Annotated in this window: 51 protein-coding genes, 13 tRNA genes, 4 rRNA genes, 1 other RNA gene and 2 pseudogenes (2 of these 71 only partly in view); 39 read left to right on the top strand and 32 right to left on the bottom strand. The window is 45.3% G+C overall.

All coding sequences use genetic code 11. The features are described from left to right. The 7 genes from rnc to rpoE all read right to left on the bottom strand — a co-directional run. Window positions 1–163: the 5' portion of a ribonuclease III gene (gene rnc / locus AC3D28_RS08625; RefSeq protein ID WP_098414796.1), read on the bottom strand. 515 nt of this gene lie to the left of the window's left edge; only the first 163 of its 678 coding nucleotides appear in the window; the start codon lies at window positions 161–163; its stop codon lies beyond the left edge, outside the window. Window positions 164–194: 31 nt separating this feature from the next. Further along, window positions 195–1,094: a signal peptidase I gene (lepB, locus tag AC3D28_RS08630; protein WP_098414795.1), complete on the bottom strand. Its 900-nt coding sequence runs from the start codon at window positions 1,092–1,094 to the stop codon at window positions 195–197. 104 nt (window positions 1,095–1,198) lie between these two features. Continuing rightward, window positions 1,199–2,992 (bottom strand): translation elongation factor 4, encoded by a 1,794-nt coding sequence (gene lepA / locus AC3D28_RS08635; RefSeq protein ID WP_098414794.1) that lies wholly within the window; start codon window positions 2,990–2,992, stop codon window positions 1,199–1,201. A 159-nt stretch (window positions 2,993–3,151) separates the two neighbouring features. Next, entirely contained in the window at window positions 3,152–3,622 is a 471-nt protein-coding gene (locus AC3D28_RS08640; RefSeq protein ID WP_098414793.1) for a SoxR reducing system RseC family protein, read from the bottom strand. Continuing rightward, entirely contained in the window at window positions 3,619–4,584 is a 966-nt protein-coding gene (rseB, locus tag AC3D28_RS08645; protein WP_488534535.1) for a sigma-E factor regulatory protein RseB, read from the bottom strand. Before rseB ends, AC3D28_RS08640 begins: the two co-directional genes overlap by 4 nt. Then, window positions 4,581–5,207 (bottom strand): RseA family anti-sigma factor, encoded by a 627-nt coding sequence (locus AC3D28_RS08650; protein ID WP_488534536.1) that lies wholly within the window; start codon window positions 5,205–5,207, stop codon window positions 4,581–4,583. The genes rseB and AC3D28_RS08650 overlap by 4 nt, the downstream gene beginning before the upstream one ends. Window positions 5,208–5,239: 32 nt before the next feature. Then, entirely contained in the window at window positions 5,240–5,812 is a 573-nt protein-coding gene (gene rpoE / locus AC3D28_RS08655) for an RNA polymerase sigma factor RpoE (protein ID WP_488534537.1), read from the bottom strand. Window positions 5,813–6,432: 620 nt separating this feature from the next. On the opposite strand from rpoE, the gene nadB reads away from it, so the two are divergent. After that, window positions 6,433–8,046, top strand: a complete 1,614-nt coding sequence (nadB, locus tag AC3D28_RS08660; RefSeq protein WP_488534538.1) for an L-aspartate oxidase — start codon at window positions 6,433–6,435, stop codon at window positions 8,044–8,046. Between the two features lie 22 nt (window positions 8,047–8,068). Here nadB and AC3D28_RS08665 read toward each other — a convergent pair whose 3' ends face one another. Together AC3D28_RS08665 and AC3D28_RS08670 are read right to left on the bottom strand one after the other, a co-directional pair. Then, window positions 8,069–8,551 (bottom strand): protein YgfX, encoded by a 483-nt coding sequence (locus tag AC3D28_RS08665; RefSeq protein ID WP_488534539.1) that lies wholly within the window; start codon window positions 8,549–8,551, stop codon window positions 8,069–8,071. Beyond that, complete coding sequence (locus AC3D28_RS08670) at window positions 8,499–8,759, bottom strand: FAD assembly factor SdhE (protein WP_098414789.1); 261 nt, start codon at window positions 8,757–8,759, stop codon at window positions 8,499–8,501. Before AC3D28_RS08670 ends, AC3D28_RS08665 begins: the two co-directional genes overlap by 53 nt. Before the next feature lie 189 nt (window positions 8,760–8,948). Here AC3D28_RS08670 and ygfZ point away from each other — a divergent pair, with 189 nt between their 5' ends. The 3 genes from ygfZ (at window position 8,949) to AC3D28_RS08685 (ending at window position 11,244) form a co-directional block, all read left to right on the top strand. Then, window positions 8,949–9,917, top strand: coding sequence for a tRNA-modifying protein YgfZ (gene ygfZ / locus AC3D28_RS08675; protein ID WP_488534540.1), 969 nt, complete (start codon window positions 8,949–8,951; stop codon window positions 9,915–9,917). Next, window positions 9,910–10,383 (top strand): aminoacyl-tRNA deacylase, encoded by a 474-nt coding sequence (locus AC3D28_RS08680; protein ID WP_488536075.1) that lies wholly within the window; start codon window positions 9,910–9,912, stop codon window positions 10,381–10,383. Before ygfZ ends, AC3D28_RS08680 begins: the two co-directional genes overlap by 8 nt. 654 nt (window positions 10,384–11,037) lie before the next feature. Continuing rightward, on the top strand, window positions 11,038–11,244 hold the full coding sequence (locus tag AC3D28_RS08685; protein ID WP_488534541.1) for a DUF1107 domain-containing protein: 207 nt from the start codon (window positions 11,038–11,040) through the stop codon (window positions 11,242–11,244). Window positions 11,245–11,313: 69 nt separating this feature from the next. Here the strand turns inward: AC3D28_RS08685 and AC3D28_RS08690 are convergent, their stop codons facing one another. Genes AC3D28_RS08690 through AC3D28_RS08700 form a run of 3 tightly spaced genes read right to left on the bottom strand, consistent with a single transcriptional unit; the run spans window position 11,314 to window position 14,334 of the window. Beyond that, window positions 11,314–12,522, bottom strand: a complete 1,209-nt coding sequence (locus tag AC3D28_RS08690) for an FAD-dependent 2-octaprenylphenol hydroxylase (RefSeq protein WP_488534542.1) — start codon at window positions 12,520–12,522, stop codon at window positions 11,314–11,316. Window positions 12,523–12,553: 31 nt separating this feature from the next. Continuing rightward, complete coding sequence (ubiH, locus tag AC3D28_RS08695; RefSeq protein ID WP_488534543.1) at window positions 12,554–13,732, bottom strand: 2-octaprenyl-6-methoxyphenyl hydroxylase; 1,179 nt, start codon at window positions 13,730–13,732, stop codon at window positions 12,554–12,556. Window positions 13,733–13,755: 23 nt separating this feature from the next. After that, window positions 13,756–14,334, bottom strand: coding sequence for a YecA/YgfB family protein (locus AC3D28_RS08700; RefSeq protein WP_488534544.1), 579 nt, complete (start codon window positions 14,332–14,334; stop codon window positions 13,756–13,758). A gap of 249 nt (window positions 14,335–14,583) precedes the next feature. On the opposite strand from AC3D28_RS08700, the gene AC3D28_RS08705 reads away from it, so the two are divergent. The 5 genes from AC3D28_RS08705 to serA all read left to right on the top strand — a co-directional run bounded on the left by AC3D28_RS08705 (window position 14,584) and on the right by serA (window position 17,904). Then, a complete protein-coding gene (locus AC3D28_RS08705) occupies window positions 14,584–14,892 on the top strand; it encodes a cell division protein ZapA (RefSeq protein ID WP_098414783.1) in 309 nt (102 codons plus the stop codon). 8 nt (window positions 14,893–14,900) lie between these two features. Then, window positions 14,901–15,085: non-coding RNA, 6S RNA (gene ssrS / locus AC3D28_RS08710), on the top strand. A 5-nt stretch (window positions 15,086–15,090) separates the two neighbouring features. Further along, on the top strand, window positions 15,091–15,687 hold the full coding sequence (locus tag AC3D28_RS08715; protein WP_098414782.1) for a 5-formyltetrahydrofolate cyclo-ligase: 597 nt from the start codon (window positions 15,091–15,093) through the stop codon (window positions 15,685–15,687). A 55-nt stretch (window positions 15,688–15,742) separates the two neighbouring features. Continuing rightward, window positions 15,743–16,399, top strand: coding sequence for a ribose-5-phosphate isomerase RpiA (rpiA, locus tag AC3D28_RS08720; protein ID WP_488534545.1), 657 nt, complete (start codon window positions 15,743–15,745; stop codon window positions 16,397–16,399). A 272-nt stretch (window positions 16,400–16,671) separates the two neighbouring features. Further along, window positions 16,672–17,904, top strand: a complete 1,233-nt coding sequence (gene serA, locus AC3D28_RS08725; protein WP_488534546.1) for a phosphoglycerate dehydrogenase — start codon at window positions 16,672–16,674, stop codon at window positions 17,902–17,904. Window positions 17,905–17,964: 60 nt separating this feature from the next. Here serA and AC3D28_RS08730 read toward each other — a convergent pair whose 3' ends face one another. The 6 genes and pseudogenes from AC3D28_RS08730 to tkt form a co-directional block, all read right to left on the bottom strand. Further along, the gene (locus tag AC3D28_RS08730; RefSeq protein WP_488534547.1) at window positions 17,965–18,657 is read right to left on the bottom strand and encodes an oxidative stress defense protein; all 693 of its coding nucleotides are present in this window, start codon (window positions 18,655–18,657) and stop codon (window positions 17,965–17,967) included. A 217-nt stretch (window positions 18,658–18,874) separates the two neighbouring features. Then, window positions 18,875–19,741, bottom strand: coding sequence for a small-conductance mechanosensitive channel MscS (gene mscS / locus AC3D28_RS08735; RefSeq protein WP_098414778.1), 867 nt, complete (start codon window positions 19,739–19,741; stop codon window positions 18,875–18,877). A gap of 516 nt (window positions 19,742–20,257) precedes the next feature. Continuing rightward, complete coding sequence (gene fbaA, locus AC3D28_RS08740; protein WP_488534548.1) at window positions 20,258–21,334, bottom strand: class II fructose-bisphosphate aldolase; 1,077 nt, start codon at window positions 21,332–21,334, stop codon at window positions 20,258–20,260. Window positions 21,335–21,488: 154 nt separating this feature from the next. Beyond that, window positions 21,489–22,649 carry a phosphoglycerate kinase gene (locus tag AC3D28_RS08745; protein ID WP_488534549.1) on the bottom strand — a complete coding sequence of 387 codons (1,161 nt, stop codon included), beginning with the start codon at window positions 22,647–22,649 and terminating at the stop codon, window positions 21,489–21,491. A gap of 150 nt (window positions 22,650–22,799) precedes the next feature. Beyond that, entirely contained in the window at window positions 22,800–23,837 is a 1,038-nt protein-coding gene (epd, locus tag AC3D28_RS08750; protein ID WP_488534550.1) for an erythrose-4-phosphate dehydrogenase, read from the bottom strand. Between the two features lie 176 nt (window positions 23,838–24,013). Next, window positions 24,014–26,009, bottom strand: a pseudogene (tkt, locus tag AC3D28_RS08755) (transketolase). 314 nt (window positions 26,010–26,323) lie between these two features. Between tkt and metK the strand changes: the two are divergent. The 8 genes from metK (at window position 26,324) to ruvX (ending at window position 33,059) form a co-directional block, all read left to right on the top strand. After that, window positions 26,324–27,478, top strand: coding sequence for a methionine adenosyltransferase (gene metK, locus AC3D28_RS08760; RefSeq protein WP_098414773.1), 1,155 nt, complete (start codon window positions 26,324–26,326; stop codon window positions 27,476–27,478). A gap of 421 nt (window positions 27,479–27,899) precedes the next feature. After that, window positions 27,900–28,697, top strand: coding sequence for a DUF2189 domain-containing protein (locus AC3D28_RS08765; RefSeq protein WP_488534551.1), 798 nt, complete (start codon window positions 27,900–27,902; stop codon window positions 28,695–28,697). A 74-nt stretch (window positions 28,698–28,771) separates the two neighbouring features. Beyond that, window positions 28,772–29,269 carry a SprT family zinc-dependent metalloprotease gene (locus tag AC3D28_RS08770; RefSeq protein WP_488534552.1) on the top strand — a complete coding sequence of 166 codons (498 nt, stop codon included), beginning with the start codon at window positions 28,772–28,774 and terminating at the stop codon, window positions 29,267–29,269. 129 nt (window positions 29,270–29,398) lie between these two features. After that, complete coding sequence (locus tag AC3D28_RS08775) at window positions 29,399–30,094, top strand: endonuclease (protein ID WP_488534553.1); 696 nt, start codon at window positions 29,399–29,401, stop codon at window positions 30,092–30,094. Between the two features lie 115 nt (window positions 30,095–30,209). Further along, on the top strand, window positions 30,210–30,941 hold the full coding sequence (rsmE, locus tag AC3D28_RS08780; protein ID WP_488534554.1) for a 16S rRNA (uracil(1498)-N(3))-methyltransferase: 732 nt from the start codon (window positions 30,210–30,212) through the stop codon (window positions 30,939–30,941). A gap of 13 nt (window positions 30,942–30,954) precedes the next feature. After that, on the top strand, window positions 30,955–31,905 hold the full coding sequence (gshB, locus tag AC3D28_RS08785; RefSeq protein WP_488534555.1) for a glutathione synthase: 951 nt from the start codon (window positions 30,955–30,957) through the stop codon (window positions 31,903–31,905). 127 nt (window positions 31,906–32,032) lie between these two features. After that, window positions 32,033–32,596, top strand: coding sequence for a YqgE/AlgH family protein (locus AC3D28_RS08790; RefSeq protein ID WP_098415869.1), 564 nt, complete (start codon window positions 32,033–32,035; stop codon window positions 32,594–32,596). Window positions 32,597–32,633: 37 nt separating this feature from the next. Beyond that, window positions 32,634–33,059, top strand: a complete 426-nt coding sequence (gene ruvX / locus AC3D28_RS08795; RefSeq protein ID WP_488534556.1) for a Holliday junction resolvase RuvX — start codon at window positions 32,634–32,636, stop codon at window positions 33,057–33,059. 113 nt (window positions 33,060–33,172) lie between these two features. Here the strand turns inward: ruvX and AC3D28_RS08800 are convergent, their stop codons facing one another. Both AC3D28_RS08800 and AC3D28_RS08805 read right to left on the bottom strand, forming a co-directional pair. Further along, on the bottom strand, window positions 33,173–34,279 hold the full coding sequence (locus tag AC3D28_RS08800; RefSeq protein WP_488534557.1) for a PilT/PilU family type 4a pilus ATPase: 1,107 nt from the start codon (window positions 34,277–34,279) through the stop codon (window positions 33,173–33,175). A 21-nt stretch (window positions 34,280–34,300) separates the two neighbouring features. Further along, window positions 34,301–35,341 carry a type IV pilus twitching motility protein PilT gene (locus tag AC3D28_RS08805; protein WP_098414765.1) on the bottom strand — a complete coding sequence of 347 codons (1,041 nt, stop codon included), beginning with the start codon at window positions 35,339–35,341 and terminating at the stop codon, window positions 34,301–34,303. A gap of 28 nt (window positions 35,342–35,369) precedes the next feature. Here AC3D28_RS08805 and AC3D28_RS08810 point away from each other — a divergent pair, with 28 nt between their 5' ends. From AC3D28_RS08810 to hemW, 7 genes are all read left to right on the top strand, one after another. Continuing rightward, the gene (locus AC3D28_RS08810) at window positions 35,370–36,077 is read left to right on the top strand and encodes a YggS family pyridoxal phosphate-dependent enzyme (RefSeq protein WP_098414764.1); all 708 of its coding nucleotides are present in this window, start codon (window positions 35,370–35,372) and stop codon (window positions 36,075–36,077) included. A 132-nt stretch (window positions 36,078–36,209) separates the two neighbouring features. After that, window positions 36,210–37,028 (top strand): pyrroline-5-carboxylate reductase, encoded by an 819-nt coding sequence (gene proC / locus AC3D28_RS08815; RefSeq protein WP_488534558.1) that lies wholly within the window; start codon window positions 36,210–36,212, stop codon window positions 37,026–37,028. Between the two features lie 52 nt (window positions 37,029–37,080). After that, window positions 37,081–37,638, top strand: a complete 558-nt coding sequence (locus tag AC3D28_RS08820; protein WP_488534559.1) for a YggT family protein — start codon at window positions 37,081–37,083, stop codon at window positions 37,636–37,638. Continuing rightward, window positions 37,638–37,928, top strand: coding sequence for a DUF167 family protein YggU (yggU, locus tag AC3D28_RS08825; RefSeq protein WP_488534560.1), 291 nt, complete (start codon window positions 37,638–37,640; stop codon window positions 37,926–37,928). Before AC3D28_RS08820 ends, yggU begins: the two co-directional genes overlap by 1 nt. 135 nt (window positions 37,929–38,063) lie before the next feature. Then, on the top strand, window positions 38,064–38,495 hold the full coding sequence (locus AC3D28_RS08830; protein WP_488534561.1) for a DUF4426 domain-containing protein: 432 nt from the start codon (window positions 38,064–38,066) through the stop codon (window positions 38,493–38,495). Between the two features lie 113 nt (window positions 38,496–38,608). Beyond that, window positions 38,609–39,211 (top strand): XTP/dITP diphosphatase, encoded by a 603-nt coding sequence (locus AC3D28_RS08835; RefSeq protein ID WP_488534562.1) that lies wholly within the window; start codon window positions 38,609–38,611, stop codon window positions 39,209–39,211. Window positions 39,212–39,229: 18 nt separating this feature from the next. After that, on the top strand, window positions 39,230–40,405 hold the full coding sequence (gene hemW, locus AC3D28_RS08840) for a radical SAM family heme chaperone HemW (RefSeq protein WP_488534563.1): 1,176 nt from the start codon (window positions 39,230–39,232) through the stop codon (window positions 40,403–40,405). 75 nt (window positions 40,406–40,480) lie between these two features. Here the strand turns inward: hemW and glsB are convergent, their stop codons facing one another. Next, window positions 40,481–41,401, bottom strand: coding sequence for a glutaminase B (gene glsB, locus AC3D28_RS08845; protein ID WP_098414757.1), 921 nt, complete (start codon window positions 41,399–41,401; stop codon window positions 40,481–40,483). A gap of 529 nt (window positions 41,402–41,930) precedes the next feature. Continuing rightward, window positions 41,931–42,650 (bottom strand): tRNA (guanosine(46)-N7)-methyltransferase TrmB, encoded by a 720-nt coding sequence (trmB, locus tag AC3D28_RS08850; RefSeq protein ID WP_098414756.1) that lies wholly within the window; start codon window positions 42,648–42,650, stop codon window positions 41,931–41,933. Window positions 42,651–42,853: 203 nt separating this feature from the next. Between trmB and mutY the strand changes: the two genes are divergently transcribed. The 15 genes from mutY to AC3D28_RS08925 all read left to right on the top strand — a co-directional run bounded on the left by mutY (window position 42,854) and on the right by AC3D28_RS08925 (window position 47,212). Next, window positions 42,854–43,930 carry an A/G-specific adenine glycosylase gene (mutY, locus tag AC3D28_RS08855; protein WP_488534564.1) on the top strand — a complete coding sequence of 359 codons (1,077 nt, stop codon included), beginning with the start codon at window positions 42,854–42,856 and terminating at the stop codon, window positions 43,928–43,930. Window positions 43,931–43,949: 19 nt separating this feature from the next. Further along, entirely contained in the window at window positions 43,950–44,222 is a 273-nt protein-coding gene (locus AC3D28_RS08860) for an oxidative damage protection protein (RefSeq protein ID WP_098414754.1), read from the top strand. Window positions 44,223–44,307: 85 nt separating this feature from the next. Next, on the top strand, window positions 44,308–45,447 hold the full coding sequence (mltC, locus tag AC3D28_RS08865; RefSeq protein WP_488534565.1) for a membrane-bound lytic murein transglycosylase MltC: 1,140 nt from the start codon (window positions 44,308–44,310) through the stop codon (window positions 45,445–45,447). 100 nt (window positions 45,448–45,547) lie between these two features. Further along, a tRNA-Phe gene (locus tag AC3D28_RS08870) sits at window positions 45,548–45,623 on the top strand. Between the two features lie 66 nt (window positions 45,624–45,689). Further along, window positions 45,690–45,765 (top strand) — tRNA-Thr (locus AC3D28_RS08875). A 7-nt stretch (window positions 45,766–45,772) separates the two neighbouring features. After that, window positions 45,773–45,848 (top strand) — tRNA-Phe (locus AC3D28_RS08880). Window positions 45,849–45,892: 44 nt separating this feature from the next. Continuing rightward, window positions 45,893–45,968 (top strand) — tRNA-Asn (locus AC3D28_RS08885). A gap of 71 nt (window positions 45,969–46,039) precedes the next feature. Beyond that, window positions 46,040–46,115: transfer RNA gene (locus tag AC3D28_RS08890), tRNA-Thr, on the top strand. A 7-nt stretch (window positions 46,116–46,122) separates the two neighbouring features. Continuing rightward, window positions 46,123–46,198 (top strand) — tRNA-Phe (locus AC3D28_RS08895). A 55-nt stretch (window positions 46,199–46,253) separates the two neighbouring features. After that, a tRNA-Asn gene (locus AC3D28_RS08900) sits at window positions 46,254–46,329 on the top strand. A 375-nt stretch (window positions 46,330–46,704) separates the two neighbouring features. After that, window positions 46,705–46,780: transfer RNA gene (locus tag AC3D28_RS08905), tRNA-Phe, on the top strand. Window positions 46,781–46,832: 52 nt separating this feature from the next. Then, window positions 46,833–46,908, top strand: a tRNA-Thr gene (locus tag AC3D28_RS08910). Window positions 46,909–46,929: 21 nt separating this feature from the next. Continuing rightward, window positions 46,930–47,005: transfer RNA gene (locus AC3D28_RS08915), tRNA-Asn, on the top strand. Between the two features lie 39 nt (window positions 47,006–47,044). Continuing rightward, a tRNA-Thr gene (locus tag AC3D28_RS08920) sits at window positions 47,045–47,120 on the top strand. A gap of 16 nt (window positions 47,121–47,136) precedes the next feature. Then, a tRNA-Asn gene (locus AC3D28_RS08925) sits at window positions 47,137–47,212 on the top strand. Window positions 47,213–47,334: 122 nt separating this feature from the next. Here the strand turns inward: AC3D28_RS08925 and AC3D28_RS08930 are convergent. The 10 genes and pseudogenes from AC3D28_RS08930 to AC3D28_RS08975 form a co-directional block, all read right to left on the bottom strand. Then, the gene (locus AC3D28_RS08930; RefSeq protein ID WP_488534566.1) at window positions 47,335–48,771 is read right to left on the bottom strand and encodes an NAD-dependent succinate-semialdehyde dehydrogenase; all 1,437 of its coding nucleotides are present in this window, start codon (window positions 48,769–48,771) and stop codon (window positions 47,335–47,337) included. A gap of 582 nt (window positions 48,772–49,353) precedes the next feature. Then, window positions 49,354–49,470 (bottom strand): 5S ribosomal RNA (rrf, locus tag AC3D28_RS08935). A gap of 56 nt (window positions 49,471–49,526) precedes the next feature. Further along, window positions 49,527–49,602 (bottom strand) — tRNA-Thr (locus AC3D28_RS08940). Between the two features lie 92 nt (window positions 49,603–49,694). Then, window positions 49,695–49,811: ribosomal RNA gene (gene rrf, locus AC3D28_RS08945) — 5S ribosomal RNA — on the bottom strand. A gap of 114 nt (window positions 49,812–49,925) precedes the next feature. Then, a 23S ribosomal RNA gene (locus tag AC3D28_RS08950) occupies window positions 49,926–52,815 on the bottom strand. Window positions 52,816–53,124: 309 nt separating this feature from the next. Next, window positions 53,125–54,677 (bottom strand): 16S ribosomal RNA (locus AC3D28_RS08955). The 16S, 23S and 5S rRNA genes sit together here with 1 tRNA gene alongside, the layout of an rRNA operon. A 503-nt stretch (window positions 54,678–55,180) precedes the next feature. Then, window positions 55,181–55,503, bottom strand: a pseudogene (locus AC3D28_RS08960) (HD family phosphohydrolase); the annotation flags it as partial. A gap of 244 nt (window positions 55,504–55,747) precedes the next feature. After that, window positions 55,748–56,692: a bile acid:sodium symporter family protein gene (locus AC3D28_RS08965; protein ID WP_488534567.1), complete on the bottom strand. Its 945-nt coding sequence runs from the start codon at window positions 56,690–56,692 to the stop codon at window positions 55,748–55,750. Window positions 56,693–57,008: 316 nt separating this feature from the next. Beyond that, window positions 57,009–57,479 carry a cyanase gene (gene cynS / locus AC3D28_RS08970; protein WP_488534568.1) on the bottom strand — a complete coding sequence of 157 codons (471 nt, stop codon included), beginning with the start codon at window positions 57,477–57,479 and terminating at the stop codon, window positions 57,009–57,011. A 46-nt stretch (window positions 57,480–57,525) separates the two neighbouring features. Then, a protein-coding gene (locus AC3D28_RS08975; RefSeq protein ID WP_488534569.1) for a carbonic anhydrase crosses the window boundary here: on the bottom strand, window positions 57,526–57,671 show its 3' portion. It continues 496 nt past the right edge of the window; the window shows 146 of its 642 coding nt (coding positions 497–642); the start codon falls outside the window, past its right edge — the gene reads right to left on this strand; it ends in the stop codon at window positions 57,526–57,528.

Genomic DNA, 57,671 nt, shown 5'->3' on the forward strand with positions numbered 1-57,671 from the left:
GTTCATCAGCGATGACAAAACTTAAAATTGAATCGCCCAGAAACTCAAGACGTTCATTATGCTTACTATTGGCGCTGCGGTGAGTCAGCGCCAAATTGATAAGCTCGGCATCTCTAAATGGGTAGCCGAGCTGTCGCTCTAGTTTATCAATTGGAGAATTCATACTCTCTCGATATAGATATAGATATAAATGGTTAGTGAATGCCACCGATGCGGTTAAAACGCACACCAGTTGGGATCCATGAAGGTAAAACGCTATCTGCGCCACGCTCAAACTCGAAGCTGATCCAAATGGCCACAGCTTTGCCGACTAGATTTGCTTCAGGAACAAAGCCCCAATATCGGCTATCAGCACTGTTATCACGGTTATCACCCATCACAAAGTACTGACCTTGTGGTACAACCCATTCTGTAGTACCGCGACGTGGAAAGTATTGTTCCACCCGGTTGCGAATAAGAGGGTTGACCAAAATATTATGTTCAACGTTACCCAACTTTTCATCCAGTTGGATCATTGGGATCCCGTTTGAAATAAACTGACTCTCTTCAACATTACTCAATTTCACTGGCTTACAAGTAGACTCACCTTTGCTTTGAATACACACCTGCTTATCACTTGAGTAACGTACGATATCACCAGGTAGACCAACGACCCGCTTGATATAGTCAATGCTTGGTTGTGGCGGGTATTTAAATACCACGATATCGCCACGTTCTGGCTTACCAGTTTCGACCAATTGCGTGCGCCATACTGGATCTTTTAAACCGTATGCGTATTTCTCAACCAAAATGAAATCACCAACTAATAAGGTTGGCATCATTGAGCCTGACGGAATTTGAAAAGGTTCGTAGATAAAGGAGCGTAATACCAAAACAAAGGCAATTACCGGAAAAATAGACACGCTATTTTCAACCCACCAAGGCTGGCGCTCTACTTGTTGTAACGTCACCGCATCTAAGCCGTTTGTCGTCTGTGCTTGGATCTCAGCCAGTTTTGCTTGACGCTTCTTGGCAAACAACAGTTTTTCCAACAGCCAAACAACCCCGGTTACCAAGGTTACGATAACTAGAATCAGTGAGAATGTATTCGCCATTAAATTCCCTTATCTAAAAATACGAAAGTGAAAGAGCCTAAACCCTTTCACTTATTTTAATATCTAACGTCTTAAGACCAAAAAGTGTGAGACAAAGTTCAACTCTAGTCTTTTCCTACGTGAAGGATGGCTAGGAACGCTTCTTGCGGTAACTCAACGTTACCGATTTGTTTCATGCGCTTCTTACCTTCTTTCTGTTTCTTCAGAAGTTTTTTCTTACGGCTTACGTCACCACCATAACATTTCGCGATTACGTTTTTACGTAGCTGTTTCACAGTAGAACGCGCAATGATGTGGTTACCAATAGCAGCCTGAATTGCGATATCAAACATCTGACGAGGAATAAATTCTTTCATCTTCTCCACCAGCTGTCGACCACGAGTCTGCGCCTGATCTTTATGAGTGATCATGGCAAGTGCATCGACTTTGTCACCATTTAGCAATACGTCGACACGTACCATATCCGACATATCAAAGCGCTGGAAGTTGTAATCCAGAGATGCATAACCACGCGAAGTAGACTTTAGACGGTCGAAGAAATCGAGTACAACTTCTGCCATTGGAATATCATAAGTGACTGCAACTTGGTTACCGTGGTAAACCATATCAACCTGAGAACCGCGCTTCTCAACACACAGTGTAATTACGTTACCTAGGTAGTCTGATGGCACAAGAATATTACAACGTGCGATAGGTTCACGGATCTCTTCGATGTCATTGATTGCAGGTAATTTTGCTGGGCTATCAACGTACAGCATTTCACCGTCAGTCTTTTTAACTTCGTATACTACCGTTGGCGCCGTTGTAATTAGGTCGAGGTCGTATTCACGCTCTAAACGCTCTTGGATGATTTCCATGTGCAACATACCAAGGAAACCACAACGAAAACCAAAACCGAGCGCGGCAGAGTTTTCTGGTTCGTAAAACAATGATGCATCGTTCAGGCTTAGCTTACCTAATGCATCACGGAAGTTTTCATAGTCATCAGATGATACTGGAAATAGACCGGCGTATACCTGTGGTTTTACTTTCTTAAAGCCAGGTAAAGGAGTCTCGCACCCATTTTTAGCCAGAGTCAGGGTATCACCTACTGGTGCGCCAAGGATGTCTTTAATACCACAAACCACCCAACCTACTTCGCCAGTACGAAGAATTTCGGTGTCCACCCGTTTTGGTGTAAAAATACCTAAACGGTCGACCCCCCAAACTTGGCCAGTGCTCATGACCTTGATCTTGTCGTTCTTCTTCAACTGGCCATTTTTAATCCGAACCAAAGAGACAACACCAAGATAGTTATCGAACCATGAGTCAATGATCAACGCTTGTAACGGCGCATCAGGATCACCTTCTGGCGCTGGAATCGCTGATACGATATTTTCTAACACGTCGTCGACACCCAAACCGGTTTTTGCAGAACATCGGGTGGCGTCCATCGCATCGATACCAACGATTTCTTCAATTTCTTCTGCTACGCGATCAGGGTCTGCGGCAGGCAAGTCGATTTTGTTCAGGATTGGAATAACTTCCAAATCCATTTCGATCGCGGTGTAACAGTTAGCCAGTGTCTGTGCTTCTACACCTTGACCGGCATCCACTACTAGTAATGCGCCTTCACAAGCAGCGAGAGAACGTGATACTTCATACGCAAAGTCAACGTGTCCCGGAGTATCGATGAAGTTCAGCTGATACGTTTCACCATCTTTAGCGGTGTAGTTTAGCGTCACACTCTGAGATTTGATGGTGATACCACGCTCACGTTCAAGATCCATTGAATCCAGAACCTGTGCGGCCATTTCACGTTCGGTTAATCCGCCACAAACTTGGATTAGACGGTCTGATAGGGTCGACTTACCATGGTCGATGTGGGCGATAATCGAAAAGTTACGAATGTGCTTCATAGATTTAGGGTGACTAACTCTTTACAAATGGGAACAGTAAGAAATGCCATCATCTGACGGCATTTCAATCAAGTTGGCAGATTCTACCGAATTTCGTTAACGGGCGCACGTCATTTAAGGAACATCCCCAAATAACCTTGAGATACGAGGGCAAAGCGCTTACTGGATTGGCTCCCCAAGCACCCGAACGAGTGTGACTTGGCGCTTTGATTCGTCTTCTAGTGGAGCAGAAACGCGTTTTGCGATCCACATTCCACCAACGGCGAATAATATCGAGGTTACGATGATGATACCTTCACCACCAGTAGTCAGTGGCTCAAATAGAAAGTGACCAAACATGGCTCCAACAATTAACCCCAACAGTGGCAATAAATAAACCGCCATTGCTGACTTAATCAGGCTTGCTTCAGGAAAGCCAATTTCTACCACTTGACCAATTTTCACCGATTTTTCAGTACGTAATTGCCAAGACAGGCTTTTATTGCCAATGGCTTTAGTAACCAAACCAGTTCCACAGTTTTTCTGTGAAGAACAGCTGCTACAGCTGGTTTGCTGTTCGCAGCTTAAATCAATTTCGTATTGTTTACCATGACGATGAACGTCTGTCACGGTAGCCAACGCGGTCATCATTGTCGTTTACTCTTTGTTACATTAAATGTGACTGACTGAGCAATACGCTGCGCAGTGGTCGGTGGAATATCGCCTACCACGGAAATCTCGTATTGACCGCTGACAAAACTGTGCAGTGTTCTTCTTCCTTGACGCACCAATTGACCTTTTAATGAGTGCTCGTCTTTGTTTGCTACATAAACAGAGAAACTGAACAAGCCATCGGAATACAGTTGACTCTCAACCATTTGATTGGTGACTGCCATGCGGTAACGGTTAAGTTCATTTGGCTCAAACCCTTCAGGGATCCAACCCACTTGCCAGTTACTGGTCCCAATATCGCCTTTTGGCATGGTGAGTACAGCCGGCAATTGAACATCTTGTAAACCACTCATCAGCTCTGCAATTTTGGGATTTACAGTGTAGGAAATGGCGCGGTATTGCTCCAACATTTCACCATCACGGTCAACAAGATCAGCACGTAATGGTAGCTTACTTTTCTCATCAATCCATAATATGTAGGAATAACGTAAGCCATCTTTCGGCACGATACGCAACACTTGTGTTGCCACACCAACTTCACGAGCTCGACCGACTTTTACGTAATCATAATACAGGTTTAGCTCGTCGATATTGGCATTGAGCATTGGTATGGTCGGAGCGACCATTTTACCTGACTCGATAGTAAATGGTTCTAACCCTGTTTCAATATAGCTCACTTCTGTGCCGCGACGAATCACTTCGCGCACAGGGCCACTTAAATAAACAAGATGAGCATATTGATCGTCACCATGCATCGCATGACGATACAGCAACGGCTCAATGCTATTCTTTTTGATAAGGATATAAGAGAGTTCGTAACTTAAATTCTTACTCGCCTCGCTCATTTGATGCAATAAAGCCTCCGCTGGCTTATCATCAGCAAAGGCTTGAAAAGGCATCATACTGAACAGAGCGCAAGCGCTGATCAGAAATTTTTTCATTCAATATCCGGACTCAGATTTGCATCTTGTTGAGATGCATCGCTGTTAATTCTTAACTGCAATTCGTAGTCTCTCAGCATAGCATGAACACGTTTACGTTGCTCTTGCATATTTGCTTCCCCTACAGAACGCTCTACAGACTCACGAGTTAAACTTACCGGCTCTGCGCTGCCAGCAAACGGAACGGTCTGCAACACTGGCAATTGGTCGGTTTGAGGCGACATCGAATCGCTACCACCATACTGCTGTACACCTAAAATAACGACGAGTGATACACATGCAGCAACCGCGACTTGTCCAAACTGTGACAACCAATCTGGCAACTGACGCTTTGCTTTTTTCGGTTCTGGTTGAGACTCTTCTAGCGTGTTTACGATTGAGGTTACGTTTGCACGGTGCGAATCAAGCGCACAGTGTGCAGGTTCATCTTCTAACGCTAACGCCACGCTTTCAGCAATATTCCAATCAGGTTTTGCTGGCGCTTCGCCTCGCATCACATCACCAATTAGGTGATAATTCTGCCAAGCATTACGGCTCTCTTGGTCTTGCTCTAACTCTTGAATTAAAGCCTTATCGACCAATTCTCCATCCATGAGAGCTGAAAGTTTTTCTTTGTCAGCCATTGTTTTCACCATAGTTATTACTGGTACTAGCGCTACAAAAGAGGTTTAATTTTCTTTTCTACCGCTTCACGAGCACGGAAGATACGCGATCGTACCGTTCCTACTGGGCAATCCATTACTTCAGCAATTTCTTCATAACTCAAGCCATCAAACTCTCGTAATGTCATTGCAGTTTTTAAATCTTCAGGTAAGGCTTCGATTGCACTGAACACTACCCGTTGCAATTCTTTGGACAACGTTAAGTTCTCAGGGTTCGATATTTCTTTAAGTGCACCACCTGTTTCATAAAATTCAGCTTCTTCAGCATCAACATCAGTCGCTGGAGGTCTTCTCCCCTGAGCTACGATATGATTTTTCGCAGTATTCACTGCGATGCGATACAGCCACGTATAAAACGCACTTTCCCCACGAAAAGTAGGAATAGCTCGGTAAGCTTTGATAAACGCTTCTTGTGCTACATCTGGTACATCGCCAGGATTACTAACGTATCTGGAAATAAGATTACATACCTTGTTCTGGTACTTCGTTACCAGCAGGTTAAATGCTTGCTTATCGCCATTCTGAACTCGCTCAATCAATACTTGGTCGGTCAGCTGCTCGTTCATTCGAGCGGATACTCCTATTTGTTATGCCCCTAATCTTCTCAGACATGGGTACTAATTATGCAATAACGTAGTATTGACACCACTGCTTACTTGAGCACTCTTTGTGACTCCGCCGTGAATAAGAAAGTTCCGTGGGTTCTCTCGTTTTTTGTCATTGTTATTTCACAGTGTGATGTCTATAACCAAATGACCAAGATTATCTGACTTCAGGTCTAAGCTTGACAAGCGAGCATCTTGGAAGGAAATGGGTATAATGTACAATCTCTGTCCCAGATTGTGCTGGGTCGAGCATGGAAAAGCAACGAGATTTGTTCAAATAACCTAATCAGAAAGAGTGACTTGACTTGTACCTTGCAGTCATAGGGGTACAGAAACGATTACTTTTCACTTGCATGACTAAGGGCTACCTAAACATCGCGTTGCAAACAACTCTCGGGATGCATATGCATGTCCTCATGTATAACAATAAGAGTGGCTGGAGCCTCCAAAATAATGTTGATGCAAATACGTCTCCCAACTGATAGCACGTAGCGATGGATATCGCGTTAATGGAATGCACATGGTGTGCAAATAATACACAAGGTGATCTGGTTACCTTAGCTTGGGATTATAAAAGTTATATGAACACAAATCGTGAACATGAATGTGATGTGTTAATCGTAGGAAGTGGCGCTGCAGGCCTGTCGTTGGCTTTGCGTGTTGCTAACCATTGTAAGGTAATTGTTCTCAGCAAAGGACCACGCAGCGAAGGAGCCACGTATTACGCTCAAGGCGGTATCGCTGCAGTATTTGATGAATCCGATACCATTGATTCACACGTTGAAGATACACAAATCGCGGGGGATGGTATCTGTGATGAAGATACCGTGAGGTTCATTGCCGAGCATTCGAAAGAGTGTGTGCAATGGCTCATTGATGGTGGTGTGCCATTTGACCGTGAAGAGGATGACTCTGACGAAGAGCCGCGCTATCACTTAACTCGTGAAGGTGGGCACAGTCGTCGACGTATTCTTCATGCGGCAGACGCCACTGGAATGGCAATGCAAACCTCTTTGCAAGACAACGCTCATAACCATCCAAACATTCATGTTCTTGAGCGTCATAACGCACTAGACCTTATCACCGGAGATAAAATTGGTGGTGATAAAAATAAAGTGATAGGTGCCTACATTTGGAACCGTAATGAGGAACACGTAGAAGCTGTACGCGCTAAATTCGTGGTTCTTGCAACCGGTGGGTCATCTAAGGTTTATCAATATACCTCCAACCCCGACGTCTCTTCGGGTGACGGCATTGCAATCGCATGGCGTGCTGGCTGTCGCGTGGCGAATATGGAATTCAACCAATTCCATCCTACGTGTTTATATCACCCTGAAGCGCGTAACTTCCTCCTGACCGAAGCCTTACGTGGCGAAGGCGCTTACTTACGTCGCCCTGATGGTTCTCGCTTTATGCCCGATTTCGACGCGCGCAAAGAACTGGCCCCCCGTGACGTTGTGGCTCGCGCCATCGACTATGAAATGAAGCGTTTAGGTGCTGACTGTATGTACCTCGATATCAGCCACAAGCCTGCGGACTTTATCACCAAGCACTTCCCAACCATTTACTCTCGCTTGATGGACTTGGGCATTGATATGACCAAAGAACCGATTCCAATCGTTCCAGCCGCGCACTATACCTGTGGCGGTGTAATGGTAGACAGAAATGGCAGTACTGACCTAAAAAACCTGTATGCCATTGGTGAAGTTAGCTACACCGGTTTACATGGTGCAAACCGTATGGCTTCTAACTCACTGCTCGAATGTGTGGTTTATGCTTGGTCTGCGGCGGAAGATATTCTGAAACACCACACCAATGTTGACCTCCCTCCACGCGTACCTTGCTGGGATGAAAGCCAAGTCAGCAATAGTGATGAAGAAGTGATTATTCAGCATAACTGGCACGAGCTACGCTTATTCATGTGGGACTACATGGGTATTGTGCGCACCGATAAACGGTTGGAGCGAGCATTACGTCGCATCCAGCTGCTGCAACAAGAAACGCATGAGTACTACAGCAACTTCCGCGTATCGAACAACCTGCTAGAGCTGCGTAACCTCTTACAAGTGGCAGAACTGATGGTTCGCTGTGCGATGCAGCGCAAAGAGAGTCGTGGTTTGCACTATACACTCGATTATCCAAATCAACTGGAAAACAGCGGGCCAACCATCTTGGTTCCAGCTAAACAGCTTTAATTCTACAAAGTAAACTATTACATCAACAGGGAGCATTGGCTTCCTGTTTCATTTCCCACTGGCGTAATACCAAATATAGCTGGCGATAGTGTTGGTCTGCACAGCTGTCACGCCAAATCGTGACGCTACGGCCAGACTGCAATCGAAATGTTATCTTGAATGGCAATGTCGATGTATCGATTCGTAGTAACTGATCCTTTTCAGACTCAAGAGCCGCCGAGCATTCACTATACTCAAGGGCGTCAAACCTAACCGAGCCATCACAATGCACATACCAATCCCTCTGGCTTGTAGGTTTAACAAAGCCTTGGTTCAATAGTGCCTTAACAATCAGTAATAACAAATAAGTCGATAATACGAGCGGGATGCTAGAGAAGGTAACGGCCCCAGTCATTATAAACAGAAGAAGCAAATTAATGACTCGGGCAGTAAAAGAGGGGTAAGCGGTAAAATTAACGAACTTTACTGAGATTGTGGGCGACAATTTTATCAACCATAGCCGCATGACCTAAGTTTTCGCTACGACCATGTCCCATCACCCAAGTAAACAGATCAGGATCATCGCATTCAAGCAAAGAAACAAAGTCACGCTGTTCTTGCTCACTCAGAGCATCAAAGCACTCTTCAAAAAACGGCATAATCACTACGTCAAGCTCAAGCATGCCTCGACGACACGCCCATTTAATACGCGCCTTTTCTTCCGGAGTGTACATTCACTATTCCTTCATAGATGTCTTATTGTTAAAGCGGAGTGTAACAAGGGATGTGCTACGTCACTAGTGTGCGGGTCACAATACGGTGGTGAAAGCCGACAAATGTTGATTCGTAAATCGCCCCCCTAGTATCTCAAGGTTATTTGGGTATAACATAGCGGAAAAATATCTTCAAAAGGCATTGTAATTATGGAATGGCAAACTCGTTTTTCAGCACTACCTCTCTCAACTCAAGACGCACTTCCAGAGTTATCTATCTCGCTGCTGGACAATTTCGGCATGATCACCATCACTGGTGATGATAAAAATTCCTACTTACAAGGTCAGGTTACCTGCGATGTCGCCAGTCTTAACAAAGACCAGTCCACACTCGGTGCGCACTGTGATGCAAAAGGTAAGGTATGGAGTGTGTTCCGACTTTTCCATCATCACGATGGTTACAGCATGGTCCAGCCAAAATCGGCGATTGATGTAGAACTTAGCGAAATAAAAAAATACGCCATTTTTTCTAAAGTGACGATCGCAGCTTCTGATGACGTTATCTTAGGTGTAGCTGGCGTCAAAGCCGACGAGCTTATCTCGACCATGAGCAATACGACTGGCAGCGTTCGTCCTGTTGAAGGCGGCACCGCGGTACAAGTCTCACAAAACCGCTGGTTACTGATATTAAGTGCGCCAGCTGCGCAACCAGTCGTTGAAAATACAGATGCTGTCCTGACGACAAATGAGCTTTGGAATCGTTTCGACATTGAGGCCGGTTTACCATTTGTGTCTGCGTCTGCACAGAACACTCATATTCCACAAGCGCTCAACATGCAAGCTTTAGGAGGCATTAGCTTCACAAAGGGCTGCTACACAGGACAAGAAACGGTAGCACGCGCAAAATATCGCGGTACAAATAAACGCGCGATGTACATCGTAAAAGGTACAACTTCAGCTCCGTTCACGGATGAGGCAATTGAACTCGAACGCAGCGTTGGTGAAAACTGGCGTTCAGTGGGAACTTTACTAAACCACTACCAATTCAGTGACAATCACGCGATTGGTCTGATCGTACTGCCCAATAATCTCGATGAAGACACTCGTCTTCGTTTGGTTGCTCAACCAGAGTGTGAGTGGACAATCGAATCACTGCCTTACAGCCTTGATGATGAGTAATACAATCAATACTCCTTTGATGCAATTTCTTACGGACCAACACATTCCGTTTCGTCTGTTATCGCATCAAAGGCCTGCAACGACTATTGAAGATACCGCGCAACAACGCGGCATTCGCCCTTCTCAAATGGTGAAAGCGATCTTGCTACGAGACATGGGTAATCAATATGCACTCGCCTGTGCGCCTGGTGATCGTAGCGTCGATCCCAAAAAAGTGCGCTCGTTACTGCAATGTCGCCGGATGACTTGCGTTGATCAAGCCGACGTTGAGGCCATCACGGGTTACAAAGTTGGCACTGTCACCCCGTTATTACTTAAACGCCACATGCCGATCGTGTTCGATCCTAGCTTACTAGAAGAACAGGACGTTACGATCAGCAGTGGCGATCGAATGGCTGGACTGGCGCTTTCTATCCAAGATCTTATCCAATTGTGTCAGCCGACCGTCGCTGAGATCTGTCGTTAATCGTCTAAAAATAATGTAATGCTACGCAGTGTTTCCATCACTGCGTGATCCTGCTCATATCAACGGCAATGGATCTTGGGTATTTTTAATCATTTTTTAAACATAAATAGTCACAAGAATAAAAACCTTATATGCTGATCTCGTTGGTTGAGTTTTAAACAAGCACTTGGCCAATATAAAGTGAATCCGCTGACTGAATGGCAGCCGTCATAGAGTCAGTTGTTCACTTTTGTGTAATGCATCTGTGACTATTTGCCCGCTGAAGCGGGCTTTTTTTTACGCGGAACTTTTTCTTCTCACTTTTCTCTAAAGTTAGGACAAGTTGAGATTATATAGAACAGAGATTAAAGGAGCCCCCAACGCTAACAGTCACCATTAGCAAACCATCATTTTCGTTCTATTCTTAACTCTGTAACAAAACTATTGTTTAATGTTTCATATCAAAAAGGAGTGCAACGTTATTTGAATTCCTTTATAGGTGACTTTTGGGGTAATCCTCACGCTATTTAAGAGACGACACTGTCAAACTGTCTAAGACAACACAAATCTCTAAAGCAACCCCTTACACCTGCATTTAATACTATTGCTGTCACAATAATTTTTACGTCAAAAACGTAAAATACCTAAGCTAGGTTAGAGAAAAGGAAAGTAAATATGAGACTGTTTAAGCGCTATACACCAAGTATGATAGCTAAACATATAAGCCGTCTTTTTAAAGGAAGAATTTATATTTACGGGGTCGGTAGATTCGAGTTTGATAACGGTAAGCTGATGCTGCCAGAGAAAGCAGAGCAACGCCATTTCCGAGCGGTGAAAGAGATCAACCAAGAAATAATGAAACTCCGATGCGCATATGCTTAGCAAAACACCGACGATAAAAGAAAGGCTGGATTAACCAGCCTTTTGTGTTTCTGAAGCTCGCCTTTAAGCTCACTGACGCGCAAGTTCTGGTAGATGCCCTTTTAAACCAAGCGCGCGCTTCATGATCTCATCTTTCGCTCCCGGCAGTTGACCCGCTAAACTCAAGCCAATGCCACGAACCAGCTTCTTAGCTGGGTTCTCGCCAGAGAACAGGTCTCGGAATCCTTGCATTGCAGCAATCATCTTTGCTGCTTCCGCTTTGCGCCAACGCTCATAACCTCTTAGGTTGCGTTTACTGCCAATATCTTGGCCTTGCTTCCATAGTGCTAGCACCTCTTGAGCGAGGCTGGCCGCATCTAATAAACCTAAATTCACCCCCTGACCCGCTAGCGGATGAATGGTATGGGCCGCATCACCAACCAATGCGACTCGCTCCACAACAAAATCTCGCGCATAACGCATTTTTAGAGGAAACGCGGCGCGCTCACTCGCCACTTCACATAGACCAAGTCGTGCATCAAATTCACTCGTCAATGCTTTGTTGAAATCATGTTCACTCATTGCCAATAGCTGCTCTGCACGATTTGGCTCAGTGGACCAAACAATAGAGCACATATCCGGTTGCGACATTGGCAAAAATGCCAATGGCCCTTGAGGCGTAAAAATCTGTCGTGCAATGCTGTTGTGTGGAGCCGTAGTTTTAACATTCGCGACCAGAGCATGATGCCCATAATCCCAATGCGTTAACGGAATATCCATTTGACGGCGAAGCCACGAGTTTGCTCCATCGGCTCCGACCACTAACTTAGCTGTCATGGCTTGACCATTGTCGAGCGTCAGCCAACTTTCTTGTTCACCCACCGCTAACGTCGTGCAACGTGCTGGCATAAACATAGTGACATTATCGAGTTTTTGGACTTGTTCGAGTAGCGCGAGTTGAATCACTCGATTCTCAACAATATGTCCTAAATCAGGTTGTGCCATGCTTTGTGCATCAAACTCAATACTAGCGAAGCTATCTTGCTCCCACACTTCCATACCGTAGTAAGGCGAAGCGCGGCGTTGCTCTATGCCCTGCCAAACGCCAAGCTTACGTAAGATCGTCTCGCTAGAACGGCTCAACGCAGACACACGCACATCAGGTAACTCTTTCAACGACTCATCTGGCACCTTGCCTTCAATTACGGCGATTCGCAGATCACTGTCCTTGAAGGCGGCAGCAAGTGCCAACCCAACCATCCCTCCGCCGATGATGGCGATATCTACACTTTGCATCATTGCTTTTTATTACCTAATTCAGTGCGGCCGTTCATCGTTTTACCAAACCAAGCGTATGGCGTAGTAGCGGCTGCTTAAAAATAGAAAGGTTATCCATCGCTGCTAAGGCCGTATTTCGCCCAATTCGCATCGCGGGTAAATCATTTGAAAAAATATGCACTAAGGCACTGGTTAGCCAAATCGTTTCGCTTCGATCTGCCTCTCTACGCTGACTAAAGCGCATCAAGCCTTGATAAAGACCAACGTCATCACTTTGCTGCACAATTTCTTCTGCTAGCGAGACAACGTCGCGAATACCAAGGTTAAAACCTTGCCCAGCTATCGGGTGCAGCGTTTGCGCCGCGTTCCCAACAATCGCAAAACGATGAGAAATATTTTGCTTTCGATGGCGAAGAAGCAATGGGTAACTCGCACGGCGTCCCACTTTTTTCATCGCGCCCAAACGCCACCCAAAATCTTTTTGTAAACGTTGGAGAAATGCTTGGTCAGATAACTCGAGTACCGCTTGTGCCTCATCAGGGTGCAGACACCAAACTAAGGACATTCGGTTATCACTCATTGGTAATAAAGCCACAGGACCATTTTCAGTAAAGCGTTCAAAAGCACGACCTTGATGAGGTTCTTGAGCCACAATATTGGCAATCACTGCCACTTGTTCAAAATCTTGTTCAGAGAGTTCTAAACCAATTTTCTGACAGCAGGTTGAAACAGCACCATCGGCTGCCACCAGCAGTTTTGCTTCAAGCTGCCCACCGCTTTTCAACGTAATATGGGTACAGTCTTGCTCGCGCTCGATATCAGTAACAGAGTCAGGACAAAACAGTTTGATTGATTCGCTGCCGTCTAATATTTCTTGATATACGCGCCCAACATCGGCTAATTCTACAACATATCCTAGCGCTTCAACCCCAACCTCTTGCTTGGTAATCTCCGCCATCCCAGCATGAGAACGGTCAGAAACGTGGATATGCTCAATGGGTGTGACAAACGGCTCTATTGAGGTCCAGAGCTGTAGTTGACGCAACAGATTGACGGTACCGTAAGACAATGCGATTGAACGAGAGTCAAAACCAGGGTGCATATCTGACTGAGCTTTAAAAGGCTCAACTACGGCAATGCGGAGCTTTCCCTGAGACAAATGGTCAATCGCCAATGCCAACGTTGCCCCTGCCATAGCGCCACCAGCAATGACTACATCATATTGCTTCATACTCACCTCTGAACCATCAATGATTAGTGAATAATAGGTTTGCTTTCGCTACTTTCAGGACGAACACCAAACTCAGCATGAACCGTTAATACACAAGCTTTGATATGCTCGATCACTTGCTCTAGCAATTGTGCTTGTTCACTAAGGTCATCATTTTCATCGATGCCTAATTTTGAAATTTCCTCTAGGTCTGACAATGCTTCTTTCACATCATCCGATGCTTTGTTGAGCGCCACACCAGCTAAACCCAAACCAGAGATAAAATGATTGACAAAATCAGACACACTATCAGCCAATGTAAACAAACCTTCTTCGCCCGGCTCATCTGGTAATAGTAAAGACAGCTCCATCGATGAACCAGTCAATTCATTGACCGTTACTTTAAACACGCTCTGAGCAAAGGCAAGCGATGTAGAAGGCCAGCCCATGCCATCATTGGTATAGTCAAATAAAATAGGTTGCCAGGTTTGATCATTGATCGCCAGTCCACCACTTAGCATCCCGACAAGTAAACCATGCAACTCAGCAGGCGTTACCGCCAAACTTGCAGATCGTAGTTCGGCAGCAATCGATTGATATTCAGGAAGGGTGATCTCACTCATAACTTGGCTCATTTTTGCGTAATAATGTATCGATATATCCTACCATCAAGACTTGTCGTCTGAAACGGCTATCAAATTCAATTTTGGACAGCATTTGTTCAAATTGTCCAATTCCTGTGTGATCACTTCATCATTTTTCTTTCTGTGATGGGAAATGCTTGAATCTTAATAGCGGTTTTCCTATAGTTTCCCCCTCGGTAGTTGTACGAAGCAACACCTTAGATAGCGCGAATATAGAGTTTATTCATCATGAGCAATCAAGCGATCGACGTTGAAATACTAGGCAAAGTTACACGAGTGAATTGCCCTACAGGGCAAGAAGATTCTCTTGTTGCATCAGCAAAAGATCTTGATCGCCGATTGAAAGAGTTGAGCGAACGTACTAAGGTAACCAATGAAGTCCAGCTGTTGACGTTCGCTGCATTGAATATTTGTTATGAGTTGAACAACAAATCATACGAATCGAAAGGTCAACAGCAAGAAGTAACTGAGCGAATGGAAAAGCTCACTGCATCTTTAGAAGATGCACTAAGCAAAGTTACGCAAGGACAGCAGTAAATACAAAATTTACCCTGGGGTGTGCGTCAGCAGGATTTAAGTCCCTGAGCCGATAAGCAATACCTAAGGGTTAGTATTTGATAACTATTGAGCAAGCTCGGCATGCACCGAGAAGCCTGCGGTTGTCTTTGCTGATCCGCCTTGAACCAGCTGGTTCAAGGGCCACAATCCTCAACGGCACCCTGGGGTATTCTCTTTATGTCAACACTCTCTCGTCAAGACTTCCGCAAACTGATTCGTGAAAAACGCAACGCATTGTGTAGTGATACGCAGTTTCAAGCGGGGCTTGACCTTTTCACCCAATTCTCCCAACTTCCTGAAATCCAACATGCACAGCATATCGCCATTTATCTTTCTGCCGATGGTGAACTCGATACCAAGCCGCTCATTGAGTGGTTATGGCAACAGGAAAAATCGGTTTATCTCCCTGTCATCCATCCGTTTTCAAAAGGTCAGTTGCTGTTTCTTCAATACGTAGATGATGACCAACTGGTCTACAACAAATACGGTCTCTTAGAACCCCAGCTGGATATCCGCCATCTCAAACCCGTTCGTCAACTTGATTTAATCTGCACACCTTTGGTCGGATTCGACAGCATCGGACACCGCTTAGGTATGGGTGGCGGCTATTACGACCGCACCCTTTCTCGCTGGTTTAACACTGGTAAAGGTGCAAAACCAATTGGAATTGCACATGACTGCCAACATGTTGAGCGCTTACCGATTGAAAGCTGGGACATCCCACTGCCTAAGATCGTGACTCCAAGCCGAATCTGGCAATGGGAAAACCAATAGTTACCCGCTATAATCACGCCGCAAACGTTAACGAACATCTATTCAGGAGATTGGCATGACTCAAGATGAAATGAAAAAGGCAGCTGGTTGGGCAGCACTTAAATATGTTGAGAAAGACAGCATTGTCGGTGTTGGTACTGGTTCTACCGTGAATCACTTCATCGATGCACTCGGCACTATCAAAGACGATATTAAAGGTGCAGTGTCTAGCTCTGTGGCTTCAACTGAGCGTCTCAAAGAGCTGGGGATTGAAGTATACGAGTGTAACGACGTAATAAAGCTGGATGTATATGTTGATGGCGCGGACGAAATCAACTCAGCACGAGAAATGATCAAAGGTGGCGGCGCAGCGCTGACTCGTGAAAAAATTGTCGCAGCAATCTCTGAAAAATTCGTATGTATTATTGACGGTACCAAAGCTGTTGATGTATTGGGTCAGTTCCCATTGCCAGTAGAAGTAATTCCAATGGCACGCTCCTACGTTGCGCGCGAGCTGGTCAAGCTTGGTGGTGATCCGGCTTACCGTGAAGGTGTTGTTACTGATAATGGCAACATCATTTTAGATGTGCACAATATGCAGATTACCAACCCGAAACAAATGGAAGACAAAATCAACGGCATCGCTGGCGTAGTCACGGTTGGCCTATTTGCTCACCGCGGCGCTGATGTGGTGATCACTGGTACACCAGAAGGTGCAAAAATTGAAGAATAAATAACGACCGAGAATCGACCTACCTGATTCACTTTTCTGTTATTTCATTACATTCGGTGCTGCAAGGCACCGTTTTTAATTCCTTTCTCTAAGAAATTATCTCTTATTCCGTAATTTTCTTACCCAAAACAATTTTTTTTTGTTACTTTATTGAACAGAAGACGCACAAGGAAACGTTTGTCCTCCTACAAAACGATGAATTATCCCCTTTTTAATGGTTTTGACCAATGTGCGCCACATTAGCCCACCTTTCCATTTTAAGGACGAGAAAAATGGCCAAAGTTTCACTGGAAAAAGAAAAGATTAAGATCCTCTTATTAGAGGGACTCCACCCTTCTTCAGTTGAAGTTCTTCAAGCAGCTGGTTATACCAACATTGAATACCATAAAGGTTCCCTTCCGGAAGAAGAATTGATTGAAGCGGTAAAAGACGTACACTTCATCGGCATTCGCTCCCGCACGAACCTTTCCGAAGAGGTGATCAATGCGGCAAACAAACTGGTTGCGATTGGCTGTTTTTGTATCGGCACCAACCAAGTAAATCTAGATGCGGCGGCAAACCGTGGTATTCCGGTGTTTAACGCACCATTTTCAAACACACGAAGCGTTGCTGAACTGGTACTTGGTCAGATCCTTCTACTACTTCGTGGTATTCCAGAGAAGAATGCATTAGCACACCGTGGGATCTGGAAAAAGAGCGCCAACAACTCTTACGAAGCGCGTGGTAAGCGCCTTGGTATTATCGGCTACGGCCACATTGGTACGCAGTTAGGTATTATTGCCGAAAACTTAGGTATGCGCGTTTACTACTACGACATCGAGAACAAGCTGTCACTTGGTAACGCGACGCAAGTGCATACCATGAGTGAGCTACTGAACAAATGTGATGTTGTTTCCCTGCACGTCCCTGAAACGCCAGAAACGAAAAACATGATGGGTGAAGAAGAGTTTGCTCGCATGAAGCCAGGTTCAATCTTTATTAATGCAGCACGCGGCACTGTCGTGGATATTCCAGCGCTTTGTCATAGCTTAGAAGCGGGTCATATTGCGGGCGCTGCGATTGATGTATTTCCTACCGAGCCAAAGACCAACGCAGACCCATTCGAATCACCACTGCAGAAGTTTGATAACGTTATTTTAACCCCACACGTGGGTGGCTCTACGCAAGAAGCACAAGAAAACATTGGGGTTGAAGTTGCAGGAAAACTGGCGAAGTACTCTGACAACGGCTCTACGCTTTCAAGCGTAAACTTCCCAGAGGTGTCACTGCCAGAGCACGGTGGTGAATGCTCTCGCTTGCTTCACATCCATAAAAACCGTCCTGGTATTCTTACTCAGATCAACACCATCTTCGCAGAAGACGGCATTAACATTGCCGCGCAGTACCTTCAAACGGCCGCTGAAATCGGCTACGTGGTGATCGATGTTGAAACAGAGCGCTCAGAAGAAGCGCTAGCGAAACTGAAAAGTATTGAAGGCACTATCCGTGCTCGTATCCTTCACTAATTTGTGAAGCAGAAATGACAAAGGCAGGGAATCCCCTGCCTTTTCTTTTGAATTAAGACCTTATTTCAATTTATAAATCACATCCACTCGGTCACGAATCACCATAGTTGAGTCTTGGTAACTATTCGCACCTTGCTCGCTATCCATGGCCATTGAGCGCATTAAAACTGGCTTTACGTGCATCTGTGTGTAGTTGATTTGCCATACTCCATCGAGCTTTCTCTCAAACCCTGAAGCTAATGACGCCGCTTTTTCTTTCGCGTCATTAATTGCCGCCATGCGTGCTTTCTTTTGATACTCAGATTGATTACTTACCTTCAACTGAATATTATCAACCTGATTAATCCCCGACTCGAGAGCCATATCTAAGTATTGATTCAAATCCGCTAACTCCGTTACGGTCACATTGATGCTTCGTGATGCACGATAGCCAACCAATTCAGCTTTGCCTGATTTAGGGTAGTGGTATTGAGGCGCAAGGTACAAATTAGAGCTGGTAACGTTATCTTTCGATAACCCTACATCTGATAAATATTTCAGAAACACTTCAACGGTTTTATCAACAGATTGCTTCGCCTGTTCAGCGGTCATAGTCGTATCCACAACCTTTACAGAGAAAGTAGCCATATCAGGCGTCGCGATAACCTCGCCATAACCTGTTGTCGTCACATGAGCAAACTCAGACACATTGGCCAAGACTGAAGCACTGGTAAAGCTGAGTGCAGAGGCCAACAAAATTGAATACAGTTTCATTTGGTAAATCCATCCATACAAAAATAGAGTAATCCCCCCTCTAGCACTACCAATATTACCCATGCTGAGTGGCATATGATTTTATCATAGAACTTTGAGGCGATTATCCAAGCACTTAGGGTCACTCCTAACACAACTTTGACTCTGTAACTCTGATGTGATTTCTATACAAAAAACGAGGTACAGCTACCTCGTTTTCTATTCTCTATTAACCTGATTAAGCTTCGGTTTTGTTCAGATGTACATCCATTTGTGGGAATGGAATTTCGATGCCGTTCTCATCCAATGCTTCTTTAATACCTTGCATTGCATCAAAGTATACGCCCCAGTAATCCGCCGTTTTAACCCAAGGGCGCACTACGAAATTGACTGAAGAATCAGCTAATGTTAGAACACCGATCGTCATATCAGGATCTTTCAAGATACGTGGATCTTTTTCTAATGTTTCTCGAAGAACTTTTTTGGTTAGCTTAAGATCGGCTTTGTACGACACACCAATCACTAAATCTACACGTCGTGTTGCATGACGAGAATAGTTTGTAATCGCACCACCAATGACGGACGAGTTAGGTATTATAACCATCTTGTTGTCTGGTGTTTTTAGAACGGTTTGGAAGATTTGAATCGCTTCGACACTACCCGCTACGCCGCCGACTTCAACGTAGTCACCCGACTTGAAGGGACGAAAAGCCACAATCAAGACGCCAGCAGCAAAGTTCGATAATGAACCTTGCAGAGCAAGACCAACCGCAAGACCAGCCGCACCAATAACAGCAACCACAGAAGCAGTTTGAACCCCTAGGCGGCCAAGAGCTGCAATAAGTACAATCACAAATAGCAAATAACGAACAAGACCGTGAATAAATTCAACGACTGCCTTATCCATGCTTTTCTTTTCTAATACTTTGGTAACACTGCCCGCCACTGCTTTCACGATAATATTACCGATAAATAGAATGAGCAGCGCAGAAATAATATTCACACCGTATTGAACAAGTAGATCTGAATTGTTGTTAAGCCAAGTCTCAGCTTGAGTTAGCCCGTTAGTTAAAGTGGTATCGATACCCATCGATTCACCTGCCATAATTCTTATCCTCAAAAATAAAGATATATACCCAATTGCCGTTAAATTATTCCCGATGACTTCAAGATGCAAAGTTCAGAGCAGCTAAAACCACGCCTATCGGTTAAACCAACATCACTGAGCCAAGTTTCCTGAGATTATCGAGAGATATAAGCCATGTGTTTTATAGGCTTTTATCCACAACAATGTCCCTATTGCTCTACTGAGTGTCAGACTTTCCACGGTATCTCAACGCTGGAGCTTTCAAAATCATCACTTCACAAATGATATTCAAAAACAAAGCGTTAACAGAATTTTCTGACAACAGCTTGTTACAGGTTACGCAATGCGCTCTCATTTCGCCACTTCTATTGTTGAGATTGATAAGTGTGAACGTAAAAACATTAGGGATGGTATAAATCATTAACACGCACACTTTGATGCATACTTATCTCACTACTATGAGGAAAATATAAATCATAGACATAAAAAAACCCGCTTCAGTGAGCGGGTTTCAAATAACTTAATCAGTATTGATTATAGTACGTCAACGGCGTTAAGGTCGGCAAAAGCTTTCTCTAGACGAGCAACCATTGAAGTTTGACCAGCACGTAACCATGCACGTGGATCGTAGTACTTCTTGTTTGGTGCGTCTACACCATTTGGGTTACCGATTTGACCTTGTAGGTAATCGTGGTTTTCAGCTTCAAATTTACGGATGCCGTCCCAAGTTGCCCACTGTGTATCAGTATCGATGTTCATTTTGATAACACCGTAACCGATAGATTCACGGATTTCTTCTAAAGAAGAACCAGAACCACCGTGGAATACGAAGTTTAGAGAGTTCGCTGGCAGGCCGAATTTCTCAGAAACGTGCACTTGAGAATCACGTAGAATCGTTGGTGTTAGTACTACGTTACCTGGCTTGTAAACACCGTGTACGTTACCGAAAGATGCTGCGATAGTGAAACGCGGGCTGATTGCGATTAGTTTTTCATATGCGTAAGCAACGTCTTCAGGAGAAGTGTATAGATCAGATGCATCCATATCAGTGTTATCAACACCATCTTCTTCACCACCAGTACAACCAAGTTCAATCTCTAGAGTCATGTTCATTTTAGCCATGCGCTCTAGGTACTTAGCAGAAATTTCGATGTTCTCTTCTAGAGATTCTTCGGAAAGGTCGATCATGTGAGAAGAGAATAGAGGTTTACCAGTTTGTGCAAAGTACTCTTCACCGGCGTCTAGTAGACCATCGATCCAAGGAAGCAGTTTCTTAGCAGCGTGGTCAGTGTGTAGGATTACTGGTACACCGTAAGCTTCAGCTACAGCATGAACATATTTAGCACCGGCAACCGCACCAAGAACCTGCGCTTCTTGACCTTCAAGTTTTAGGCCTTTGCCAGCAAAGAAAGCCGCACCACCGTTAGAGAACTGAACGATAACTGGCGCTTTAACATTTGCAGCTGCTTCAAGTACTGCATTTACGGAGTCAGTACCAATACAGTTTACTGCTGGAAGTGCAAAGCTGTTTTCTTTTGCAACTTCAAATACTTTCTGAACGTCATCGCCAGAGATAACACCTGGTTTTACGAAGTCGAAGATCTTAGACATGGATGTAATCCTATTTATCTGTCGTTTTTAAACAAAACTTGTTAAGTTGAAAATCTTGCAAACGTTTGCTCACAACTAAGGCTATTCTATCAGAGTTCCTCACACGTTGCAGCAAACGAGAAAGCGGGAGAACCACTCCCCCGCTTTGCTTTAATTATTTACCGCGTGCTTCTAGCATTTCTACTGCAGGAAGCGCTTTGCCTTCTACAAACTCAAGGAAAGCACCACCGCCAGTTGAGATGTAAGATACATCAGCTTTGATACCGAACTTGTCGATAGCCGCCAGCGTGTCACCACCACCAGCGACAGAGAAGCCTTCAGAAGCTGCGATAGCTTCTGAGATACCTTTAGTGCCAGCTTCGAAGTTCTTAAACTCGAATACGCCAACTGGGCCGTTCCATAAAATAGTCTTCGCGTTTTTCAGGATTTCAGCTAACTCAGCTGTCGAATTTGGGCCAAGGTCGAAGATCATATCGTCATCTTGTACTTCAGAAACGTGTTTGATTTCAGCTTCTGCGTTCTCATCAAATGCTTTTGCACAGGCAACGTCAGTGGCTACAGGAATAGCACACTCATCCATTAGCTTTTTAGCTGTGTCTACCAGATCCGCTTCGTATAAAGACTTACCTACGTTGTGGCCAGCAGCAGCGATGAATGTGTTCGCAATACCACCACCAACAACAAGTTGGTCAGCAATTTTAGATAACGACTCAAGAACCGTTAGCTTAGTAGAAACTTTTGAACCACCTACGATAGCAACCATTGGACGAGCTGGCTTATCCATTGCTTTCCCTAGTGCTTCTAATTCATTCGCCAGTAGAGGGCCAGCACAAGCGATAGGTGCGTGCATACCAACACCATGAGTAGATGCTTGAGCACGGTGAGCCGTACCGAATGCGTCCATAACGAATACATCACATAGTGCAGCGTATTTCTTAGATAGTTCTTCGTCGTTTTTCTTCTCGCCTTTGTTGAAGCGAACGTTTTCTAGAACAACAAGTTCACCAGCGTTTAGCTCTAGGCCATCTAGGTAGTCTTTTGCTAGCTTAACGTCACAATCTAGTGCGTCATTTAGGTAGTTAACCACTGGTTGTAGAGAGAACTCTTCAGCGTATTCACCTTCAGTTGGGCGACCTAGGTGAGAGGTAACCATCACTTTGGCACCAGCTTCTAGGCAATGCTTAATGGTAGGAAGAGATGCGATGATACGTGCATCGGAAGTTACTTTACCGTCTTTTACTGGCACGTTTAGGTCAGCGCGGATAAATACACGTTTACCTGCAAGATCCAGGTCAGTCATCTTGATTACAGACATGATGTGTCCTCTCAAATATTTAATAATTAAAGTTTTTGAAAACTCGGCAACCCTGCCAAGCCTGTTAATTCTTCAAACTGGTTATTGATATGGAGATACGACAGATTTATTTCAAGACTTAAAATAAAAATCCCCATCACTTCTTCATCCTTAACATTCCGTTTGCGAAGAAGCTTGCATTGCTAAAGCGGTATCCAGCATCCGGTTAGCAAAGCCCCATTCGTTATCGCACCAAACCAGCATTTTTACTAATTGGCCATTACTCACTCTAGTCTGAGTTCCATCCACAATTGCACTATGGGGGTCGTGGTTAAAGTCAATGGAAACGAGTGGCGATTCAGTATAGTCAACTATATTACGTAATGTACACTGAGATGCATTAACAATGGTTTGATTTACGTCATTAACTTTCACATTTGTACTAATTGTGACGCTTAAATCCATTGCAGTGACATTAACTGTCGGTACTCGAACGGAAATTGCTTCGAATTTGTTGGAAAATTTCGGGAATATTCTTTCAATTCCTTTATGCAACTTAGTATCAACAGGAATAATAGATTGGCTTGCGGCGCGAGTTCGACGTAAATCGTTGTGGTACGCATCAATGACTTGCTGGTCATTCATGGATGAATGGATTGTCGTAATGGTACCAGACTCAATGCCGAAAGCGTCATCCAGAACTTTGATGATAGGTACAATACAGTTAGTCGTACAAGAGCCATTAGAAACTATACGGTGCTCATCTTTGAGGGTTTCATGATTGACACCATAGATGATGGTGTTATCGACATCATTGCCTCCAGGGTGTGAAAAGAGGACTTTCTTCGCTCCGGCATCGATATGCGCCAAACCGTCTGATTTAGAACCATATACACCTGTACAATCTAAGACGATATCAACGTCCAAATCGCGCCATGGAAGCAGTTCTATCTCGGCAAGATGAAGAATACGGATGGCGTCATATTCGCCGCGGTCATGATGAACATGCAAGTGTTCTTGGTCGTGGGAGATTTTCTTGCCAAAGCGACCATGACTGGTGTCATATTGCAGTAGGTGCGCCATCGCTTCTGGTTGCGCTAACTCGTTAACCGCCACAACTTTTATCTGCTGTTGCTTTCCACTTTCATACACGGCTCGCAGAACATTACGACCTATACGCCCAAATCCATTGATCGCAACCTTTAGCATCTATCCTTCGCCCTACCAAAAATTTCGTGTCACAGATACTACCTGATCAGGCTGAAAAACGCACCTGTTGAATCATAGTAAAGCAGGATTAAAAAAGGCCATCGCAATGATGGCCTTTCCAACTTTAGTATCTAACAGTCGTCCTTTACGTTCGGACTGTTGAGACAATCTAGCAGTTACGCTAGCAATTCTTTTGCTGTGTTCACTACGTTTTCAGTCGTGAAGCCAAACATCTCGAATAGCTGACCAGCAGGTGCAGATTCACCGAATGTCGTCATACCGATGATGCGACCGTCGAAACCAACGTACTTGTACCAGAAGTCTGCGATGCCCGCTTCGATAGCGATACGAGCTGTTACCTCTGATGGTAGAACTGCTTCACGGTAAGCGGCATCTTGCTTGTCGAATGCGTCTGTTGATGGCATTGAAACCACGCGTACTTTCTTACCTTCTGCTGTTAGTTGAGTCGCAGCTTCTACTGCTAGTTCAACTTCAGAGCCTGTTGCGATAAGGATAAGCTCTGGCTTGCCTTCGCAATCTTTTAGGATGTAAGCACCTTTCGCGATGTTCGCTACTTGTTCAGCTGTACGCTCTTGCTGTGCTAAGTTTTGACGAGAGAAGATAAGTGCAGTTGGTGCATCTTTACGTTCAATCGCTAGTTTCCAAGCAACCGCTGATTCAACTTGGTCACATGGACGCCATGTGCTCATATTTGGCGTTACACGTAGAGACGCCATTTGCTCAACGGGTTGGTGAGTTGGGCCATCTTCGCCAAGACCGATAGAATCGTGCGTGTACACTTGGATGTTCTGAATCTTCATCAGCGCAGCCATACGCATAGCATTGCGTGCGTATTCCATGAACATTAGGAATGTCGCACCGTAAGGAACGAAACCACCGTGCAGTGCAATACCATTAATGACCGCAGTCATACCGAATTCACGCACACCGTAGTGGATGTAGTTGCCAGAGAAGTCATCCGTTTCTAGAGACTTAGAACCAGACCACATGGTCAGGTTAGAAGGCGCTAGGTCAGCAGAGCCGCCCATGAATTCAGGAAGCATTTGACCAAACGCTTCTAGTGCATTTTGCGATGCTTTACGTGATGCAATGTTCGCTGGGTTTGCTTGAAGATCAGCAATGATTTGGTTGGCTTTTTCTTCCCATTCCGCTGGAAGTTCGCCGTTTAGACGACGTTTAAGCTCTGCTGCTTCTGCAGGGTAAGCTGCTGCGTATGCTTCGAACTTTTCATTCCAAGCCGCTTCTTTCGCTGCACCTGCTTCTTTTGCATCCCACTCCGCGTAAACATCTGCAGGGATTTCAAATGGACCGTACTCCCAACCTAGGTATTCGCGAGCCGCTTGGATCTCATCGTGACCTAGTGGTGCACCATGACAGTCGTGTGAACCAGATTTGTTAGGAGAACCGAAACCGATAATTGTTTTAGTACAGATCAGCGTCGGACGTGGGTCCGCTTTTGCTGCTTCAATGGCAGCGTTGATCGCTTCACTGTCATGACCATCTACGGCAGGAATGACATGCCAACCGTAAGCTTCAAAACGCTTAGGTGTATCGTCAGAGAACCAGCCTTCCACGTGACCGTCGATAGAAATGCCGTTGTCATCCCAGAACGCAATCAGTTTGCCTAGACCCAGTGTACCAGCAAGAGAGCATGCTTCGTGCGAGATGCCTTCCATCAGACAACCGTCACCCAAGAACACGTAAGTGAAGTGGTCAACGATGTCGTGACCTTCTTTGTTGAACTGTGCTGCAAGCGCTTTTTCAGCAATCGCCATACCCACAGCGTTTGTAACGCCTTGACCTAGAGGACCTGTTGTTGTCTCGATACCTGGTGCGTCAGCCGTACTCTGGGTGACCTGGCGTTTTAGAGTGCAATTGACGGAAGTTTTTCAGATCGTCAATAGACAACTCGTAACCGCTTAAGTGCAGTAGAGAATAAATCAGCATTGAGCCATGACCGTTAGACAGTACGAAACGGTCGCGATCTGCCCACTCTGGGTTTGATGGGTTGTGGTTTAGGTGAGAGCGCCAAAGAACTTCAGCGATATCAGCCATACCCATTGGTGCGCCAGGATGGCCTGAGTTAGCTTGTTGAACACCATCCATGCTTAGAGCACGAATTGCATTGGCAAGATGTTTACGAGACGACATGTCTGCTCCTGAGTACATTAAGCGAAACGAAAATAGGACATAATTCTCTCAAAGCCAGATAGGGTGTGCAAACGTTTTCCACCCTAAAACCTCACAAATATTGCACCTTTCACTGCAAACCCATCGAAGTTCTTAAAATTATCAATAAATGACGCAAACGTTTGGTTATAACAAAAACCAAAAAAGAACTTGTAATTCGAGCAATCAAATTTAGAATAGACGTCTAGATGTAGATACACCTACAAAAAACAGTATTAATTTGCGCTGGAGAGTTTATCATTCCCCAGTTTTAAACCAGATATAGTGGAGCTAACATGGCTAAGCACCTGTTTACTTCTGAGTCAGTATCAGAAGGTCATCCAGATAAAATTGCAGACCAGATTTCTGATGCGGTTCTTGACGCAATTCTAAAGCAAGACCCGAAAGCTCGTGTTGCATGTGAGACTTACGTTAAAACCGGCATGGTCATGGTGGGCGGTGAAATCACGACTTCTGCATGGGTAGACATCGAAGAACTAACTCGTGAAACGGTCAGTGAAATTGGCTACGTACACTCAGACATGGGGTTTGATGCAAACTCTTGTGCGGTATTAAACACCATCGGTAAACAGTCGCCAGATATCAACCAAGGTGTTGATAAAGCAGATCCTAAAGAACAAGGTGCAGGCGACCAAGGCATTATGTTTGGTTACGCTTGTAACGAAACTGAAGTACTAATGCCAGCGCCAATTACTTACTCTCACCGCCTTGTTCAAAAGCAAGCAGAAGTTCGTAAAAACGGCACCCTTCCTTGGCTACGTCCAGATGCAAAATCTCAGGTTACGTTCCAATATGACCAAGGCAATATCGTTGGTATCGACGCGGTCGTTCTTTCGACTCAACACTGTGATTCAATCTCAACTTCAGACCTGCGTGAAGCAGTAATGGAAGAGATCATTAAGCCAGTGCTACCTTCAGAATGGATTAATAAAGAAACTAACTTCTTTATCAACCCTACAGGTCGATTCGTCATTGGTGGCCCAATGGGTGACTGTGGTCTAACTGGTCGTAAGATCATCGTAGATACCTACGGCGGCGCAGCTCGTCACGGTGGTGGTGCCTTCTCTGGTAAAGATCCATCAAAAGTTGACCGCTCTGCTGCATATGCAGCACGTTATGTAGCGAAAAACATCGTCGCCGCTGGCATGGCTGACCGTTGTGAAATTCAGCTGTCTTACGCCATCGGTGTTGCTGATCCAACCTCTATCATGGTGGAAACGTTCGGTACTGAGAAAGTATCACACGACATCATCATTGAAGCGGTTCGTCAGTTCTTCGACCTGCGTCCATACGGTCTGCAAGAAATGCTTAACCTTCTGCAGCCAATCTACAAGAAGACAGCAGCGTACGGTCACTTCGGCCGTGAAGAGTTCCCGTGGGAAGCAACCGATAAAGCCGCTCTTCTACGCGATTTCGCTGGTATCAAGTAATCGAGCCAAGCTAAAATCAATCAAGCCCTCGCTTTTTAGTGGGGGCTTTTTATTGTTAACCATCTTTAATACCAACCGCAGCCAATAACCATTCAACCCCTCGCTTGTTAAAAAACCTTGATACCACTTTCTCCTTCTATTCCCTTCCTGCGTGATAAATAAATTTTTAGCAATTATTTGTAAATTACCTTATCTCCACCAATAGTTAAAACATTGTTAATTACAATTTGAATAGAGACAACGGATGCACTCAATGTGACCACAACACTTAGGCAATGTGTTAGTCAGGCATTCTTTATGGCCAATACCAAACAGAGAAACACTTAAATGTAATCTTGGAAAGCCGACTCCAATTTGACTGAACAGTAATCTCTGTAAGTTGGTATAAGTCGACATTTTGGCAATAAATCAAGGAGGAGTTATGCCTCGAACTGCTAATCAACCTGACTTCCGTAGCAAGCGAAAGGAAGTGCCAGACAACGAATATGCTAAGACGATCCCGTGTAATACGGTTAGCCTTTCCGCACCCTTCCATTGGCTTGCGTTAGGTTTACATGATTTTGTCCGACTGCCTCTCATCAGTGCATTTTATGGCATCTGCTTTATGGCCGCCGCTATCGGTATTGTTTTGCTGGTGCAATGGCAAGGCACCCACCTTGTCGTCATGCCGAGTTTAATCGTCTACATGTTAATTGGTCCGTTTTTAGCGCTCGGTTTATATGATGCCAGTTGGGAAAGAGAGCGTGGGCATAAAGCCAGCTTGTTTCATTCGATGAAAGCCATAGGGCGTAACTCTTCCTCTCAGTGGGCATTCGCTGTGCTGCTGTCAGTATGTATGATTTTCTGGATGCGTATCGCCGCGCTCCTACATGCGCTTTATCCGTCCGTTCAAGGCGCGCCACTCACTGAGTTTCTGCCATTTTTAGTCATAGGTTCATTGGTCGGTTTTATATTAGCTTGCGTCGTTTTCAGCATATCAGCGTTTTCGATTCCGCTCATGATGGAACGTCGCGTGGATGTGATGACAGCCGTATTCACCAGCTTTAACGCGGTAAAATCCAATATCCCTGCGATGATAGTGTGGGCGGCGGTCATTTGTGGCGGTATTTTAATCGGCTTTGCCACGTACGGAATTGGCATGCTGTTTACGATGCCTATTTTAGGCTACGGTACTTGGCACGCTTACCGTGCGATCATTAAGAAAAAACACACGCCTTAAAAAACAGATGCTATGATTCGGCCCTCGCTCTCGCGGGGGCTTTTTTATATCACTATAGATAAAGTGGAGGACGTGTGGTTTTTGAACTGAACTACAAAGCAAAACAAGTGATGGCACACTGCATTGCTAAGGCAGAACAGGCTTTCCAGCGTTCATTTCCGCTTCCAACACTCACATTCAATGTTCGTGGCAAAGCCGCCGGAAAAGCGTACCTGCAACGGAACGAAATTCGCCTCAATCCCGTTTTATTTCGAGAAAATACGCAAGCGTTCTTGGATGAAGTTATCCCGCATGAAGTTGCCCACCTAATTACTTATCAGGTTTATGGCCGAGTTAGACCACATGGCAAAGAATGGCAAGGTGTGATGGAAGCCGTATTTAACGTTCCTGCCAAGACCACTCACCGCTTTGAAGTTACCTCGGTTCAAGGTAAAACCTTCGAATACCGCTGCGACTGCGCGGCTTACCCATTATCCATTCGCCGCCACAACAAAGTGCAGCGTAAGCAAGCAATCTACTCCTGCCAAAAATGCCGCCAATCTCTTAACTTTACTGGCGTACAACTCTCGTAACTATCCCTCCAAACTGCTATCTCGATGCCATTTCTGATGGCGCATCATCGTATTGTTAACATACTCATTATTAAAGCCAGTATCTGAGTGATAGAATAAATAAAGCCATACTTTTTAAAGACTTTAATCATGAAATATCTATTCTCTTTGTTACTCTTTGCGCTTTCTTGCTCGACCATGGCTGCGCCCCCGAGTTCCTTCTACGCCGCCAAACGTGAGGCGGTAAAAATTTATCAAGATCATCCAACCAGCTTCTACTGCGGTTGCAACATCCAATGGCAAGGAAGAAAAGGTGCCCCTGACCTCGACTCTTGCGGTTACCAAGTCCGTAAACAAGAAAAACGCGCAGCGCGAATCGAGTGGGAGCACGTGGTGCCTGCGTGGCAATTCGGCCACCAGCGTCAATGCTGGCAGGAGGGCGGGCGCAGAAACTGCAAGAAAAAAGACAAAACCTTCCGCTTAATGGAGGCAGATCTACATAACCTGACGCCTACTATTGGTGAAGTAAACGGTGACCGCTCAAACTACAACTTCAGTCAATGGAATGGGATGAATGGCGTGAGTTATGGCCGCTGTGAGATGCAAGTGAACTTCAAACAACGCAAAGTAATGCCACCAGATCGCGCTCGTGGCTCGATCGCTCGTACCTATCTTTATATGAGCAAAGAATACGGTTTTACGTTGTCTAAACAACAAACTCAGCTAATGAATGCTTGGAACAAAACATACCCTGCCGGTAAATGGGAATGTGAGCGTGATAAGCGCATCGCGAAAGTACAAGGCAATCACAACCCATTTGTTCAAGAAGCCTGTCGCGCACTGTAGTCCCTACTACCTTGAAGCGTTTCAATAACTGATATTGAAACACTTCTTGCCCCTTGTTTTTTCGATAGAAAGCATCCATGTTAGGATTTAAGTTTATTCTCTTGCTGGAAATCCCATGCGTATCCCTCGAATTTATCATCCAGAAACGATTCACCAACTTGGCTCACTGGCTTTAAGCGAAGACGCAGCATCCCATATCGGCCGCGTTTTACGGATGAAAAAAGGCCAAGAAGTTCTACTCTTTGACGGTAGCGGCGCAGAATTTTCAGCGATGATCAGTGAAATCAGTAAAAAGAATGTGTTAGTTAACGTGACTGAACGTATAGAACACTGTATTGAATCCCCATTGGATCTGCACCTTGGCCAAGTGATTTCGCGTGGCGATAAGATGGAATTCACCATCCAAAAGTCGGTTGAACTCGGGGTAAATACCATCACTCCTCTGATTTCAGAACGCTGCGGTGTAAAACTCGATCAAAAACGTTTTGAAAAGAAACTGGCCCAATGGCAGAAAATCGCCATCAGTGCCTGCGAGCAATGTGGTCGTAACATCGTTCCTGACATTCGTCCTATTATGAACTTGGAACAATGGTGCCAAGAAGAGCACGATGGGCTAAAGCTCAATTTGCATCCTCGTGCAAAATACTCGATCAACACCTTGCCAACGCCCGTCGAAAAAGTGCGCCTGTTGATCGGCCCAGAAGGCGGCTTATCGTCAGAAGAGATCGACATGACTCGCGAACACCAATTTGAAGAGACGCTACTCGGCCCTCGCGTTCTGCGTACCGAAACCGCGGCTCTGACAGCAATTACAGCCTTACAAGTTCGTTTCGGCGATCTGGGTTAAACGGAGAAAAATAATGATCAAACTCGGTATTGTAATGGACCCAATCTCGTCCATTAACATCAAGAAAGATTCTAGCTTTGCCATGATGCTTGAAGCGCAACGACGTGGCTACGAAATCCACTACATGGAAATGAACGATCTGCACCTCGATCAAGGTGTCGCGATAGCGGATACCAAAGTGGTTGAACTAAAAGAAGATCCACAGGGCTGGTACCAATTCAAGTCAGAGCAAACAATCCAATTGTCCGAGCTCGATGCTATTCTCATGCGTAAAGACCCTCCGTTCGATACCGAGTACATCTACGCAACGTACATTCTTGAACGTGCAGAAACGCAAGGCACGTTGATCGTCAATAAACCGCAAAGTCTGCGTGACTGTAACGAAAAGCTGTTCACCGCTTGGTTCCCTGAGCTTACGCCAACGACGATCGTGACACGTAAAGCGGAAAAGGTGAAAGAGTTCCGTGAAAAGCACGGTGATGTGATCCTAAAACCACTTGATGGTATGGGCGGCGCTTCTATCTTCCGCGTTAAAGAGAACGATCCAAACGTATCGGTGATCATCGAGACACTAACAAACCACGGCCAAAACTACGCCATGGCGCAAACGTTCGTACCGGACATCAGCAACGGTGACAAACGTATCCTTGTGGTCGATGGTGAGCCAATGCCTTACTGTTTAGCGCGTATTCCTGCGAAAGGTGAAACACGTGGTAATCTTGCGGCAGGTGGCACAGGTGAAGCTCGACCTTTGAGCGAAACTGATATCAAAATTGCCCAAACCGTAGCACCCATACTAAAAGAAAAAGGCCTCATCTTTGTTGGTCTTGACGTCATTGGTGACAAACTCACTGAAATCAACGTGACCAGCCCAACCTGTATTCGTGAGATTGAATCGGCCTTTGATATCTCAATCACCGGGAAGCTCATGGACGCGATTGAGCGCCGAGTGAAAGGCGAATAATTCAAACTGCATTACAGTTAATAAAGAGCGTAGAACTTAAAGATAAGCAACCTAATGCATTTAAACGATAAGGTGAATTGTCCCTTTTGCTTAAGTGCATGTACGAGTGTTAAGGGGCAGTATGAGTATGAACCTCACAAATCATTTTTTAGTTGCCATGCCTGGAATGAAAGATCCGTACTTCCACAACAGCGTGATCTACGTTTGTGAACACAACGAAGAAGGCGCTATGGGACTGATGATCAATGCGCCCGTCGATATCACGGTTGGTAAAATGCTCCAGCAGGTGGAAATGCAGCTCGTTCATCCACGTCTATTTGAAACAAGCCTTGATAGGCCTGTCTATAATGGTGGCCCTATCTCGGAAGACCGCGGCTTCATTCTCCACAAGCCAAAAGATGACTACGACTCCAGTATCCAAATGACGGATGAGCTCGCGGTGACCACTTCACGCGATATTCTCTCGGTTTTAGGAACCGAAGCGGAACCGAGTGACTACTTAGTCGCGCTTGGTTATTCTGGCTGGAGCGCTGGTCAATTAGAGAGTGAGTTAGTCGAAAACTCTTGGCTCACCATTGAAGCGACACCAGAAATTATCTTCGATACTCCTATCAATGAGCGTTGGAAAAAAGCGGTCGAAAAGCTGGGGATCGACTCTAGTCACCTTTCGGCTGATTCTGGGCACGCTTAACCAACATTCGTACAGTTACCTTAAATAGAGACACCTTATGTCACGCACAATTATGGCTTTTGATTTCGGAACCAAAAGCATTGGCAGCGCAATTGGCCAAGAAATTACTGGCACCGCGTCTCCACTGAAAGCCTTTAAGGCCAACGATGGTATTCCTAACTGGGACGACATCGAGAAACAAATTAAAGAGTGGCAGCCCGACTTACTGGTGGTCGGCTTACCAACGGATCTGAATGGTAAAGATCTTGAAACGATTACGCCTCGTGCAAGAAAGTTCGCGAAGCGCTTACAAGGCCGCTATGGTTTAGCGGTAGAACTTCATGATGAACGTTTATCAACAACCGAAGCTCGTGCAGACTTGTTTGGTATGGGTGGGTACAAAGCGTTATCCAAAGGTAATATTGACTGTCAATCTGCCGTCGTTATTCTTGAAAGTTGGTTTGAAAACCTCTGGTGCGAATAAATCACACCAAACCGAATAAAAATAAAAAAGGTTGGCATTGACCAACCTTTTCACTACCCAACAAAAATACCAATCCTACGCTTTAATCCCGTTATAAGCGGCAAATAGTATCTCTACTCCATATCAATCTTAACGTTAGCCAGACTGCCCGTTGAAAACGACTCACCGCGCTGGGTTTTTAGCATCAAACGCAGATCATTGGCAGAATCCGCACTGTGCAACGCATCATCTTCACTGATCTTACCTTGCATTACTAACTTGTAGAGCGACTGATCAAACGTCAACATACCAAATTCGTTTGAACGCACCATGGTTGATTTCAGCTCATGCAACTCTCCTCGGCGGATCAAATCAGAAACTCGCGGACTGTTTAACAGGATCTCAAAGACTCCATGACGACCTTTTCCATTCTTATCTCGGATCAATTGTTGGCCAACCACACCTTTTAAGTTCATGGAAAGATCAAACAATAATTGCTCTTTTTGATCTTTCGGTACCAAATGAAGGATACGCTCTAACGCTTGGTTCGCGTTGTTCGCGTGCAGCGTTGCCATACATAAGTGGCCAGTTTCGGCAAACGTCATGGCGTATTCCATCGTCTCACGACTGCGGATCTCTCCAATTAAAATCATGTCTGGTGCCTGACGCAGCGAGTTTTTAAGCGCGACTTCATAGCTTTGCGTATCTAGCCCGACTTCTCGCTGAGTCACGATACAGCGCTTATGCTCATGCACGAATTCGATTGGGTCTTCGACCGTCAAAATGTGCCCCGTCTTGTTGCTATTCCGATAACCCGTCATCGCCGCCATCGTGGTCGATTTACCAGAACCAGTCGCCCCCACCACCAGCACTAATCCTCGCTTTGCGATTGCGAGATCTTGCAGAACCAGTGGTAACTTTAATTGTTCAAAAGTCGGAATATTCGTTTCAATACGACGAATGACCGCGCCCGGCAATTCGCGCTGGAAAAAAGCACTCACTCGGAAACGGCCACAATCTCTCACGATGGCAAAGTTAGACTCGTGACTTTTACGAAATTCTTGACGTCGCTCGGGCTCCATTGCGCTGTCGAGTAATTTCGCCACATCATTTTCGGTGAGCTTGTCACCTTGCGGACGCAACTCACCATCCACGCGGAATAAGATTGGAGCCCCAACTGTGATATAAAGATCCGACGCTTTCAACGCCAGCATGCCTTCCAGAAATTTATTTAGATCCATCTTTGATGCTCACCATACATATTACGAGAATTGCTGCACGTCTAATCCGATTTTGTTGTCGACTTCTTCGCGCTCCACCATGCCTTGTGCCATCAACTGACGCGCGTTTTGTTCCATGGTTTGCATGCCGTGCGCCGCACCAGTTTGGATGATGGAATACATCTGCGCGACCTTATCTTCACGAATCAAGTTACGAATTGCCGGTGTTGCCATCATGATTTCATGACAGGCGATACGGCCACCGCCATTACGTTTGAGTAGCTTCTGGGCGATAACCGAACGCAAAGATTCAGAAAGCATCGAACGCACCATATCTTTGTCGCTTCCAGGGAAGACGTCGATGATACGGTCGATGGTTTTCGCCGCTGAACTGGTATGCAACGTACCAAATACCAGATGCCCTGTTTCTGCTGCAGTTAACGCCAAACTGATGGTTTCTTTATCACGTAGCTCACCGACCAAAATTACGTCTGGGTCTTCACGTAGTGCACTTCGCAGCGCGTTTTGGAAGCTATACGTGTCACGGTGTACTTCACGTTGGTTGATCAAACACTTGTTATTGCCATGCACAAATTCGATTGGATCTTCAATTGTGAGAATATGTTTATTGTGATTGCGGTTAATGTAGTCAACAATAGCAGCCAAAGTGGTCGATTTACCTGAACCTGTTGGGCCTGTAACAAGGACTAAGCCTTTTTCTGCGCTGGCAATTTTGCGAAAAATTTCTGGCGCTTCAAGCTCATCAAGTGTGGGAATGCGGCTTGGGATGGTACGAAATACCGCAGCGCAACCACGAGATTGGTTAAACGCGTTGACACGAAAACGGCCAACATTAGGCAACTCAAAAGAGAAGTCGACTTCGAGTTTTTCTTCGAACTCACTGCGCTGGGCATCGTTCATGATTTCAAAAACCAGACGATGCACTTCTTGGTGTGTAAACGCGGGAATGCCCAGTTTTCTCACATCACCATCAACACGAACCATTGGTGGTACACCTGCAGAAAGATGTAGATCCGAGGCATTATGTTTTACACTAAAATCCAGTAACTCAGTGATATCCATTTAAAATCCTTAAGTCTAAAGTACAGCGATGAGTAGTATTCAACAAAATATTGAACAGATCACCTCTCAAATCCGTCACGACGAACAAAAATGTGGTCGTTCTCCAGAATCAGTGCAACTTCTAGCGGTCAGCAAAACTAAACCGGTCGAGGCAATTCTCGAAGCCTACCAAGCTGGTCAAACCGCTTTTGGGGAAAACTACGTCCAAGAAGGCGTCAGTAAAGTTCAGCACTTTGCCGAGCATTATCCAGATAATCACATCGAATGGCACTTCATTGGCCCAATTCAATCCAATAAATCACGACTTGTTGCTGAACATTTCGATTGGGTTCACACCATTGATCGACCTAAAATCGCTCAACGTTTGAATGACCAACGCCCGAGCAAGCTAAACCCACTGCAAGTACTGATTCAAGTCAATACCAGCGGTGAAGCATCGAAGTCAGGTATCACCGAAGCAGAAGTATTCGAGTTGGCGGAGTTGATTTCTCGCCTGCCCAACCTCACGTTAAGAGGGTTGATGTCGATCCCTGCCAACCTGTCGGACTACGACTCACAACGTCAGGAGTTTCGTAAGTTGGCAACCTTGAAACACACACTCGAAGCACAATTCCCAGAAATCGATACATTATCAATGGGAATGAGTGGTGACATGACGGCTGCCATCGATGCAGGCAGTACGATGGTTCGTATCGGCACTGCTATTTTTGGCGCACGTGACTACAGCAAAAAATGACTCGTCATAAATACCCAAGAGCAAATCACTCGATCATCTTACCGCCTAAATAGGAGCAGTAAGGATAAAGCGGCGCCATTATACACCTGAGCGCACAATGAATTGTAATATATCATGATGGAAATCAGACAAATGGAACATAAAAAAATCGCCTTCATCGGTGCTGGTAACATGGTGAGAGCCATTGTTTCTGGCTTGGTTGCTAACGGATACCCAGCGAAAAACATTACCGCTACCGCGCCTTCAGAGGCTCGTCGTTTGCCGCTTGAACAAGATTTTGGCATCCGTACCACCAGCGATAATATCCACGCTGCGACCGAGGCGGATGTAGTGGTATTGTCGGTGAAACCACAAATGATGGCAGAGGTGTGTAAACCGTTACAATCCATCGATTTTACTAACAAACTGGTGATTTCTATCGCCGCGGGCATCAACAGTTCACGTCTCGATGACATGTTAGCAACTACGTTAAACTTGGTTCGCGTGATGCCAAACACACCATCACAACTTGGGCTAGGCATGAGTGGCTTATTTGCGCCACAGCATGTGACCGAGCAAGATAAAGCGTTTGCAGCAGAACTCATGCAAGCGGTTGGTAAAGTTTGCTGGGTCGAACACGAGTCTGGTATCAATAATGTGATTGCAGCAGCAGGTAGTGCTCCGGCATACTTCTTCTTGTTTATGGAAGCGATGCAAACTGAAGCGATTGCACAAGGATTTGACAAGGACACCGCTCGTCTATTGGTGCAGCAAGCGGCGTTAGGCGCAGCAAGTATGGTCGTAAACAACCCAGAGATCGAGCTTTCTACACTGCGTGAGAATGTGACGTCGAAAGGTGGAACAACGGCAGAAGCACTGCGTACGTTCAACCAACATCAACTTTCCGATACTGTCGCGAAAGCCATGCAAGCCGCAGTAACTCGAGCGGAAGAAATGGAAAAACAATTTTAATTACTTGGATGAACCCCATTTAAACATCATCCACTACTTGTAAGGGTACCTTATGAATTCAATGAGTTTTCTCATCTCAACCCTATTTGACCTGTATATCATGGTCGTCATTTTGCGTATTTGGTTGCAAGCTGCACGTGCAGATTTTTACAACCCGTTTTCGCAATTCATTGTCAAAGCGACACAACCTATAGTTGGCCCGCTGCGTCGTTTCATCCCTTCCGTGGGGAACATCGATCTAGCGACGGTCTTATTTGCTTACTTGCTCTGCGTACTGAAATTTGTCGCGCTTATCCTTATCGCCTCAAGTGGTTCTGTTTCTTTCAGTGCTGAGTTCTTACTCTTAGGGTTATTGTCACTCGTCAAAGCAGCTGGTGGCCTCTTATTCTGGGTACTACTGATTCGCGCTATTTTAAGCTGGGTTAGCCAAGGCCGTAGCCCGATTGAGTATGTCTTCCATCAATTAACAGAGCCAATGTGTGCACCAATTCGCCGTGTCATTCCTGCGCTTGGTGGTCTTGACCTTAGTGTTCTGGTTCTATTTATTGGCCTGCAGTTCGCTAACTTCTTGATGGGTGACCTTATTGGTCCGATTTGGTATCAACTGTAATGTCAACCGCGGCGTGGCAAGATGGCGAGGACATTGTCTTAAAGCTCTATATTCAACCAAAAGCAAGCCGTGATCAAATCGTCGGCTTGCACGGTGAAGAGCTCAAAATCGCCATTACCGCGCCCCCGACCGATGGCAAAGCCAATGCGCACTTAACCAAGTTCTTAGCAAAACAATTCAAAACGGCTAAAAGCTCGGTTCACATCGAAAAGGGGGAACTGGGACGGCACAAGCAAATTCGGATAGAATCCCCCTCCCAGATACCGACTGACATTAAAGCCATCTTATGATGGCTTTTTATTTACAATTTTGTACCACACTTAATACTAACAATCGTAACCGTTGAACTTTCTCACCGAAAAAAAACGGCCAATGATTTATACCAATCACAGTTGAGATAAAACTATCGCTTTGAGGAAGTAACAATGAACAAATGGATTACCGCATTACTGATCAGTCTGCTGTCATTACCAAGCTTCGCCGATCAGTTTAAAAATATGAAAGACATCGAAGTTCACTACGTCGCGTTCAATTCAACATTTTTAACGCCTAAAGTGGCGCGCAGCTATGACATTAAACGTAACAACTACGTCGCGGTGGTAAACATTAGCGTATTAGACAGAGCCTCACTGGGCAAACCAGCATTAGAGGCGAAGATCGGCGGTCAAGCGAAAAACTTAATAGGCCAAACACAAAAGCTTACCTTCCGTGAAGTGAAAGAAGGCGACGCGATTTACTACCTCGCAGAGCTGCCCATTACTCATGAAGAAACGTTCACCTTCGATATTGATGTAAAATCGGGAGACAAAGGCTCTGGTAAACTTACATTCACTCAGAAATTTTATGTCGAAGAGTGATTGGATTGTGATGTACCAAATGCTTTCGGACACCAGCAGACCAAAAACCTAATAAGTAAAAATCCAGAGGAGAACGGTCTGTTCCCCTCTATCACAATGGAAAGAGATCCCCCATGAAAAAAATTGTGCTAGCAACAGGCAACCAAGGCAAAGTACGTGAAATGGCAGGCTTACTGTCTGACTTCGGTTTTGAAGTATTAGCGCAAAGTGCATTCAACATATCTGAAGCAGCAGAAACCGGTACTACGTTTATTGAAAACGCCATCATCAAAGCACGTCACGCTGCGCAAGAAACCGGTCTTCCAGCCATCGCGGATGATTCTGGTCTGGAAGTCGACTTCCTAAAAGGCGCGCCGGGTATTTATTCGGCCCGTTACGCGGGTGAGGATGCATCAGATCACGAGAATCTAGAAAAGCTATTAAAGGCGATGGAAGGAGTTCCAGAGCTTGAGCGAACGGCGCGTTTTCATTGCGTGCTGGTATTGATGCGTCATGCCGATGACCCAACGCCTATCGTCTGTCATGGTAAATGGGAAGGTCGTATTTTGCCTGAAGCACAGGGTGATAATGGCTTTGGTTACGACCCAATTTTCTTTGTACCAGAAGAAAACTGTGCATCAGCAGAACTGGATCCCGCGCGCAAAAAGCAGCTATCACACCGTGGTAAAGCACTTAAGTCGCTCTTCGCACAACTATCTGAGCAAGCCGCTCAGTAATATAAAACGAGTCTAAACATGTTAACGCCCCCAGCACTGAGCTTGTATGTACATATCCCGTGGTGTGTGCAAAAGTGCCCCTACTGTGACTTTAATTCACACGCGCTAAAAACAGACATTCCGGAAGCAGAATACATTAGTGCTTTGCTTGAAGATTTAGACAGTGATATTGCAAAGTACTGTTTAAATGATACTCCGCGTCCGCTGCACTCGATTTTTATTGGTGGTGGTACGCCGAGTTTAATTTCAGCCCAAGGTATTGAGCGTCTGCTAAAAGGCATCGAAGCACGTATTCCGTTTAAGCCTGAAATCGAAATTACCATGGAAGCCAATCCAGGCACGATCGAAGCAGAACGTTTTGTCGGTTATCGTAAAGCGGGCGTCACGAGAATTTCTATCGGCGTGCAAAGTTTTGAGCAGCAGAAACTGGAGCGCCTAGGACGAATCCATGGCCAAGACGAAGCCATAAATGCCGCTAAGTTGGCTCATCAAATTGGTTTGAACAGTTTCAACCTAGATTTAATGCATGGTCTACCCGATCAAAGTACTGAACAAGCTCTGGTTGATTTGGACAAAGCGATTGAGTTAGCACCGCCGCACCTTTCATGGTACCAACTGACGATAGAGCCAAATACCATGTTCTACTACAAACCACCGACGCTACCAGACGACGATGATTTGTGGGATATATTTGAGCTTGGGCACCAAAAACTGACGGCGGCTGGTTATGTGCAATATGAGATTTCTGGCTATAGCAAACCGGGGTATCAATGTCAGCATAACCTTAATTACTGGCGTTTTGGGGATTACCTGGGGATCGGTTGTGGCTCGCACGGCAAGCTTAGTTTTGTTGACGGACGCATCATCCGCACAACGAAAGTGAAACATCCGAGGGGGTATTTAGCGGCGTATCAAAACATGGTAAAGCCGTATTTACATACGGAGCACGTGGTGGCAGATGAAGACCGTCCGTTCGAGTTCTTTATGAACCGCTTCCGCTTAATGGAAGCATGCCCAAAACAAGATTACGTCAATACCACGGGCTTGCCTTTGAGCACCATTCAAGGAAACATTGATTGGGCGTTAGAAATGGACTATTTAAGTGAAACCGACACGCATTGGCAAATTACTGAGAAAGGTAAACTCTTCCTCAATGATTTACTCGAAGCCTTTATGGTCGAAGAAGACGAATAACACTACCAACAAATACATAAAAGAATGCCTCTCAAGCAAGAGAGGCATTCTTTCGGCGACAATCAAACTCGCCCTCTAAAAAATCGAGCGTCCGATACGTTCCGAAAGCAGCTCTAACGCTTTCGTTCCAGCCAGCGAATTACCCGAAGCGTCTAACTCTGGCGACCATACAGCAATCGTCATCTCACCTGGAACCACGGTGATAATACCGCCCCCCACACCAGACTTACCAGGCATACCAACGCGATAAGCAAACTCTCCGGCCCCATCATACAGACCACAGGTTGCCAATAGTGCATTAAGTTGCTTTGCCTGAGTCGCAGAAACCACAGGTTTGCTGGTTTGTACCGAGGTGCCTTTGTTCGCCAAGTAACTGAACGTTTTGGCCAAGTCGACACAACTCATTTTCAGCGCACAAGCGTGGAAGTAGTTTTGCAGTACAGGAATGACGTCATTCTCAAAGTTACCAAATGATCGCATTAGGTAAGCAATCGCAGCATTACGGTCACCATGCATCATTTCTGACGCAGCAACCACCTTGTCATACACTATGTGTGTGTCACCGGAGAGTTGGCGTACAAACTCCAGCAAACGCTGACGAGGCGCAGAAAGACGACTTTGTAATAGATCCGCCACCACTATCGCCCCCGCATTAATGAACGGGTTGCGAGGAATCCCCTGCTCCATTTCCAACTGAATTAACGAGTTAAACGCCTGCCCTGATGGCTCTTTACCCACACGCGCCCAAATTTCTTCCTGCTTATACAAGCACATCGCAAGCGTTAGACTTAATGCTTTTGAAATAGACTGAATAGAGAAAGATTCATCGGCATCCCCCGCCTTAATCACCTCGCCTTCATTGGTGTATACCGCAATACCTAACTTGTTATTGGGTACTTTTGCCAGAGCCGGAATGTAATCGGCCACTTTGCCTTGGCCGATTAAAGGGCGTACTTCCGCCAAAATATCGACCAAAATTTCCGCTGTAGGTTTCATTCTCTGCCTTCTTTTTACAAGCGAGCGCTTTAAACTCAGAGGTAAAAAAAGCCAACATCTCGTTGGCTTTCCATAGGATTGATTAGATTGCAGTCAATGATGGTGTCACTAGCATAATAATATTGCGCTTGATAGATTGAACAACCCAGTGAAGATAAACGATGTCTGAAACGTAGGAAAACACCGCCCTTGCGCTTCAAACCTTACGGCAACGTCTTCTATCTCAGTCTGAACGCGTTGAAAGACACACAATTGAGCTTTACTTCTTCAAACCACTTTCCATGCAGGCAGTGCTTCTTGTAAAAGCTCTAACGAACTACGATTGAGTTAGCTATTTTTTGCTACCGTGTTACACGCCATAAGACCAACCAAACACCATCACACTCACGTCCTGTTAAGCAAAAATCGCTTTTCACTCCGAGTAGACGATAATCATTGTGTTATCAAGTCAATTCGGTTATGTCCCAGATTGGCTAATATCACATGTCATGTCATGTCATGTCATGGTACATCCTATGAGCTTCTCTACTTACGCAATACGCTTATATTTGATATCCCACACACCATGCCCAAGACGGTGACCACGAGCTTCAAATTTGGTTAATGGACGCTCGTCAGGACGAGGAACGAAATCACCATCTTTCGCAATGTTTTCAAAACCAGGCGCTTGGTTCATGACTTCAATCATGTGCTCTGCGTAGTTTTCCCAGTCGGTCGCCATGTGGAAAACACCTTCATTCAGTATCAACTTTTCACGGACCATTTCAGCAAAATCTAACTGAACGATACGACGCTTATGGTGACGTTTCTTATGCCATGGGTCAGGAAAAAATAGCTGTACGGTTGCTAGACTGTTATTGGGTACCATGTGTTCAAACACCTCCACGGCATCATGACACATGACGCGTAGATTCGTCACACCAGCTTCACGTGCGTCCGAAAGACATGCACCAACACCTGGGCTATGAACTTCAATACCGATAAAGTTCTTCTCTGGTGCGTTCTTTGCCATTTCAACCAAGGAAGCCCCCATACCAAAGCCAATTTCAAGTACGACAGGGTTGTCATTCCCAAACACCTCGTTCCAATTAAGAAATTCCGCTTTGTAATCGATACCCATGGTCGGCCAGCACTCATTCATCGCGCTTTCTTGACCTTTAGTTAGGCGGCCTTCGCGACGAACGAAACTGCGGATTTTACGGATCAGCTTGCCGTCTTCGTTGTATTCGTTAGTGGTTACTTCACTCATTGACTTTGCCTGCACATTGATTAATCAAAGCGGGGATTATCCAAAGAATTTACTTAGGTGCAAGTATTTGTTGAACTCTGGGGCGATGCCAGCGCAACAGCGACAACACATTCCTTTATATCCCCACACTTTATCCGTTGTACTTCTTGCCCATTATGTGGTGCAATTTTGCACCTAACCAATAATAGAATACAGAGCAAGTCGTGACACCTTTCGCCAATGCCATTTTAAAATGGTATGACGCATATGGGAGAAAAGAGCTTCCATGGCAACAAAACAAGACCGCTTACAGTGTCTGGCTGTCTGAAATCATGCTTCAGCAAACTCAAGTCACTACGGTTATTCCATATTATCAGCGTTTCTTGGAACGTTTTCCAACCGTGGTCGATCTTGCCTGTGCAGAACAAGATGAAGTCCTGCACCTTTGGACAGGCTTAGGTTATTACGCCCGTGCTCGTAACCTTCATAAAGCCGCGAAACAGGTCGCCTTAAAATACAATGGTGAGTTTCCTCTTGATATAGAGCAGATGAACGACTTACCAGGGATCGGGCGCTCTACCGCTGCTGCCATTTTATCGTCTGTGCATAAACAGCCACATGCGATTCTCGATGGCAATGTAAAGCGCACCCTTTCTCGCTGCTTTGCCGTTGAAGGATGGCCAGGGCAGAAAAAGGTTGAAAATCAGCTATGGAAAATAGCGGAAACGCACACCCCCCAAGCGGACGTTGATAAGTATAACCAAGCAATGATGGATATGGGGGCGTTGGTCTGCACTCGCAGCAAACCCAAATGTAGCCTGTGTCCCGTTGCTGACCTATGCGTGGCCAAAAAACAAGACAATGTGCTCGACTACCCGGGTAAAAAGCCGAAAAAAGACAAACCTGTGAAGCAAACGCGTTTCGTGATGCTTCATCACCGTAATGAACATGGTCACGAAGTGTGGCTAGAACAAAGACCACAAACTGGCATTTGGGGTGGGTTATTTTGCTTCCCACAAACCGAACATGCGGATGTCGAAAGTGATATTGAGCTGCTATTGGAACAAAGAGACATCCAAACCAGCGACATCAAAAAACAACAAACACTGATTACATTTCGTCATACATTTAGCCATTATCACCTCGATATCACGCCGATTTTGATTGATTTATCAAACCAGCCCAGCATGATAATGGAAGGTAATAAAGGTCTTTGGTATAACTTATCTAAACCTGAAGAAATCGGTTTAGCAGCGCCAGTCAAGCAATTGCTGGAAACGCTGCCTTACGAACTTCGTTAATTGAATACAAGGAGTCATTATGAGCCGCACTGTGTTTTGTGCTCGACTAAAGAAAGAAGCCGAAGGGCTAGACTTTCAACTTTACCCTGGTGAACTAGGTAAACGCATTTTCGACAATATTTCGAAAGAGGCGTGGGCTCAGTGGCAACACAAACAAACCATGTTGATCAATGAAAAGAAACTCAACATGATGGATCCTGAACACCGAAAACTGATCGAAACAGAAATGGTGAACTTCCTATTTGAAGGAAAAGACGTTCATATCGAAGGTTACACACCACCAAGCGAATAAATAGCTTGAGTTAAAGCAATGACACCATAACCCGCTTGTGGTGTCATTTTTCTATTAGCCTCAATTAGCCTGATACCTGATACTTATGAAAAAAATTGTCTTTATTGCTGCCGCACTTTTAATGGCAGGCTGTAGTCGTGAGTTCGTCGAAAAAATCTATCACATCGATTATGAGCCGACGAACCGTTTCGCCAACCACTTAGCGGAACTCCCAGGACAATTTGCAAAAGATACCGCAGCGTTGGATGCGTTGATCAGTAGCTTCTCTGGCAATATCAAAAAGCGCTGGGGTAAAAAAGAAGTAAAGTACGCAGGCAAAAGCAATTACGTCAAATACATCGATAACTACCTAAGTCGTGCAGAGGTCGACTTTCGCAAAGGCGTGATCACCATCGAGACCGTCTCTCCAACCGAGCCTCAAAAACACCTCAAAGATGCAATCATCACCACTTTATTAACGCCTGACGACCCCGCCCACGTGGATCTCTTTTCATCTAAAGGGATAACATTAGAGGGCCAACCTTTTTTATATAACCAAGTTGTCGATCAAGACAACAAACCAATTCAGTGGTCTTGGCGTGCACGTCGATTCGCCGATTATCTCATCGCAAATAAAATTCAAACCAAAGACGTCGACTTTAAAAAAGCGCACTATGTCGAAATTCCTATGGTAGAAGACCACTTCTCGCAACGTAGCTATCAATATGCTGATATCGTACGCCGAGCCTCTAAGAAATATGACATTGCTGAAGACTTGATTTACGCCATCATCAAAACTGAGAGCAGTTTTAACCCATACGCGGTGAGCTGGGCCAATGCTTACGGTTTAATGCAAATCGTACCTAAAACTGCGGGTCGCGATGTCTTCAAGCTCGTTAAGAAGCGTTCAGGTCAACCAAGTCCAGAGTATCTATTTAACCCTGAGAATAATATTGATACTGGTACTGCGTATTTCTATATTTTAAAAAATCGTTATTTGAGAGATGTTCGTCATCCAACCTCGCTCGAATATAGTATGATTTCTGCTTACAATGGTGGCACTGGTGGTGTACTAAATACCTTCCATCGCAGAGATCGCAAACGCGCGATGCAAGACTTAAATTCGTTGCAACCTAACCAAGTTTATTGGGCATTAACCAAAAAACATCCGAATAATGAAGCTCGTCGCTACCTCGAAAAAGTGACAAATTTCAAAAAGGAATTTAGCTCAGCGCAAACTTTATAGTGAGAGTTGAATAAAAAGCGTTCGAACAGCCACTTTTTTGAAATTATTTAAAAAAAGTGGTTGACGCAAAGCGGTAAAATCCGTTTAATAGCGCTCCGTTGCCCGGATAGCTCAGTCGGTAGAGCAGAGGATTGAAAATCCTCGTGTCGGTGGTTCGATTCCGCCTCCGGGCACCACAAATTGATTTGTTGGTGTTTTAATAAAACCTTACAACACAGACAAAAGCATAAAGAATATAGTGTGCCGACTTAGCTCAGTAGGTAGAGCAACTGACTTGTAATCAGTAGGTCACCAGTTCGATTCCGGTAGTCGGCACCATTCTTTTGCCTCGATAGCTCAGTCGGTAGAGCAGAGGATTGAAAATCCTCGTGTCGGTGGTTCGATTCCGCCTCGAGGCACCATATTTGGTGCACTTGCTTAATTAGCAAGACACAAACAGAATAGTTCCTCCTTAGCTCAGTTGGTAGAGCGACGGACTGTTAATCCGCAGGTCACTGGTTCGAGCCCAGTAGGAGGAGCCAACTTCTAGAATTTCATGTTTATGGGATTCAAATTAGCAGAGTTTACCTCTTCTAGAGAAAGAATAAAGCGTGCCGACTTAGCTCAGTAGGTAGAGCAACTGACTTGTAATCAGTAGGTCACCAGTTCGACTCCGGTAGTCGGCACCATTCTTTTGCCTCGATAGCTCAGTCGGTAGAGCAGAGGATTGAAAATCCTCGTGTCGGTGGTTCGATTCCGCCTCGAGGCACCATTATTTGGTGCATTTGCTTAATTGTAAATAATTGGCAAGACACAAACAGAATAATTCCTCCTTAGCTCAGTTGGTAGAGCGACGGACTGTTAATCCGCAGGTCACTGGTTCGAGCCCAGTAGGAGGAGCCAACTTTAAAAGCCGCATCAATAGATGCGGCTTTTTCATTTCTACCCTACTCTGTATATTCCCTCTCGCTAACTGAAGAAAGTGCTAAACCTTTTAGTAACCAAACGGAGAGACTGGGTTAATAAGCTCTCAATAAAGCATTAGTTTAAAGTCAATTGCTCTATATAATCCACGTTTTCAAGCATGCTTTTTTTTATTTTAAACTCATATTTCCCTTTTCAACTCGTCATTTTTCATCAAAGAAAGCTTGCTGGGCGGTGTCTTTGTGTCAAAAATGCATAAAAACAGCCCACTCCGAGCACATTTTCATCAAACGATAGCTAATTTTAATTTTATGGTTGACCTAATAAGCAAAAAACCGTTTAATACACCTCGTTGCCCGGATAGCTCAGTCGGTAGAGCAGAGGATTGAAAATCCTCGTGTCGGTGGTTCGATTCCGCCTCCGGGCACCACTATTTAAATTGTTGGTGCTTCGCACGAACAATTTATAAATAATATTAGTGTGCCGACTTAGCTCAGTAGGTAGAGCAACTGACTTGTAATCAGTAGGTCACCAGTTCGACTCCGGTAGTCGGCACCATTTATTCCTTTACTAGACAATTCCTCCTTAGCTCAGTTGGTAGAGCGACGGACTGTTAATCCGCAGGTCACTGGTTCGAGCCCAGTAGGAGGAGCCATTTTCAGTTAGTAAGTCGATTGCTTATTAACGAAAATGTGCCGACTTAGCTCAGTAGGTAGAGCAACTGACTTGTAATCAGTAGGTCACCAGTTCGATTCCGGTAGTCGGCACCACTTATTAAAAATTTGTTCCTCCTTAGCTCAGTTGGTAGAGCGACGGACTGTTAATCCGCAGGTCACTGGTTCGAGCCCAGTAGGAGGAGCCATATTAAAAAAGCCGCATTACTTGATGCGGCTTTTTTTTATCTGAAAGAAACTCCATCTTTCATTCATACCTAAGAAAAAAAACTAGCTTTTGTAATCAATCTTAGTCGGGAGGGAGTCGAGATTACCTTAAGCCACCTAGACAGACGTACTTAGTCTCTAAATATTCATCAAGTCCTTGCTTGCCACCTTCCCGTCCAACACCAGACTCTTTAACACCACCGAACGGCGCGACTTCAGTCGAAATAATCCCTTCGTTAATTCCAACCATCCCATATTCCAGCCCTTCGCTGAAGGTAATAATGCGCTTCAAGTTATTCGTGTAGAAATAACAAGCCAAACCATATTCTGTTTCATTTGCCATTGTGAGAACTTGTTGGTCATCTTCGAAGGTGATGATCGGCAATACAGGCCCGAATAACTCTTGTTGCACAATTGCCATTCTCTGCTCGACATTATCCAGAATTACAGGCTCCATAAAGCGGCCTGAACGCTTTTGTGGGTGGTTAACGACCTTAGCGCCTTCTTGTGCCGACTCGCCGATCACGGCTTCTAGACGGTGCTTAGATGCCATAGTAATAATAGGTCCAAGTGTAGAGTTAGGATTTAATCCATCACCAACGATCAAGTCAGGCAATTTCGCTAGGATTTTTTCAACAAATAGGTCTTTCACACTTTCATGGACATAAAGCCGATTCGTACAAACACATGTTTGTCCTGAGTTACGAAATTTAGAAGCAATAAGACCTTCCGCTGCAGCCTCCAAGTCAGCGTCATCAAACACAATAAAAGGCGCGTTACCACCCAGCTCCATAGAAACAGCTTTAACGGTGTCACTCGCCTGCTTCATCAAAATTTTTCCAACACGTGTCGACCCCGTAAAGGAGATCTTTTTAATTCTAGGATCTGTACTTAATATTTGCCCAAACTCCGCAGCCTGTTCTGATAAAACGAGAGGAAGAAGTGATTTAGGAACCCCCGCCTGGTAAGCCAACTCAACAACGGCAATGGCAGTTAAAGGGGTAAGTGCTGAAGGTTTGATCAACATGCCACAACCAGCCGCCAACGCCGGTGCCGCTTTTCTCGTAATCATAGCGATAGGAAAGTTCCACGGCGTAATCGCCGCACAAACCCCCACAGGCTGCTTAAGCGTAGATAGCCGCCTATCTATTGAGGGGGCTGGAATAACCTCTCCATAGGCTCTTTTAGCTTCTTCAGAGAACCACTCAACAAAAGAAGCCCCGTACATTACCTCACCTCGACTCTCGGTTAAGGTTTTACCCTGCTCTAGGGTAATAATAGTCGCAATATCCTCTGCATTTTCAATCAGTAGCTGATACCATCTTTTCAAACGACAAGAACGTTCTTTCGCACTCAGCTTGGCCCAAACGACTTGCTCACTGACACACATGCTAATTAGGCCGTTCAACTCCTCAAGCGTGCTGGGCTTTAATCGAATTAACTCTTGTTCAGTTGCAGGGTTGATGACCACAATTCCCTCTTCCGAAGACCATTGCTTAAACACAGATGTTAAGGTTTCATTTTTTATTTGTTGTATCATCAAACTCACTCCTACGAGAACTCCTGTCAGGTTAATCTCTACAATCAAGATCAGCAAAGTAAAAACTTTTTAGTATCTCCTATTGTATCAAGTCACATTGACAGTGTAGTAAAACCAATCACAGTAAGTAAGTCAGAAAAAATAAAACAGGGCGAACACTGTTCACAATGCAAACTTATCGATAAGTCGTTGTTATAAAATCAAAATTATAACGAGACTATCGAGTGTTGTAACAAGCTAGAATGGTCAGTTAATTCATTAGGATTGGCATAAAGTCTTGGGTTTTAATAATAATCAAGCTGTAAAAATCACCTCTTACCGTGTATGAAAGAGAAAATTATTAGGACTAAAACTAGGGACTTAAGCTAAAAAGTGGAATAGTTGCTGGACTGACATTCCAGCGAGACTTTTTGAACAACGATACCAGTCATTCAGCATATACGAAAAGACCTCAGCTTTTTTACTGAGGTCTGGAGGACATGGTATGGCACTTAGGTTAGCGCGGAACTCATTCCCTAAAAAGAAAAGTAGAATTGTATAAACGACAAAAGCCTAGTCGATTGACTAGGCTTTCTAATAAGTATCTGGCGATGTCCTACTCTCACATGGGGAAGCCCCACACTACCATCGGCGCTATTTCGTTTCACTTCTGAGTTCGGCATGGAAGTCAGGTGGGTCCAAAATGCTATGGTCGCCAAATTAAATTTTTATCTTTTGCTTTAAGCTCTTATGAAAGAGCATAAAAAGATTGTAAGTGGTGCTGATACCCAGAATCGAACTGGGGACCTCATCCTTACCAAGGATGCGCTCTACCGCCTGAGCTATATCAGCATCAAAATATCTGTTCGGACTAAAAGAGCCCGTTTTAAAACGGGCTCTTTTACCTGTTGTTTTCACCTATAAAGGTAAAAACTAAAATTAAAGCCTGGCGATGTCCTACTCTCACATGGGGAAACCCCACACTACCATCGGCGCTATTTCGTTTCACTTCTGAGTTCGGCATGGAAGTCAGGTGGGGCCAAAACGCTATGGTCGCCAAGCAAATTCTTTTTAACTACCGCCAACGCAGTAATTAATAATCTGGAAAGCTGTTTCAGTTCTTAACACAATCAAGTTTTCTTGTATTGAGCCCATCAAAACCCCTTGGGTGTTGTATGGTTAAGCCTCACGGGCAATTAGTACAGGTTAGCTCAATGCCTCGCAGCACTTACACACCCTGCCTATCAACGTCGTAGTCTACGACAACCCTTTAGGATACTTAAAGTATCAGGGAGAACTCATCTCAAGGCTCGCTTCCCGCTTAGATGCTTTCAGCGGTTATCGATCCCGAACTTAGCTACCGGGCAATGCGTCTGGCGACACAACCCGAACACCAGAGGTTCGTCCACTCCGGTCCTCTCGTACTAGGAGCAGCCCCTTTCAATTCTCCAACGCCCACGGCAGATAGGGACCGAACTGTCTCACGACGTTCTAAACCCAGCTCGCGTACCACTTTAAATGGCGAACAGCCATACCCTTGGGACCGACTTCAGCCCCAGGATGTGATGAGCCGACATCGAGGTGCCAAACACCGCCGTCGATATGAACTCTTGGGCGGTATCAGCCTGTTATCCCCGGAGTACCTTTTATCCGTTGAGCGATGGCCCTTCCATTCAGAACCACCGGATCACTATGACCTGCTTTCGCACCTGCTCGAATTGTCATTCTCGCAGTCAAGCGGGCTTATGCCATTGCACTAACCACACGATGTCCAACCGTGTTTAGCCCACCTTCGTGCTCCTCCGTTACGCTTTGGGAGGAGACCGCCCCAGTCAAACTACCCACCAGGCACTGTCCTCACCCCCGATAAGGGGGCTAAGTTAGAACATCAACACTACAAGGGTGGTATTTCAAGGTTGCCTCCACACATACTGGCGTACGTGCTTCAAAGGCTCCCACCTATCCTACACATGTAGGGTCAATGTTCAGTGCCAAGCTGTAGTAAAGGTTCACGGGGTCTTTCCGTCTAGCCGCGGGTACACTGCATCTTCACAGCGATTTCAATTTCACTGAGTCTCGGGTGGAGACAGCGTGGCCATCATTACGCCATTCGTGCAGGTCGGAACTTACCCGACAAGGAATTTCGCTACCTTAGGACCGTTATAGTTACGGCCGCCGTTTACCGGGGCTTCGATCAAGAGCGTCGACCGAAGTCTAACCCCATCAATTAACCTTCCGGCACCGGGCAGGCGTCACACCGTATACGTCATCTTACGATTTTGCACAGTGCTGTGTTTTTAATAAACAGTTGCAGCCACCTGGTATCTGCGACTCCTAGTAGCTCCATCCGCAAGGGACTTCACCGCCAAGAGCGTACCTTCTCCCGAAGTTACGGTACCATTTTGCCTAGTTCCTTCACCCGAGTTCTCTCAAGCGCCTTGGTATTCTCTACCCGACCACCTGTGTCGGTTTGGGGTACGATTCCATCAAATCTGAAGCTTAGAGGCTTTTCCTGGAAGCATGGCATCAATGACTTCACATCCGTAGATGCTCGACGTCGTGTCTCAGCCTTAAAAAGAGCCGGATTTACCTAACTCTTTAGCCTACGCACTTGAACCTGGACAACCGTCGCCAGGCCCACCTAGCCTTCTCCGTCCCCCCATCGCAATTTGATTGAGTACGGGAATATTAACCCGTTTCCCATCGACTACGCCTTTCGGCCTCGCCTTAGGGGTCGACTCACCCTGCCCCGATTAACGTTGGACAGGAACCCTTGGTCTTCCGGCGTGGAGGTTTTTCACCCCCATTATCGTTACTCATGTCAGCATTCGCACTTCTGATACGTCCAGCATGCCTTACGACACACCTTCAACCGCTTACAGAACGCTCCCCTACCCAATACTCAAAGAGTATTGCCGCAGCTTCGGTTTACTACTTAGCCCCGTTACATCTTCCGCGCAGGCCGACTCGACCAGTGAGCTATTACGCTTTCTTTAAATGATGGCTGCTTCTAAGCCAACATCCTGGCTGTCTGAGCCTTCCCACATCGTTTCCCACTTAGTAGTAATTTGGGACCTTAGCTGGCGGTCTGGGTTGTTTCCCTCTCCACGACGGACGTTAGCACCCGCCGTGTGTCTCCCGGATAGTACTTACTGGTATTCGGAGTTTGCAAAGGGTTGGTAAGTCGGGATGACCCCCTAGCCTTAACAGTGCTCTACCCCCAGTAGTATTCGTCCGAGGCGCTACCTAAATAGCTTTCGGGGAGAACCAGCTATCTCCAGGTTTGATTGGCCTTTCACCCCTAGCCACAAGTCATCCGCTAATTTTTCAACATTAGTCGGTTCGGTCCTCCAATTGATGTTACTCAATCTTCAACCTGCCCATGGCTAGATCACCTGGTTTCGGGTCTATATCCAGAGACTAAGTCGCGCAGTTAACACTCGCTTTCGCTACGGCTCCCCTAGATGGTTAACCTTGCCACTGAATATAAGTCGCTGACCCATTATACAAAAGGTACGCAGTCACACCACGAAGGTGCTCCTACTGCTTGTACGTACACGGTTTCAGGTTCTATTTCACTCCCCTCACAGGGGTTCTTTTCGCCTTTCCCTCACGGTACTGGTTCACTATCGGTCAGTCAGTAGTATTTAGCCTTGGAGGATGGTCCCCCCATATTCAGACAGGATATCACGTGTCCCGCCCTACTCGATTTCACTGCATATGCGTCGTCAGTTACGGGGCTATCACCCTGTATCGCCAAGCTTTCCAGCTTGTTCACCTGACGCCTATAAAGCTTAAGGGCTAGTCCAATTTCGCTCGCCGCTACTTTCGGAATCTCGGTTGATTTCTTTTCCTCGGGGTACTTAGATGTTTCAGTTCCCCCGGTTCGCCTCGCTACGCTATGTATTCACGCAGCGATACTTACTTATGTAAGTGGGTTTCCCCATTCGGAAATCCCAGACTCAAGTGGCTTTTACTGCCTAATCTGGGCTTATCGCAAGTTAATACGTCCTTCATCGCCTCTGACTGCCAAGGCATCCACCGTGTACGCTTAGTCACTTAACCATACAACCCGAAGGAGTTTCGAGTTGATGTTCAAATCACCAAAGTTGTCTCTCATTATTTGAATGAGCGAGAGACATTTCGATTTTGCCGGACTCAATTTCGAATAATCACTGCAATAGTGATATTCCCAAGAACACTTGAATGTGTTGTTTTGGTGTTTATCTTAAAGATAAACATTGAGAACTTTATTTGATAACAACGTTGTTGTTATCAGTCAGCTTTCCAAATTGTTAAAGAGCAATTATAGCTCGAAGCTTTCGCTTCTAAACCATCAATCTGTGTGAACACTCATCGCAATAATCTTTCGTATAAGGAGGTGATCCAGCGCCAGGTTCCCCTAGCGCTACCTTGTTACGACTTCACCCCAGTCATGAACCACAAAGTGGTAAGCGTCCCCCCGAAGGTTAAACTACCTACTTCTTTTGCAGCCCACTCCCATGGTGTGACGGGCGGTGTGTACAAGGCCCGGGAACGTATTCACCGTGGCATTCTGATCCACGATTACTAGCGATTCCGACTTCATGGAGTCGAGTTGCAGACTCCAATCCGGACTACGACGCACTTTTTGGGATTCGCTCACCATCGCTGGCTCGCCGCCCTCTGTATGCGCCATTGTAGCACGTGTGTAGCCCTACTCGTAAGGGCCATGATGACTTGACGTCGTCCCCACCTTCCTCCGGTTTATCACCGGCAGTCTCCCTGGAGTTCCCGACATTACTCGCTGGCAAACAAGGATAAGGGTTGCGCTCGTTGCGGGACTTAACCCAACATTTCACAACACGAGCTGACGACAGCCATGCAGCACCTGTCTCAGAGCTCCCGAAGGCACACCAGAATCTCTTCCGGCTTCTCTGGATGTCAAGAGTAGGTAAGGTTCTTCGCGTTGCATCGAATTAAACCACATGCTCCACCGCTTGTGCGGGCCCCCGTCAATTCATTTGAGTTTTAATCTTGCGACCGTACTCCCCAGGCGGTCTACTTAACGCGTTAGCTCCGAAAGCCACGGCTCAAGGCCACAACCTCCAAGTAGACATCGTTTACGGCGTGGACTACCAGGGTATCTAATCCTGTTTGCTCCCCACGCTTTCGCATCTGAGTGTCAGTATCTGTCCAGGGGGCCGCCTTCGCCACTGGTATTCCTTCAGATCTCTACGCATTTCACCGCTACACCTGAAATTCTACCCCCCTCTACAGTACTCTAGTCTGCCAGTTTCAAATGCTATTCCGAGGTTGAGCCCCGGGCTTTCACATCTGACTTAACAAACCACCTGCATGCGCTTTACGCCCAGTAATTCCGATTAACGCTCGCACCCTCCGTATTACCGCGGCTGCTGGCACGGAGTTAGCCGGTGCTTCTTCTGTCGCTAACGTCAAAGAATACCGCTATTAACGATATCCCCTTCCTCACGACTGAAAGTACTTTACAACCCGAAGGCCTTCTTCATACACGCGGCATGGCTGCATCAGGCTTGCGCCCATTGTGCAATATTCCCCACTGCTGCCTCCCGTAGGAGTCTGGACCGTGTCTCAGTTCCAGTGTGGCTGATCATCCTCTCAGACCAGCTAGGGATCGTCGCCTTGGTGAGCCCTTACCTCACCAACTAGCTAATCCCACCTAGGCATATCCCGACGCGAGAGGCCCGAAGGTCCCCCTCTTTGGCCCGTAGGCATTATGCGGTATTAGCCATCGTTTCCAATGGTTATCCCCCACATCAGGGCAATTTCCTAGGCATTACTCACCCGTCCGCCGCTCGACGCCCAACAAATCACCCGAAGGCTCAATGTTGTCGTTTCCGCTCGACTTGCATGTGTTAGGCCTGCCGCCAGCGTTCAATCTGAGCCATGATCAAACTCTTCAATTTAAGATTTTGTCGGCTCAACGAATACTGACTTCAAAACTACAAACGTAATTTTAAAGCTATTATCGTTCCAACAGAACGATAATGAATTGACTGTGCCAAGATTAAACAAGTTAATCTCGATTGGTCACTCAGTTCATTGAAACCGTATTTGAAGCAAAAGCTTCTAATTCGATTATCATCAACGAGTGCCCACACAGATTGATAGGTCTATATTGTTAAAGAGCTTGCTTTTCGAGAAGCGTTTCTCTCAAAGCGGAGGTGAATTCTAGCGATATAACTGAAAGTGTCAAACACTTTTTCAACTAATTTTTTCGTAGAAGGTTTCGACCTTTCCGACCCTGCTGAAGCCTTATCGCATCTGCCGTGTCGGTGGATGCGCATTATAGGGAGAAGTATTTCTTTAGCAAGACTAAAAATGCATTTTTTCTAAAAAAACATGCTGACTGGGCACTTTCCACTCACATTTAAAATTACCCAGAGAGAACGCTCAGGTTCTCTACAGCTTATTCACAAAATGCTGTGGGTAACAACTTATGGCTATCGAAGTAATATGAAATGCGTGACCGAGAATTTAGGTACTCTTTAATTTTCTCAGGTCGCCTCGACGGATGAATCGCATTGACTGTCTTTATTTCCTTTGATGTAAGGTCAATAATTAGCGCCTGTGTCTTTAGCACCGCAGGGTCATAAACCAACACATATGGATATCATTGCAGGGAAGCGTTCACTGAAATCAATAAGCCAGCCATATTATGGACAACTGCGCCACTGTTCCCAGTGGAAACACTTCCGTGAACTTAATCATGATATTAAGTCTTTCTTCCTTTATATAAGTGTTGGCCGTTTTTCTATAAAGAAGAAAGCGATCAAAGCTCTTATTCACACTGCCATCACGCTTCGGCCATACGCACTTAGTTCTCTATTCATGTCAACTTCTTTTCTTGCCATCGCTTTTGCGGTTCATGATCTAACAACGCTTCGCTCGGGAGGTTGCTGCCAATGGTTATCTGAAAATGGTCTATAACCTCAACATTGCAGACGGTTGTATTATCATGGCGCTGAGCTCGACTTCAACTTATTGAGTTATTAGTGACGACTTCAGGTTTACGAGCTTTTTGGTTAGACCAGTACCCGGCGATAAGTGAGCCTGATATATTGTGCCAAACCGAGAATATTGTGCCAGCAATAGCCGAGGCAGGAGAAAAAAACTTCATCGCAAGTGCCGTTGCCAAACCCGAGTTTTGTAACCCCACTTCAAATGCAATTGTCCGGCAAGTCGACTCACTAAAACCAAGTATACGGCAACAGTAATAGCCAGCGGTCAGCCCGAGACCATTATGTAATATCACCGCCAGCGCAACTAAAGGCCCTACGGTATTTAGGTTATCAGCGTTTAACGCCACGACAATAGCAATAATTAGCACAATGGCAGCCATTGACACTAACGGCAAAATTGCATGAACTTTAGCTACGGCTTTAGGAATAAATGTATTGATGATGACACCAATCGAGACAGGAATTAATACAATCTTAACTAAACTCATCAACATGCCAGAGACAGGAACATCCACACTTTGACCAACAAGCCCCTCTACAAGTAATGGGGTTAGTAGTACTCCTAGCAAGGTAGATATCGCCGTCATCGAAATGGACAGTGCAACGTTACCTTTGGCAAGAAATACCATGACATTAGATGATGTCCCACCAGCCACACTGCCAACAAGAACCATTCCTACTGTAAGTTCCGTGCTAAACCCTAAAATGAAGCTAATGAATAAAGCTGCAAGAGGCATAATTAAAAACTGTAAGAATACCCCAACACCCACTGCTTTTTTATGCTTGAAGACATTCAGGAAGTCACTTGGTGATAAGCTGATCCCCATGGCAAGCATAATGACCGTAAGGAGCGGGACTATGTGAGGTTTTAACTCCACAAAGAAGCTTGGTAAAAAGTAAGCGGTTAATGCGAATACAACAGCCCACACTGGGAATAACTGAGTTAATCTCCCTATCATTTAGATGATCCTTATCTTGTCATTTAAAAATAGCGCCGGACGAGACTTTGTTTTTCAGTACAAAGCTATCGACGTAATAATTCGGGTAATGATTACAAATCATCTTTCCATATATCCCATTTATAAAAAAGACAACAACTCAAATACAGTGTAATACTTCATCTTTAAACTCAAATACTTAACATTAAACTACAGCGAAAGCCGCTAACAGAAGAAATCATAAAGAACACCATCATTACTAGTGCATAACACCATCAAACGTCGCTGATAAAAAGAAAGGTCGGCGTAAGAAGCCGACCTCTGGATGTAATACTAATTAAAAAGGTTTGTAAGGCAAAAACTTACCATCTAGCGTGACAACTGCTCGCGCCCCACCATCTGGATCTTCCACTTTTTTAATATCCATTTTGAAGTTTATTGCACTGATGATCCCGTCGCCAAACTGTTCATGCACCAATGCTTTGAGTGTTGTACCGTACACTTGCAACATCTCGTAAAAGCGATAGATAGTAGGGTCTGACGGCAGATTATTTTCAACGCAGCCTCGCAAAGGGATCATTTGTAGTAACGCTATTGCTTGCTCATCGAGCCCAAGCTTAGCACCAACCTTTTCAGCACAATCTTTTGGTAATGGTTGCTGCCCGAGCAAAGCAGCAGTAACAAAGACATCGCTTAGACCTGTGCCTTCGGCGATCTGCTCAAAAGATAGGCCTTTCTTCGCTTTCGCTTCAATAATGGTTTCAGTCAACTCACGACGAGCTGTATTTTCAACTTGTGACTGGATCATTGTTGTTTTCCTCATGTTGGTTATTAAATGACATCGATACAAAAAACTAGGTTGGAAATGCACAAACTTCAGTGTTGTCTCGCAAGGGGATAAACGTGTCAGTGCTACCATTGAAAGTCTCTATTTCTCCAGACTCAATATCGTAGACCCAACCGTGCAGAGCTAAGCGCCTCTCTTTTAAAGCCAAGCGAA

It is taken from the genome of Vibrio sp. TAP-3B (genome assembly GCF_057784735.1).

What these genes read in the sequence shown, in the direction of transcription:
- lepB (WP_098414795.1), bottom strand. Translation starts at nt 1,094, where the DNA reads ATGGCGAATACATTCTCACTGATTCTAGTTATCGTAACCTTGGTAACC.
- lepA (WP_098414794.1), bottom strand. Translation starts at nt 2,992, where the DNA reads ATGAAGCACATTCGTAACTTTTCGATTATCGCCCACATCGACCATGGT.
- AC3D28_RS08640 (WP_098414793.1), bottom strand. Translation starts at nt 3,622, where the DNA reads ATGATGACCGCGTTGGCTACCGTGACAGACGTTCATCGTCATGGTAAA.
- rseB (WP_488534535.1), bottom strand. Translation starts at nt 4,584, where the DNA reads ATGAAAAAATTTCTGATCAGCGCTTGCGCTCTGTTCAGTATGATGCCT.
- AC3D28_RS08650 (WP_488534536.1), bottom strand. Translation starts at nt 5,207, where the DNA reads ATGGCTGACAAAGAAAAACTTTCAGCTCTCATGGATGGAGAATTGGTC.
- rpoE (WP_488534537.1), bottom strand. Translation starts at nt 5,812, where the DNA reads ATGAACGAGCAGCTGACCGACCAAGTATTGATTGAGCGAGTTCAGAAT.
- nadB (WP_488534538.1), top strand. Translation starts at nt 6,433, where the DNA reads ATGAACACAAATCGTGAACATGAATGTGATGTGTTAATCGTAGGAAGT.
- AC3D28_RS08665 (WP_488534539.1), bottom strand. Translation starts at nt 8,551, where the DNA reads ATGCGGCTATGGTTGATAAAATTGTCGCCCACAATCTCAGTAAAGTTC.
- AC3D28_RS08670 (WP_098414789.1), bottom strand. Translation starts at nt 8,759, where the DNA reads ATGTACACTCCGGAAGAAAAGGCGCGTATTAAATGGGCGTGTCGTCGA.
- ygfZ (WP_488534540.1), top strand. Translation starts at nt 8,949, where the DNA reads ATGGAATGGCAAACTCGTTTTTCAGCACTACCTCTCTCAACTCAAGAC.
- AC3D28_RS08680 (WP_488536075.1), top strand. Translation starts at nt 9,910, where the DNA reads ATGAGTAATACAATCAATACTCCTTTGATGCAATTTCTTACGGACCAA.
- AC3D28_RS08685 (WP_488534541.1), top strand. Translation starts at nt 11,038, where the DNA reads ATGAGACTGTTTAAGCGCTATACACCAAGTATGATAGCTAAACATATA.
- AC3D28_RS08690 (WP_488534542.1), bottom strand. Translation starts at nt 12,522, where the DNA reads ATGATGCAAAGTGTAGATATCGCCATCATCGGCGGAGGGATGGTTGGG.
- ubiH (WP_488534543.1), bottom strand. Translation starts at nt 13,732, where the DNA reads ATGAAGCAATATGATGTAGTCATTGCTGGTGGCGCTATGGCAGGGGCA.
- AC3D28_RS08700 (WP_488534544.1), bottom strand. Translation starts at nt 14,334, where the DNA reads ATGAGTGAGATCACCCTTCCTGAATATCAATCGATTGCTGCCGAACTA.
- AC3D28_RS08705 (WP_098414783.1), top strand. Translation starts at nt 14,584, where the DNA reads ATGAGCAATCAAGCGATCGACGTTGAAATACTAGGCAAAGTTACACGA.
- AC3D28_RS08715 (WP_098414782.1), top strand. Translation starts at nt 15,091, where the DNA reads ATGTCAACACTCTCTCGTCAAGACTTCCGCAAACTGATTCGTGAAAAA.
- rpiA (WP_488534545.1), top strand. Translation starts at nt 15,743, where the DNA reads ATGACTCAAGATGAAATGAAAAAGGCAGCTGGTTGGGCAGCACTTAAA.
- serA (WP_488534546.1), top strand. Translation starts at nt 16,672, where the DNA reads ATGGCCAAAGTTTCACTGGAAAAAGAAAAGATTAAGATCCTCTTATTA.
- AC3D28_RS08730 (WP_488534547.1), bottom strand. Translation starts at nt 18,657, where the DNA reads ATGAAACTGTATTCAATTTTGTTGGCCTCTGCACTCAGCTTTACCAGT.
- mscS (WP_098414778.1), bottom strand. Translation starts at nt 19,741, where the DNA reads ATGGCAGGTGAATCGATGGGTATCGATACCACTTTAACTAACGGGCTA.
- fbaA (WP_488534548.1), bottom strand. Translation starts at nt 21,334, where the DNA reads ATGTCTAAGATCTTCGACTTCGTAAAACCAGGTGTTATCTCTGGCGAT.
- AC3D28_RS08745 (WP_488534549.1), bottom strand. Translation starts at nt 22,649, where the DNA reads ATGTCTGTAATCAAGATGACTGACCTGGATCTTGCAGGTAAACGTGTA.
- epd (WP_488534550.1), bottom strand. Translation starts at nt 23,837, where the DNA reads ATGCTAAAGGTTGCGATCAATGGATTTGGGCGTATAGGTCGTAATGTT.
- metK (WP_098414773.1), top strand. Translation starts at nt 26,324, where the DNA reads ATGGCTAAGCACCTGTTTACTTCTGAGTCAGTATCAGAAGGTCATCCA.
- AC3D28_RS08765 (WP_488534551.1), top strand. Translation starts at nt 27,900, where the DNA reads ATGCCTCGAACTGCTAATCAACCTGACTTCCGTAGCAAGCGAAAGGAA.
- AC3D28_RS08775 (WP_488534553.1), top strand. Translation starts at nt 29,399, where the DNA reads ATGAAATATCTATTCTCTTTGTTACTCTTTGCGCTTTCTTGCTCGACC.
- rsmE (WP_488534554.1), top strand. Translation starts at nt 30,210, where the DNA reads ATGCGTATCCCTCGAATTTATCATCCAGAAACGATTCACCAACTTGGC.
- gshB (WP_488534555.1), top strand. Translation starts at nt 30,955, where the DNA reads ATGATCAAACTCGGTATTGTAATGGACCCAATCTCGTCCATTAACATC.
- AC3D28_RS08790 (WP_098415869.1), top strand. Translation starts at nt 32,033, where the DNA reads ATGAACCTCACAAATCATTTTTTAGTTGCCATGCCTGGAATGAAAGAT.
- ruvX (WP_488534556.1), top strand. Translation starts at nt 32,634, where the DNA reads ATGTCACGCACAATTATGGCTTTTGATTTCGGAACCAAAAGCATTGGC.
- AC3D28_RS08800 (WP_488534557.1), bottom strand. Translation starts at nt 34,279, where the DNA reads ATGGATCTAAATAAATTTCTGGAAGGCATGCTGGCGTTGAAAGCGTCG.
- AC3D28_RS08805 (WP_098414765.1), bottom strand. Translation starts at nt 35,341, where the DNA reads ATGGATATCACTGAGTTACTGGATTTTAGTGTAAAACATAATGCCTCG.
- AC3D28_RS08810 (WP_098414764.1), top strand. Translation starts at nt 35,370, where the DNA reads ATGAGTAGTATTCAACAAAATATTGAACAGATCACCTCTCAAATCCGT.
- proC (WP_488534558.1), top strand. Translation starts at nt 36,210, where the DNA reads ATGGAACATAAAAAAATCGCCTTCATCGGTGCTGGTAACATGGTGAGA.
- AC3D28_RS08820 (WP_488534559.1), top strand. Translation starts at nt 37,081, where the DNA reads ATGAATTCAATGAGTTTTCTCATCTCAACCCTATTTGACCTGTATATC.
- yggU (WP_488534560.1), top strand. Translation starts at nt 37,638, where the DNA reads ATGTCAACCGCGGCGTGGCAAGATGGCGAGGACATTGTCTTAAAGCTC.
- AC3D28_RS08830 (WP_488534561.1), top strand. Translation starts at nt 38,064, where the DNA reads ATGAACAAATGGATTACCGCATTACTGATCAGTCTGCTGTCATTACCA.
- AC3D28_RS08835 (WP_488534562.1), top strand. Translation starts at nt 38,609, where the DNA reads ATGAAAAAAATTGTGCTAGCAACAGGCAACCAAGGCAAAGTACGTGAA.
- hemW (WP_488534563.1), top strand. Translation starts at nt 39,230, where the DNA reads ATGTTAACGCCCCCAGCACTGAGCTTGTATGTACATATCCCGTGGTGT.
- glsB (WP_098414757.1), bottom strand. Translation starts at nt 41,401, where the DNA reads ATGAAACCTACAGCGGAAATTTTGGTCGATATTTTGGCGGAAGTACGC.
- trmB (WP_098414756.1), bottom strand. Translation starts at nt 42,650, where the DNA reads ATGAGTGAAGTAACCACTAACGAATACAACGAAGACGGCAAGCTGATC.
- AC3D28_RS08860 (WP_098414754.1), top strand. Translation starts at nt 43,950, where the DNA reads ATGAGCCGCACTGTGTTTTGTGCTCGACTAAAGAAAGAAGCCGAAGGG.
- mltC (WP_488534565.1), top strand. Translation starts at nt 44,308, where the DNA reads ATGAAAAAAATTGTCTTTATTGCTGCCGCACTTTTAATGGCAGGCTGT.
- AC3D28_RS08930 (WP_488534566.1), bottom strand. Translation starts at nt 48,771, where the DNA reads ATGATACAACAAATAAAAAATGAAACCTTAACATCTGTGTTTAAGCAA.
- AC3D28_RS08965 (WP_488534567.1), bottom strand. Translation starts at nt 56,692, where the DNA reads ATGATAGGGAGATTAACTCAGTTATTCCCAGTGTGGGCTGTTGTATTC.
- cynS (WP_488534568.1), bottom strand. Translation starts at nt 57,479, where the DNA reads ATGATCCAGTCACAAGTTGAAAATACAGCTCGTCGTGAGTTGACTGAA.